The organism is Cupriavidus sp. 10L45, from assembly GCF_056395225.1.
On record NZ_JBFTJC010000008.1, the window covers coordinates 227,633 to 285,303 of the forward strand.

General features: G+C 65.9%; 50 protein-coding genes (2 of these 50 running past the window's edge). 16 read left to right on the plus strand and 34 right to left on the minus strand.

Features of this window, described 5'->3' with window-relative positions; translation table 11 throughout:
• The 6 genes from AC1DFU_RS16420 to guaB all read right to left on the minus strand — a co-directional run.
• Nucleotides 1-488, minus strand: partial view of a DUF1993 domain-containing protein gene (locus tag AC1DFU_RS16420; protein ID WP_092297696.1) — the 5' portion only. The gene continues 19 nt to the left of window position 1, outside the view; the window shows 488 of its 507 coding nt (coding positions 1-488); its start codon is at nt 486-488; the stop codon falls past the left edge of the window.
• A gap of 181 nt (nt 489-669) precedes the next feature.
• On the minus strand, nt 670-1,713 hold the full coding sequence (locus tag AC1DFU_RS16425; RefSeq protein WP_092297693.1) for an endonuclease/exonuclease/phosphatase family protein: 1,044 nt from the start codon (nt 1,711-1,713) through the stop codon (nt 670-672).
• A 143-nt stretch (nt 1,714-1,856) separates the two neighbouring features.
• Complete coding sequence (locus tag AC1DFU_RS16430; protein ID WP_441591164.1) at nt 1,857-3,956, minus strand: TonB-dependent siderophore receptor; 2,100 nt, start codon at nt 3,954-3,956, stop codon at nt 1,857-1,859.
• A 304-nt stretch (nt 3,957-4,260) separates the two neighbouring features.
• Nucleotides 4,261-5,880 (minus strand): glutamine-hydrolyzing GMP synthase, encoded by a 1,620-nt coding sequence (guaA, locus tag AC1DFU_RS16435; RefSeq protein WP_441590820.1) that lies wholly within the window; start codon nt 5,878-5,880, stop codon nt 4,261-4,263.
• Nucleotides 5,855-6,532 (minus strand): hypothetical protein, encoded by a 678-nt coding sequence (locus tag AC1DFU_RS16440; protein WP_092297684.1) that lies wholly within the window; start codon nt 6,530-6,532, stop codon nt 5,855-5,857. Before AC1DFU_RS16440 ends, guaA begins: the two co-directional genes overlap by 26 nt.
• Before the next feature lie 107 nt (nt 6,533-6,639).
• Nucleotides 6,640-8,103, minus strand: a complete 1,464-nt coding sequence (guaB, locus tag AC1DFU_RS16445; protein WP_441590818.1) for an IMP dehydrogenase — start codon at nt 8,101-8,103, stop codon at nt 6,640-6,642.
• Between the two features lie 115 nt (nt 8,104-8,218).
• Between guaB and AC1DFU_RS16450 the strand changes: the two genes are divergently transcribed.
• Together AC1DFU_RS16450 and AC1DFU_RS16455 are read left to right on the plus strand one after the other, a co-directional pair.
• Nucleotides 8,219-9,178: a DMT family transporter gene (locus AC1DFU_RS16450; protein ID WP_441590817.1), complete on the plus strand. Its 960-nt coding sequence runs from the start codon at nt 8,219-8,221 to the stop codon at nt 9,176-9,178.
• A 105-nt stretch (nt 9,179-9,283) separates the two neighbouring features.
• A complete protein-coding gene (locus tag AC1DFU_RS16455; RefSeq protein WP_144195097.1) occupies nt 9,284-9,844 on the plus strand; it encodes a DUF4124 domain-containing protein in 561 nt (186 codons plus the stop codon).
• A 36-nt stretch (nt 9,845-9,880) separates the two neighbouring features.
• Here the strand turns inward: AC1DFU_RS16455 and AC1DFU_RS16460 are convergent, their stop codons facing one another.
• Nucleotides 9,881-10,213 (minus strand): RnfH family protein, encoded by a 333-nt coding sequence (locus tag AC1DFU_RS16460; protein WP_441590814.1) that lies wholly within the window; start codon nt 10,211-10,213, stop codon nt 9,881-9,883.
• Between the two features lie 10 nt (nt 10,214-10,223).
• Complete coding sequence (locus AC1DFU_RS16465) at nt 10,224-10,664, minus strand: type II toxin-antitoxin system RatA family toxin (protein ID WP_092297669.1); 441 nt, start codon at nt 10,662-10,664, stop codon at nt 10,224-10,226.
• 186 nt (nt 10,665-10,850) lie between these two features.
• Between AC1DFU_RS16465 and smpB the strand changes: the two genes are divergently transcribed.
• Nucleotides 10,851-11,303, plus strand: a complete 453-nt coding sequence (smpB, locus tag AC1DFU_RS16470; protein ID WP_092297666.1) for an SsrA-binding protein SmpB — start codon at nt 10,851-10,853, stop codon at nt 11,301-11,303.
• A gap of 60 nt (nt 11,304-11,363) precedes the next feature.
• On the opposite strand, the gene AC1DFU_RS16475 is transcribed toward smpB, so the two are convergent.
• From AC1DFU_RS16475 to ppsA, 3 genes are all read right to left on the minus strand, one after another.
• Nucleotides 11,364-12,293, minus strand: coding sequence for an SPFH domain-containing protein (locus AC1DFU_RS16475; protein WP_092297664.1), 930 nt, complete (start codon nt 12,291-12,293; stop codon nt 11,364-11,366).
• Between the two features lie 57 nt (nt 12,294-12,350).
• Entirely contained in the window at nt 12,351-12,776 is a 426-nt protein-coding gene (locus AC1DFU_RS16480) for an NfeD family protein (RefSeq protein ID WP_441590811.1), read from the minus strand.
• Between the two features lie 151 nt (nt 12,777-12,927).
• Nucleotides 12,928-15,312 carry a phosphoenolpyruvate synthase gene (ppsA, locus tag AC1DFU_RS16485; protein ID WP_092297658.1) on the minus strand — a complete coding sequence of 795 codons (2,385 nt, stop codon included), beginning with the start codon at nt 15,310-15,312 and terminating at the stop codon, nt 12,928-12,930.
• A gap of 246 nt (nt 15,313-15,558) precedes the next feature.
• Here ppsA and ppsR point away from each other — a divergent pair, with 246 nt between their 5' ends.
• Together ppsR and AC1DFU_RS16495 are read left to right on the plus strand one after the other, a co-directional pair.
• Nucleotides 15,559-16,494: a posphoenolpyruvate synthetase regulatory kinase/phosphorylase PpsR gene (gene ppsR / locus AC1DFU_RS16490; RefSeq protein WP_255370907.1), complete on the plus strand. Its 936-nt coding sequence runs from the start codon at nt 15,559-15,561 to the stop codon at nt 16,492-16,494.
• 78 nt (nt 16,495-16,572) lie between these two features.
• Nucleotides 16,573-17,055, plus strand: coding sequence for a hypothetical protein (locus AC1DFU_RS16495; protein ID WP_092297655.1), 483 nt, complete (start codon nt 16,573-16,575; stop codon nt 17,053-17,055).
• Nucleotides 17,056-17,057: 2 nt separating this feature from the next.
• Here AC1DFU_RS16495 and AC1DFU_RS16500 read toward each other — a convergent pair whose 3' ends face one another.
• The 16 genes from AC1DFU_RS16500 to rpsB form a co-directional block, all read right to left on the minus strand.
• The gene (locus tag AC1DFU_RS16500; protein WP_092297652.1) at nt 17,058-17,846 is read right to left on the minus strand and encodes a TrmH family RNA methyltransferase; all 789 of its coding nucleotides are present in this window, start codon (nt 17,844-17,846) and stop codon (nt 17,058-17,060) included.
• A 9-nt stretch (nt 17,847-17,855) separates the two neighbouring features.
• Nucleotides 17,856-18,518: a ribonuclease HII gene (rnhB, locus tag AC1DFU_RS16505; protein ID WP_441590808.1), complete on the minus strand. Its 663-nt coding sequence runs from the start codon at nt 18,516-18,518 to the stop codon at nt 17,856-17,858.
• Nucleotides 18,518-19,651: a lipid-A-disaccharide synthase gene (gene lpxB, locus AC1DFU_RS16510; protein ID WP_369823505.1), complete on the minus strand. Its 1,134-nt coding sequence runs from the start codon at nt 19,649-19,651 to the stop codon at nt 18,518-18,520. Before lpxB ends, rnhB begins: the two co-directional genes overlap by 1 nt.
• 87 nt (nt 19,652-19,738) lie before the next feature.
• Nucleotides 19,739-20,542 carry an acyl-ACP--UDP-N-acetylglucosamine O-acyltransferase gene (lpxA, locus tag AC1DFU_RS16515; RefSeq protein ID WP_092297646.1) on the minus strand — a complete coding sequence of 268 codons (804 nt, stop codon included), beginning with the start codon at nt 20,540-20,542 and terminating at the stop codon, nt 19,739-19,741.
• A gap of 85 nt (nt 20,543-20,627) precedes the next feature.
• Nucleotides 20,628-21,080, minus strand: coding sequence for a 3-hydroxyacyl-ACP dehydratase FabZ (gene fabZ, locus AC1DFU_RS16520; RefSeq protein ID WP_092297643.1), 453 nt, complete (start codon nt 21,078-21,080; stop codon nt 20,628-20,630).
• Nucleotides 21,077-22,183 (minus strand): UDP-3-O-(3-hydroxymyristoyl)glucosamine N-acyltransferase, encoded by a 1,107-nt coding sequence (gene lpxD / locus AC1DFU_RS16525; protein ID WP_092297640.1) that lies wholly within the window; start codon nt 22,181-22,183, stop codon nt 21,077-21,079. The genes fabZ and lpxD overlap by 4 nt, the downstream gene beginning before the upstream one ends.
• A 49-nt stretch (nt 22,184-22,232) precedes the next feature.
• A complete protein-coding gene (locus AC1DFU_RS16530) occupies nt 22,233-22,760 on the minus strand; it encodes an OmpH/Skp family outer membrane protein (RefSeq protein WP_092297637.1) in 528 nt (175 codons plus the stop codon).
• Nucleotides 22,761-22,781: 21 nt separating this feature from the next.
• Nucleotides 22,782-25,121 (minus strand): outer membrane protein assembly factor BamA, encoded by a 2,340-nt coding sequence (bamA, locus tag AC1DFU_RS16535; protein WP_369823500.1) that lies wholly within the window; start codon nt 25,119-25,121, stop codon nt 22,782-22,784.
• Between the two features lie 144 nt (nt 25,122-25,265).
• Nucleotides 25,266-26,669, minus strand: a complete 1,404-nt coding sequence (gene rseP, locus AC1DFU_RS16540; RefSeq protein ID WP_092297631.1) for an RIP metalloprotease RseP — start codon at nt 26,667-26,669, stop codon at nt 25,266-25,268.
• 54 nt (nt 26,670-26,723) lie between these two features.
• A complete protein-coding gene (ispC, locus tag AC1DFU_RS16545; protein ID WP_092297628.1) occupies nt 26,724-27,902 on the minus strand; it encodes a 1-deoxy-D-xylulose-5-phosphate reductoisomerase in 1,179 nt (392 codons plus the stop codon).
• Nucleotides 27,903-27,932: 30 nt separating this feature from the next.
• Nucleotides 27,933-28,754 (minus strand): phosphatidate cytidylyltransferase, encoded by an 822-nt coding sequence (locus AC1DFU_RS16550; RefSeq protein WP_477159866.1) that lies wholly within the window; start codon nt 28,752-28,754, stop codon nt 27,933-27,935.
• 55 nt (nt 28,755-28,809) lie between these two features.
• Nucleotides 28,810-29,580, minus strand: coding sequence for an isoprenyl transferase (locus tag AC1DFU_RS16555; protein ID WP_092297622.1), 771 nt, complete (start codon nt 29,578-29,580; stop codon nt 28,810-28,812).
• 48 nt (nt 29,581-29,628) lie between these two features.
• Nucleotides 29,629-30,189, minus strand: a complete 561-nt coding sequence (gene frr, locus AC1DFU_RS16560) for a ribosome recycling factor (protein ID WP_092297619.1) — start codon at nt 30,187-30,189, stop codon at nt 29,629-29,631.
• Between the two features lie 108 nt (nt 30,190-30,297).
• Entirely contained in the window at nt 30,298-31,008 is a 711-nt protein-coding gene (gene pyrH, locus AC1DFU_RS16565) for a UMP kinase (RefSeq protein ID WP_092297616.1), read from the minus strand.
• Between the two features lie 336 nt (nt 31,009-31,344).
• Complete coding sequence (tsf, locus tag AC1DFU_RS16570; protein ID WP_092297613.1) at nt 31,345-32,223, minus strand: translation elongation factor Ts; 879 nt, start codon at nt 32,221-32,223, stop codon at nt 31,345-31,347.
• 253 nt (nt 32,224-32,476) lie between these two features.
• Nucleotides 32,477-33,220 carry a 30S ribosomal protein S2 gene (rpsB, locus tag AC1DFU_RS16575; protein WP_092297610.1) on the minus strand — a complete coding sequence of 248 codons (744 nt, stop codon included), beginning with the start codon at nt 33,218-33,220 and terminating at the stop codon, nt 32,477-32,479.
• A 334-nt stretch (nt 33,221-33,554) separates the two neighbouring features.
• Between rpsB and map the strand changes: the two genes are divergently transcribed.
• From map to AC1DFU_RS16590, 3 genes are all read left to right on the plus strand, one after another.
• Complete coding sequence (gene map / locus AC1DFU_RS16580; protein ID WP_092297607.1) at nt 33,555-34,373, plus strand: type I methionyl aminopeptidase; 819 nt, start codon at nt 33,555-33,557, stop codon at nt 34,371-34,373.
• Nucleotides 34,374-34,452: 79 nt separating this feature from the next.
• Entirely contained in the window at nt 34,453-37,026 is a 2,574-nt protein-coding gene (locus AC1DFU_RS16585; RefSeq protein ID WP_092297604.1) for a [protein-PII] uridylyltransferase, read from the plus strand.
• 30 nt (nt 37,027-37,056) lie between these two features.
• Nucleotides 37,057-38,982, plus strand: coding sequence for a pseudouridine synthase (locus AC1DFU_RS16590; RefSeq protein ID WP_441590801.1), 1,926 nt, complete (start codon nt 37,057-37,059; stop codon nt 38,980-38,982).
• A 50-nt stretch (nt 38,983-39,032) separates the two neighbouring features.
• Here AC1DFU_RS16590 and def read toward each other — a convergent pair whose 3' ends face one another.
• From def to smc, 4 genes are read right to left on the minus strand one after another with little or no spacing between them, the layout of a single operon-like run.
• Complete coding sequence (gene def, locus AC1DFU_RS16595) at nt 39,033-39,566, minus strand: peptide deformylase (protein WP_092297601.1); 534 nt, start codon at nt 39,564-39,566, stop codon at nt 39,033-39,035.
• A complete protein-coding gene (gene ligA, locus AC1DFU_RS16600) occupies nt 39,563-41,716 on the minus strand; it encodes an NAD-dependent DNA ligase LigA (protein ID WP_092297598.1) in 2,154 nt (717 codons plus the stop codon). The genes def and ligA overlap by 4 nt, the downstream gene beginning before the upstream one ends.
• Nucleotides 41,717-41,727: 11 nt before the next feature.
• Nucleotides 41,728-43,089, minus strand: coding sequence for a cell division protein ZipA C-terminal FtsZ-binding domain-containing protein (locus AC1DFU_RS16605; RefSeq protein WP_441590799.1), 1,362 nt, complete (start codon nt 43,087-43,089; stop codon nt 41,728-41,730).
• A gap of 1 nt (nt 43,090) precedes the next feature.
• On the minus strand, nt 43,091-46,606 hold the full coding sequence (gene smc / locus AC1DFU_RS16610; protein WP_477159670.1) for a chromosome segregation protein SMC: 3,516 nt from the start codon (nt 46,604-46,606) through the stop codon (nt 43,091-43,093).
• 451 nt (nt 46,607-47,057) lie between these two features.
• Between smc and AC1DFU_RS16615 the strand changes: the two genes are divergently transcribed.
• From AC1DFU_RS16615 to AC1DFU_RS16650, 8 genes are all read left to right on the plus strand, one after another.
• Entirely contained in the window at nt 47,058-47,897 is an 840-nt protein-coding gene (locus AC1DFU_RS16615) for a ferritin-like domain-containing protein (RefSeq protein WP_092297588.1), read from the plus strand.
• Nucleotides 47,898-47,972: 75 nt separating this feature from the next.
• A complete protein-coding gene (gene dapC / locus AC1DFU_RS16620; protein WP_441590797.1) occupies nt 47,973-49,178 on the plus strand; it encodes a succinyldiaminopimelate transaminase in 1,206 nt (401 codons plus the stop codon).
• 68 nt (nt 49,179-49,246) lie between these two features.
• Entirely contained in the window at nt 49,247-50,074 is an 828-nt protein-coding gene (gene dapD / locus AC1DFU_RS16625) for a 2,3,4,5-tetrahydropyridine-2,6-dicarboxylate N-succinyltransferase (protein WP_092297582.1), read from the plus strand.
• A 93-nt stretch (nt 50,075-50,167) separates the two neighbouring features.
• Complete coding sequence (locus AC1DFU_RS16630) at nt 50,168-50,527, plus strand: hypothetical protein (protein ID WP_244844656.1); 360 nt, start codon at nt 50,168-50,170, stop codon at nt 50,525-50,527.
• Between the two features lie 5 nt (nt 50,528-50,532).
• A complete protein-coding gene (locus tag AC1DFU_RS16635; protein ID WP_092297576.1) occupies nt 50,533-50,880 on the plus strand; it encodes an arsenate reductase in 348 nt (115 codons plus the stop codon).
• A gap of 22 nt (nt 50,881-50,902) precedes the next feature.
• Nucleotides 50,903-52,054, plus strand: coding sequence for a succinyl-diaminopimelate desuccinylase (gene dapE, locus AC1DFU_RS16640; RefSeq protein WP_441590794.1), 1,152 nt, complete (start codon nt 50,903-50,905; stop codon nt 52,052-52,054).
• A gap of 60 nt (nt 52,055-52,114) precedes the next feature.
• The gene (gene prmB / locus AC1DFU_RS16645; protein WP_092297570.1) at nt 52,115-53,005 is read left to right on the plus strand and encodes a 50S ribosomal protein L3 N(5)-glutamine methyltransferase; all 891 of its coding nucleotides are present in this window, start codon (nt 52,115-52,117) and stop codon (nt 53,003-53,005) included.
• A 280-nt stretch (nt 53,006-53,285) separates the two neighbouring features.
• The gene (locus AC1DFU_RS16650) at nt 53,286-54,737 is read left to right on the plus strand and encodes a Fic family protein (RefSeq protein ID WP_255370905.1); all 1,452 of its coding nucleotides are present in this window, start codon (nt 53,286-53,288) and stop codon (nt 54,735-54,737) included.
• Nucleotides 54,738-54,807: 70 nt separating this feature from the next.
• Here the strand turns inward: AC1DFU_RS16650 and AC1DFU_RS16655 are convergent, their stop codons facing one another.
• The 3 genes from AC1DFU_RS16655 to AC1DFU_RS16665 all read right to left on the minus strand — a co-directional run.
• Nucleotides 54,808-55,311, minus strand: coding sequence for an RcnB family protein (locus AC1DFU_RS16655; protein WP_255370904.1), 504 nt, complete (start codon nt 55,309-55,311; stop codon nt 54,808-54,810).
• A gap of 239 nt (nt 55,312-55,550) precedes the next feature.
• Nucleotides 55,551-56,306 carry a sulfite exporter TauE/SafE family protein gene (locus AC1DFU_RS16660; RefSeq protein ID WP_441590791.1) on the minus strand — a complete coding sequence of 252 codons (756 nt, stop codon included), beginning with the start codon at nt 56,304-56,306 and terminating at the stop codon, nt 55,551-55,553.
• A gap of 90 nt (nt 56,307-56,396) precedes the next feature.
• A protein-coding gene (locus tag AC1DFU_RS16665; RefSeq protein ID WP_441590789.1) for an LWXIA domain-containing protein crosses the window boundary here: on the minus strand, nt 56,397-57,671 show its 3' end. The gene runs 9,384 nt beyond the window's last position; 1,275 of the gene's 10,659 nt are visible here — the last part of the coding sequence; the start codon falls outside the window, past its right edge; it ends in the stop codon at nt 56,397-56,399.

Genomic DNA, 57,671 nt, shown 5'->3' on the forward strand with positions numbered 1-57,671 from the left:
TCCAGCTTGCCGATCTGCACGCCCTTGTGGCGCAGCAGGTCGTAGGCGGTGGTCACGTGGAAGTAGAAGTTCGGCAGCGCAAAGCCCAGCAGGTAGCTCTTGCCGTCGAAGGTGACCGGGCCGTTGCGGAGCTTGAGTTCCACGGTGCGCGTCTCGCTGCCTTCCAGCTGTTCGGGACGGATCGACTTCAGGAAGCCGATGGTCTTGGCGATGCGCTCCTGCAACTCGGGGAACGTCGCCTCGGTATCGGCATAGGACGGAATCTCGATCCCGGCCAGCCGGGCGGCGCAGCCCTTGGCGGCATCGCTGGCGCGCTGCACCTGGGCGGGCAGCGCGTCCATGTCGGCAATCAGACGCGTCTGAATCAGCTCGGATTCATCGATCCCCTGCGCCTTGGCGTGGGCGGCGCCTTTTTCAAGAATCGCCGACAGGTTGTTCAGCGCGCGGATGAACGCCGGGATCGAAACGTCATACATCGAGAGGGCCATTTGGGCTCCTTGGGTGCGGTGTCGTGGGGGTGCGCGGCGGTGCCGCCGTCTGTGCTGCAGACCGGAGGATAGATCGAATCGGCCCGGCTTGCTGAAGGCACCCCGGGCACCCCGGGCACCCCGGGCACCCCGGGCACCCCGGCACCCCGGGCGGCCCGGGCGGCCCGTGCGCCCCGTGCGGTTACGCCAGCAGCCCGTCGAGATAGGCGTCGCCATCGTCGATGCCGAATTCGACCCACATCGGCAGATGGTCGCTCATCCGGTAGGTGCGCCACTCCTTGAAGCCGCGCCCCGGCTTGGCGGCCCGCTGCCGCGCATAGGCGGGCTCGTCCTCGAGCCGGTAGACGTGCTCGTAGAAATCGAACACGCCGGCCTGGCCGGTGGGCGCCAGGTGCGCCAGCTTGCTGAGGTAGGCAATCTGGTCGTAATGCTTGTTCTTGTCGACGTTGGAGCCCGGCACGGCCTGCAGGGCGTCCGGCACCGCGAATCCGGCCCGGGTCATGGCCTCCATGGTCACGTCGTTGCGGTTGAAGATGTTGAAGTCGCCCAGCACGATCAGGTTATCCGCCTCCGGCGGCGTGCCGGGCGCGTATTGCGGGGCGCTGGAGAGCTTTCCCGCGTTTTTGGCCAGCGTGCGGGCGAACGCCGTGATCTCGGCCAGCCGGCGCGGGTCCACGGCCACGCTCTTGCCATAGTAGATGTGGACCGTCGCCAGCGTCAGGTAGGCCCAGCCGGCGCGGAAGCCCGCGATATAAGGCGAGCGCGCCATCTGCACCGGCTCCTCGGGCGCGCCCTTTTCCTTCGCCAGCACCAGCTCGGCGGCCAGCCCGGTGAACGAGACCTTGCGCCGGTCGTACAGGTAGGCCATGCGCTCGGCGTTGCCCGAGGTGCCCAGCGTCACGTCCGTCACGAGGAAATCCCACCAGCTACCCAATATCCGTTGCAGCCGCTGGAGCGGATAGAGCCCGCTGCGCACCTCCTGGATCGCGATCAGGTCGAAGCGGCTCAGGATTTCGGCGATGTAGTAATACGGCTCGTCGTCCCGGTAGCCGTACTTGCCCGAGTCGAACTCGCGGATATTCCAGGTGGCCAGCAGCAGCGTGCGGGTGGCGGTGCGCGCGGGAATGGCGCCGGCCAGCGCGGGCCGCAGGCGTTTCAGCCCGTCGATGGTCCGCTTGCGGATCTCCGCGTCCTCGATCTGTTTCAACCCTGCGTAATACGGCATGTGTCACTCCGGGGTGGATGGTGAGACGCATTGTCATAGCAGACTAAGTCAGTTCTGGTCGATCCTGGGAATTGTCTGACGAGGGTCAAAAAAAACACCGGCTGCCCTTGGGCAAGCCGGCGTTCGTATTCCTGATTGGGCGATCAGAAGCGGTAGGTCACATTGCCGATGATCGTGCGCTGCGTGCCGAAGAAGCAATCACCGCGTGCGATACAGGTGTTGACGTACTGCTTGTTGAACAGGTTGTTCATGTTCAGCGACACGCGGATCGGGCCGTGATCGTAGGCGAGCACGGCATCGAACAGCGTGAAGCCGCCCACGCGGTTGTTGCCAGTGCCGTCATAGGACGGACCGCTGTAGCGCACACCCGCCCCGGCCACAAAGCCCGGCATGTCGAACAGGCTGAAGCGGTAGTTGGCCCACAGCGACGCCATGTTCGCCGGGATGCTCGCCAGCCGCTGGCCCTGCTCGGCGGCCGTGCCTTCGATGACCTTGGCGTCCAGGTAGGTGTACGTGGCGATCAGGTCCAGCCGGCCCAGCGACACCAGCGCCTCCAGTTCCGCCCCGCGCGTGCGCGCCTCGCCCACCTGCACCGTGCCGGGCAGGCCGTTGACCACGCCGGCCACCTTGCGGTTTTCTTCGCGCATATCGAACAGCGAGGCGGTCAGCGTCATGTTCTTGCCGGGCGGCTGGTACTTGACGCCCACTTCCCACTGCTTGCCGCGCAGCGGCTTGAACGCGCCCCCGTCCACATTGAAGCCGGCCTGGCCCTGGAACGATTCCGCATAGCTGACGTAGGGGTTGAGGCCGAAGTCCGAGCGGTACATCAGGCCGAAGCGCTTGGTCAGCTCGTTGTCGTCACGCGAGCCCGCCGGCGTGTTGTCCTGCGCCGCGCGCGACCAGTCGTAGCGCAGGCCCAGCATCAGCAGCCACTTGTTCCATTCGATCTGGTCCTGCAGGTAGGCGCCGGTCTGGATCTGCTTGGCCGGGGCCAGGTCGCGCGTGGACGTTGGCGCCTGATAGTTGCCATAAACGGGGTTGAACACGTTGATCGGCGCGGCAAAGCCGCCCACGCCGGTGCGGCCCGTGATCTCGTTGTTCTGGTAGTCGAAGCCGGACAGCAGCGTGTGGCGCACGGGGCCGGTGCCGAACTTCGACTGCACCTGCGTGTCGACGGCCAGCTGGTTCAGCGTCGGCTGGTTCAGGTAGATGGTGCGGCGCAGCATCGTGTCGCTGCCGGGCACCCATCCATGCGTGGCGCCGGTGTAGCCGGCCGTGTAGATGCTGCGGTAGTCAACCGTGCTGTGCGAATAGCGCAGGTTCTGGCGCACCGTGAAGGTATCGTTGAACTTGTGCTCGAACTGGTAGCCCACGGCGTGCTGCTCGGCCGTGTACTTGTCGAAGCCGGGCTCGCTGATGAAGAAGCTCTGCGGGATCTGGCCGGCCGGGTTCTCGATCTGGGTGCCGCGCCACGGGAAGAAGCCGATCATCGAGCCCGTATCGTCCTTCTGAAAGTTAGCCAGCAGGGTGAAGCTGGTGTCGGACGTCGGCCGATAGGTCAGCGAGGGGGCAATGTAGTAGCGGTTGTCCTTGACGTAGTCCACCGAGGCATCGCTATCGCGCGCCAGGGCCACGAAGCGGTAGAGCCACTTGCCGTCGGCATCGATCGGCCCCGTGAAGTCGGCCTGGATCTGCTTGCGGTTGAAATTACCGAAACTCACGCCGATTTCACGCGCGGCCTCCGCCTGCGGACGCTTCGACACGAGATTGACCACGCCGCCCACCGAGCCCTGGCCGTACAGCATGCCGGACGGCCCTTTCAGGATCTCGATGCGCTCCAGGGCGTATGGATCCGGGCGCGTGTTGTTATAGAACCCGACGGCATTGAGCAGCCCGTCAAGGTACTGCGTGGAATCGGTGCCACGGATCTTGATCGAATCCGTACGGTTGTCCGTGCCGAACCCCGCCGCCGAGACGCCGGCCGTGTAGCCCGCCGCCTGCGCCACCGACTGGGCGCCCGTGAGTTCGATCCGGTCGCGCGTGATGACGGTGATCGACTGCGGCGTTTCCATGATCGGCGTGTCGGTCTTGGTGGCGGTCACGGCTTGTTTCGCCACGAAGCCGTGTACCGGGCCGGTCGGCGATTCGGGGAGACTGCTGCCTCGGACGGTGATCGTCGGCAACTCCTGGTGGGCGGGAGCAGGTGCCTGCTCCTGGGCCAGCGTGACGCTGGCGGCTTGCATGCTCAAGGCAAAGGTGGTCAGGCGGAGGGCGTGCGAGCCGCGAACGCGGCGCCGGGCGCATACAGACATTGCAAGATCTCTCTACTGATGGGAAATGATAATGCGAATGACTCGCATTTCTTTTGCCATTGTAATGTCATGTAATGGTCTCGATACATTTATCGCCGGTTTGATTGTCAGGCGTCGCGCACGCACCACACTGCTATTGGCTGTCTCGTTTGGGGATCCCGAAAAGAAAACGGCCGGGGCGATGGGCCCCGGCCGTTGATACGTCACTGCTCCGCAGGCCCCGAAGGGCCTGGGTTTATTCCCACTCGATCGTCGCCGGCGGCTTGCCCGAGACGTCGTACACCACCCGATTCAGGCCACGCACCTCGTTGATGATGCGGTTCGAGCAGCGGCCGAGCAGCGCATACGGCAGGTGCGCCCAGTGAGCGGTCATGAAGTCCGTGGTTTGCACCGCGCGCAGGGCCACCACGTAGTCGTACGTGCGGCCATCGCCCATCACGCCCACGGACTTCACCGGCAGGAACACCGCGAAGGCCTGGCTGGTCAGGTCGTACCAGCTCTTGCCCACCTGCTGCGGCTCGCACAGGCCCGCCGCGGCGTCTTGCTCCGTGGCGATGGTCTTGCGCAGTTCCTCGATGAAGATGGCGTCCGCGCGGCGCAGCAGCTCGGCGTAGTCGCGCTTGACCTCGCCCAGAATCCGCACGCCAAGGCCCGGGCCCGGGAACGGATGGCGGTACACCATCTCGGGCGGCAGGCCCAGCGCCACGCCCAGCTCGCGCACTTCGTCCTTGAACAGGTCGCGCAGCGGCTCCAGCAGCTTCAGGCCCAGCGTCTCGGGCAGGCCGCCGACGTTGTGGTGGCTCTTGATCGTGGTCGCCTTCTTGGTCTTGGTGCCGCCCGATTCCACCACGTCCGGGTAGATCGTGCCCTGCGCCAGCCACTTGGCGTTGGACAGCTTCTTGGCCTCGGCCTGGAAGACTTCGACGAACTCGCGGCCGATGATCTTGCGCTTCTGCTCGGGGTCCGTCACGCCGGCCAGATGGCCCAGGAACTGCTCCGAGGCGTCGATATGGACCACCTTGGCGTGCAGCCGGCCCGCGAACATCTCCATGACCATCTTGCCTTCGTCCAGGCGCAGCAGGCCGTGGTCGACGAACACGCAGGTCAGCTGGTCACCGATGGCGCGATGGATCAGCGCCGCCGCCACCGACGAATCCACGCCGCCGGACAGGCCCAGAATGACTTCCTCGTCACCCACCTGTTCGCGGATCTTGGCCACGGCTTCGGCGATGTGGTCGCGCATCACCCAGTCGGCCTTGGCGCCGGCGATCTTGAGCACGAAGCGCTCAAGCATCTCGCGGCCCTTCGCCGTATGGGTGACTTCCGGGTGGAACTGCACTGCGTAGTAGCCGCGCGCCTCGTCGGCCATGCCGGCGATCGGGCAGCTCGGCGTGGACGCCATCAGCTTGAAGCCCGCCGGCAGTTCGGCCACCTTGTCGCCATGGCTCATCCAGACCTTGAGCATGCCGTGGCCTTCGGGCGTCGAGAAATCCTCGACGCCATCGAGCAGCTTGGTATGCCCATGGGCGCGCACCTCGGCGTAGCCGAATTCGCGATGGTCGCTCCACTCCACCTTGCCGCCCAGCTGCACGGCCATGGTCTGCATGCCGTAGCAGATGCCCAGCACCGGCACGCCGAGGTCCCACACGGCCTGCGGCGCGCGCAGCTGGTGGTCTTCGTAGGTGCTGGCGTGGCTGCCGGACAGGATGACCGCCTTCGGCGCGTACTCGCGGACGAATTCGTCGGTCACATCGTTAGGATGGATCTCGCAGTAGACGTGCGCCTCGCGAACGCGGCGGGCAATCAGCTGCGTGACCTGCGAGCCGAAATCAAGGATGAGGATTTTGTCGTGCATGATGGGCGTTTGGCAGAGCTTCCGGCTCGGGTTCGGGCATGACCTCGGTGCCTGGGCCGTAGCCGGGTGGCGGGGTGATGACCGGTTCGCGCCGGTATTCGGGGGATCCATGCGGGCGTGCCGGGTTGGCGGCGCCGGGTTGTTGGTGCGGGTCGGCGGGGTCGACGGCATCGACCGGCGTGCCGGGGTAGTACACGGGGCCATCGCCATGCCGGGCGGCGCGCAGTTCGGCTTCGCGCTGGGCCAGTTGCTCCCGCTCGCGCAGGCGCACGCGCTTCGCGGCGGGCATCTGCACCACGGCGAAGAACAGCATGACAGCGGCCAGCGTCAGCAGCCAGACCTTGCCGGCGCCCTGTACGGGCATGTCCAGGAACAGCGTCCACGCCACGATCAGCACAGCGCTCACCAGGTTCACCTGGCCCACCGTGCGTGCCACGGGCACGGTCAGCTGGCCGTTAATGGCAGCCTGGAACAGCAGCCACGCCATGCCGATCATCGCCACGCCGAGCAGCTGGCCGAACATGGCCGGCTGCGGCTGCGGCAACTGGAGTGCGGCATACAGCGTCGTGAACGGCGACATCAGCAGCAGGATGCCGAGCAGCAGGTCTAGCAAGGCGTCGAAGAACAGCACGGCTCGCAATAGTACTTTCATGGGCGCTCCTATTTCCTGATGCTTCTTGCGTCGCGGCCGCGCGGCCTCGTCAACCTCGACGTTGCCAGCGCGGCCGTGATGCCCAGGTCGGGCGGGCCATATCGTGATCAGTCGATATGGTAGTTCGGCGCTTCCTTGGTGATCTGCACATCGTGGACGTGCGATTCGCGCATGCCGGCGGCCGTGATCTGCATGAACTCGGCCGTCTCGTGCCAGGTGGCGATGGAGCTACTGCCGCAGTAGCCCATCGACGCACGCACGCCACCGGTCAGCTGGTGGATGATCGCCATGACCGAGCCCTTGTAGGGGACCCGGCCCTCGATACCTTCCGGCACGAGCTTGTCGACGTTGGCGGTGTTGTCTTCCTGGAAGTAGCGGTCGGCGGCGCCGTCCTTCATCGCGCCCACGGAACCCATGCCGCGATAGCTCTTGAACGAGCGGCCCTGATACAGGAACACTTCGCCCGGCGCTTCCTCGGTACCCGAGAACATGCCGCCCATCATCACGGTGTGCGCGCCGGCCGCCAGGGCCTTGGCCACATCGCCCGAATAACGGACGCCGCCATCGGCGATCAGCGGCACGCCGGTGCCCTTGAGCGCCTCGGCCACGTTGGAAACAGCGGTGATCTGGGGCACGCCCACGCCGGCCACGATCCGCGTGGTGCAGATCGAACCGGGGCCGATGCCCACCTTCACGCCGTCCGCGCCATGCTCGACCAGCGCCAGCGCGGCCGCGCCGGTGGCGATGTTGCCGCCCACGACCTGCACCTGCGGGAAGTTCTGCTTGACCCAGCGCACACGGTCCAGCACGCCCTGGCTGTGGCCATGCGCGGTATCCACCACAATCACGTCCACGCCGGCCTTGACCAGCAGTTCCACGCGTTCGTCGTTGTCCGGACCCACGCCCACGGCGGCGCCGACGCGCAGCTGGCCGTGATCGTCCTTGCTGGCCAGCGGGTTGTCCACGGCCTTCTGGATGTCTTTCACGGTGATCAGGCCGCGCAGCTCGAATGCGCTATTGACCACCAGCACGCGCTCCAGGCGGTGACGGTTCATCAGGCGCTTGGCTTCCTCCAGCGGCGCGCCTTCGGCCACGGTGACGAGTTTCTCGCGCGGGGTCATCTTGGCGCGCACCGGGGCGTCGAGTTCTTCCTCGAAGCGCAGGTCGCGATTGGTGATGATGCCGACGACGGTCTTGCCTTCGAGCACGGGGAAGCCGGAAATGCCATGGTGCTGCGACAGCGCGATCACATCGCGGATCTTCATGTCCGGCGAAATGGTGATCGGATCACGCAGCACACCCGATTCGTACCGCTTCACGCGCGCCACTTCACGCGCCTGGTCGGCCGGTTTCAGGTTCTTGTGGACAATGCCGATGCCGCCGGCCTGAGCCATCGCAATGGCAAGCCGGGCTTCCGTCACGGTATCCATGGCGGCGGACACGAGCGGAATGTTCAGTTCGATTGAACGGGTAAGGCGGGTGCGGAGGGAAACATCCCGGGGCAGGACGGCCGAATAGGCCGGTACAAGCAGCACGTCATCGAATGTGAGTGCTTTCTGGACAAGACGCATAGCAAATCCTCTAGGCGCAAAAGCAGATTATACAGGAATGCAGGATTTGCTGATGCGTTCTTGCATCCCCCTTGCTATTCTCGGCCTCCCTTCCACAGATCACAACAGGAGTCCGATGGGCATCGGCGTTTTGTGCGGGCTGCTGGCCGGCGCGTTCTGGGGCATGGTGTTCATCGCGCCGAAGCTGCTGCCGGCGTTTTCGCCCTGGGAACTCGCCATTGGCCGCTACCTGGCCTATGGGCTGGTCGCCTTCGTGGCGGCGCTGCCGCTGATGCGGCGCCTCGCAAAAAAGCTAACTCGGGGCGATTGCGTCGCCTTGCTGCGCCAGGCGTTCACCGGGAACCTGCTCTATTACGTACTGCTGGCGTTTGGCGTGCAGCTGGCCGGGGTCGGGCCGACCTCGCTAATCATCGGCATCCTGCCGGTTTCCATCACGATCATGGGCCGCCGCGACCACGGCGCTGTGCCGCTCTCGCGGCTGGTCTGGCCGCTGCTGGTGGTGGCGGCCGGCATCGCCAGCATCAATATCGACCTGTTTGCCGGGGGCGGCGGTGCGCATGGCGCGGCGGCAGACGCCCTGGCCCGCCCGGCGTGGCAGAAACTGGCTGGCGTGGCCTGCGCGGCGGGCGCGCTGGTCTGCTGGACGCTCTACGCCGTGGACAACGCGCGCTACCTCCAGCGTCATCCGCATTACAGCGGGAACGAGTGGTCGGCCCTGTACGGGCTATCTACCGGGCTGGTTTCCGTGGTGCTGGCCGGCATCGGCTGGCTCGTGGCCGGCGACGCGCTGACCGCCCCGGGCAGCGGGCGCGAATGGCAGTGGTTCTGGACGGTCAACGCCGCCGTGGCGCTCGGGGCGTCGCTAATTGGCAACAACCTCTGGAACATCGCCAGTCGCCGCCTACCCCTGACGCTTTCGGGGCAAATGATCGTTTTTGAGACGCTGTTCGCGCTGGCATACGGGTTTGTGTTCGATCACCGCTGGCCACGGCCGCTGGAGTTGGCCGCTGTCGCCCTGCTGATCGTCGGGGTGGCCTGGTCCGTGCGCTTGCACGCCACGGACAAGTCTGCGTAGACTACCGGCATGACGCGGGGGTCACATGGTTGTCAACCCTCCTACCGTCCGGTTTTCATCGCCAACCTGGCATTTTTCCGCCCAGACGCCACAGACACTCTTGCCATGAACCGTTCGACCGCGCTGTACCTGCTTGTTGCCGCCAGTCTCGCCGTGCCCGCCACGGCCTTTTCCCAATGGCAGTGGAAGGACGGCACCGGCCGCATGGTTTATAGCGATGTACCGCCGCCGCCCTCCGTGCCGGACCGCGCCATCGTCATGGCACCCGGCCGCGCGGCAGGCGCCTATCGCCCGGTGGAAGCCGAAACCGCCGCGAAGGCCGATGGTCAAGCTGACGCCAAGGCCCCCGCGGGCGACGCGCCCCGGGCCCGCCAGGTCAGCGCGCGGGCCAAGGACAAGCCCGCCGCCGGCACCGATCCCGATCAGGCCTTCCGCGAGCGCCGCGAGGAGCGCCTCAAGGCCGACCTGGAAGCCGCCACCAAGGAACGCGAACAACTGGCCCGCCAGACGCGCTGCGAAGAGATGTCGAATTACGCCACGGGGCTGCGCGAAGGCATGCGCATCTCGAAGGCCGGCCCGGATGGCGCCGCGCACCGCCTGAACGGCGATGAACGCGCCGCCGAACTCGACAAGGTCAGCCAGTCGATGGCCCAGCACTGCAGCTGAGGCATGGGGTGGGCGCCGGATAGGCCGCCCGCCCAGTCAACTCCCCTGCCCGCCCCCGCCGCGCAGCCATTTCAGGCCCTCGCGCGTGCCGGTAGCCCGGGTCTTCTGCACGCGCTTGCGGCGTGCCTGCTTGGGATCGGCGGTCAGCGGCCGGTAGACCTCTACCCGATCTCCCTCCCGAACCAGTGTTTCCGCGGTCTTGAGCTTGCCGTAGATGCCGACGCGTGCCGTCGTCGGGTCCACTTCGGGATACGCCTCGGTCAGGCCGCTGGCGCGAATCGCCCCCTCGACGCTCGTGCCAGCCGGCACCGAGACTTCCTTCAGGAACACCGCGTCAGGCTTGGCGTAGCAGACCAAGAGCCGCACCATGGCACCAGGATCAGCCGTTGTTGGCATACACCACCTCGGCGCGCTTGACGAAGGCATCGACGAACGTATTGGCAATCATGCTGAACACGGGACCGATGATTTTCTCGAGGATGAAGCTCGAAAACTCGTAATGGAGGTGAAATTCGATCTTGCAGGCGTCGGCGCGCAGCGGCGTAAAGCGCCAGGAGCCATTGAAGGTCTTGAAAGGACCGTCCGCGAACGTCATATCAATGCGTGTAGGACGCTCCTGCACGTTCCGGGTATGGAAATACTGCTTGATGCCGTTGAAATGGATATGGATCTTCGCGTCGAGCAGCGTCTCGGTGTTCTCGAAGATCTCGACGCCACCACACCATGGCAGGAACTTGGGATAGTCCTCCACGCGGGTGACCAGGTCATACATCTGCTCGGCCGAAAAGCCAAGCAGGACGGATTTATGGACGTCTGCCATGTAATCGGATGCGGGCGCCGCCAGGGGCTGGGCCCGAACGGGGCGGGTTTGCTAGAATCCCGATTTTAGCCGACACGCGGGTCGACGGCATCCCCGGCGCACATGGCGCCCCTCGATGACGCCACAACGGTCGCTCCCCTCTTTGCCGCAGCGCGGCAGCCTTGCTCAGGAATCCACCACGTACGCATGACCATCGCTGATAACAAGAAAGCCTTTTTCGACTACTTCATCGAAGAACGCTACGAAGCCGGGATTGTGCTGGAGGGCTGGGAAGTCAAGGCCATCCGGGCCAACCGTGTGCAGATCAAGGAAGGCTACGTCGTGGTGCGCAACGCCGAGATGTACCTGATCGGCGCCCATATCAGCCCGCTGCAGAGCGCCTCCACGCACGTGACGCCGGACCCCGTGCGCACGCGCAAGCTGCTGCTCAAGGCGGACGAGATCAAGAAGCTGATCGGCAAGGTCGAGCAGCGCGGCTATACGCTCGTGCCGTTGAACCTGCACTACACGCGCGGCCGCGTGAAGTGCGAAATCGGCCTCGGCAAGGGCAAGAAGCAGTTCGACAAGCGCGAAACCGAGAAAAATCGGGACTGGCAGCGCGAAAAGGCGCGCCTGATGAAGAGCGATAACAAGGAATAAGAAAAAACGGAGGCCATGGCCTCCGTTCTTGTCTGGCGATGCCGCGTCAGTGCGCGTCGCTCAGGTCTTCTGCTGGGTTTTCACGATTTGCAGTGCCGAGGCGATCATCGAACTCATTTCGCCAAGGTTGCCCGGCACGATCAGGGTGTTGCCCTGCTTGGCGAGGTTGCCAAACGCGGCAACGTATTCCTCGGCCACCTTGAGGTTGACGGCTTCCGCGCCGCCCTCGCCCCGAATCGCGTGGCCGATCTTTTCGATGGCCTGCGCGTTGGCTTCGGCCACGGCCAGGATCGCCGACGCGTCGCCCTGGGCCCTGTTGATCGCCGCCTGCCGCTCGCCCTCGGACTTCTGGATCGCCGCCTCACGGGCGCCGGAGGCCAGATTGATCTGCTCCTGCCGCTTGCCTTCGGAAGCCGCGATCAGCGCCCGCTTCTCGCGCTCGGCCGTGATCTGGGCCTGCATCGCATGCAGGATCTCCTTCGGCGGCGTCAGGTCCTTGATTTCGTAGCGCAGCACCTTCACGCCCCAGTTGGCGGCGGCTTCGTCGAGCGCATTGACCACGCTGTGGTTGATGTACTCGCGCTCCTCGAAGGTCTTGTCCAGTTCCAGCTTGCCGATCACCGACCGCAGCGTGGTCTGCGACAGCTGCGTGATCGCGACCACGAAGTTGCTCGAGCCATAAGACGCCTTCATCGGATCCGTCACCTGGAAGTACAGCACGCCATCCACCTGCAGCTGTGTGTTGTCCTTCGTGATGCAGACCTGGCTCGGCACATCGAGCGGAATCTCCTTGAGGATGTGCTTGTAGGCCACGCGATCCACGAACGGCACCACGATCGTCAGGCCGGGCGTCAGCGTGGCGTGGTAGCGCCCCAGACGCTCAAGCACCCATGCGTGCTGCTGCGGCACGATCTTGATGCCCTTGGCAATCAGCACGATGGCCGCGATGAGCAGAATCAGTGGAAACAGCCCGAGCTGGTAGGCAAGCATGTACAACTCCCGTCAAATAGGAAAACTGCTAGTCATTGGATGGGTGCCGCGCAGGAATCAGCGCGGCGAGACGATCAGCGTGGTACCCCGCACCTCGACAATGCGGAAGCGACCCGGAAGCGGCTCGGTGTTCGGCGCCAGCTCCACGCTCCAGTCAGCGCCGCGATACGGCACGCGGGCACGCCCATTCGGGTCCCAGGCAGAGACATCGAGTTCCTGGCCGATATCGAGGTTTACATCGGGATCCGTCGATGCCGTACCCCGACGCAGCGTGCCATAGCGTGTGCGGCGCAAGGCCGCGATACACGCGATGGCTACCAGGGCTGCCGTGACCGTTTGCGCCGGTACACCGAGGCCGGCAAGCGCGGCCACACCACCGGCCGCCACGCCCACGGCGATCATCAGCAGATAGAAGGTGCCCGTCGCCATCTCGGCAATCACCAGCACCACTGCCGCGGCGAACCATATGTAGTAAGACGACATCCCGCTCCTTTTCCCAATAAAAAACCCCCGCCGCGCCATAGGCGCCTGCGGGGGCTGTGCAACACCTGCCGCAGGGCCGGTGCCACGCGGCGTCCCGGGTTCAGCCGGGCACCGCTTTGGATGAGTTATCGCTATTGTGACGCCAAATGCCTTACGAAGCCAGTTGCTTCCAGGTTTCGACCACCGAATCAGGATTCAGCGAGATCGACTTGATGCCTTCCTTGGCGAGCCACAGCGCGAAGTCCGGATGGTCCGAAGGGCCCTGGCCGCAGATGCCGACGTACTTGTCCAGACGCAGCGCCGTGGAAATGGCGCGCTGCAGCATGAAGATCACAGCGGGATCGCGCTCGTCGAAGTCCTTGGCCAGCAGTTCCATGCCGGAATCGCGGTCCAGACCCAGCGTCAGCTGCGTCAGGTCGTTCGAGCCGATCGAGAACCCATCGAAGAACTCCAGGAACTCCTCGGCCAGGATCGCGTTCGACGGCACTTCGCACATCATGATGATGCGCAGGCCGTTTTCGCCGCGCTTCAGGCCGTGCTTGGCCAGCAGCTCGATGACCTTCTTGGCCTGGCCCAGCGTGCGCACGAACGGCACCATGATCTCGACGTTCGTCAGGCCCATTTCGTCGCGCACGCGCTTCATGGCCTTGCATTCCATCTCGAACGCTTCGGCGAAGTCCTCGGCGATGTAGCGCGACGCGCCACGGAAGCCCAGCATCGGGTTTTCCTCGTCCGGCTCGTAGCGCGAACCGCCAATCAGCTTCTTGTACTCGTTCGACTTGAAGTCGGACAGGCGCACGATCACGGGTTTCGGATAGAACGCCGCGCCGATCGTGGCGATGCCTTCCGCCAGCTTGTCGACGTAGAACGCGCGCGGGCTGGCGTGGCCACGGGCCACCGATTCCACGGCCTTCTTCAGGTCGGCATCGACCTGCGGATAGTCGAGGATGGCCTTCGGGTGAACGCCGATGTTGTTGTTGATGATGAACTCGAGGCGCGCCAGGCCCACACCGTGGTTCGGGATCTGCGCGAAGTCGAACGCGAGCTGCGGATTGCCCACGTTCATCATGATCTTGGTTTCGATCTCAGGCATTTCGCCGCGCTGGACCTCGGTGATCTCGGTCTCGAGCAGGCCGTCGTAGATGCGGCCTTCGTCGCCTTCGGCGCACGACACCGTCACCAGCGTGCCGTCCTTCAGCAGATCGGTCGCATCGCCGCAGCCGACCACGGCCGGCACGCCCAGTTCACGGGCAATGATGGCCGCGTGGCAGGTACGGCCGCCACGGTTGGTCACGATGGCCGAGGCACGCTTCATCACCGGCTCCCAGTTCGGGTCGGTCATGTCTGCCACCAGCACGTCGCCCGGCTGCACGCGTTCCATCTCGGACGGATCGTTGATCACGCGGACCGGGCCGGTACCAATCTTCTGGCCGATGGCGCGACCGCTGGTCAGCACGGGCGCCGTGCCTTTCAGCTTGAAGCGCAGCTCGGCCTTGCCGGCGGACTGGCTCTTCACCGTCTCCGGGCGCGCCTGGAGGATGTAGATCTTGCCGTCCTTGCCGTCCTTGCCCCACTCGATGTCCATCGGGCGGGCATAGTGCTTCTCGATGATCATCGCGTACTTGGCCAGCTCCGACACATCGGCGTCGGTGATCGAGTAGCGGTTACGCAGTTCGGGCGCCACATCGACGGTCTTCACGCGGCCGGCTTCACCCGGGCCCGTGAATTCCATCTTGATCAGCTTCGAGCCAATCGAGCGGCGGATGATCGGGTACTTGTTCAGCTCCAGGGTCGGCTTGAAGACGTAGAACTCGTCCGGGTTCACGGCGCCTTGCACCACGGTCTCGCCGAGGCCATAGCTCGACGTGATGAAGACCACGTCGGGGAAGCCCGATTCGGTGTCGATGGTGAACATCACGCCCGACGCCGCGAGGTCCGAACGGACCATGCGCTGCACGCCGGCGGACAGTGCCACGACATCGTGGGCAAAGCCCTTGTGCACGCGGTACGAGATGGCGCGGTCGTTGTAGAGCGAGGCGAACACGTGCTTGATCTTGTCGAGCACGTCGTCGATGCCGCTGACGTTGAGGTACGACTCCTGCTGGCCGGCGAACGAGGCGTCCGGCAGGTCTTCGGCCGTGGCCGAGGAACGGACGGCGAACGATGCCTCGGCGCCTTCACGGGCCGACACGCGGGCATAGAACTCGCGGATCTCCTGTTCCAGGCGCGGCTGGAACGGAGCGGCGGCAACCCAGCCGCGGATCTCGGCGCCGGCTTCCGCCAGGGCCTTCACGTCATCGACGTCGAGCGTCTTCAGGCGATCCGAAATGCGGGCGGTCAGGTCGTTGTGTTGCAGGAAGTCGCGGAACGCGAGCGAGGTGGTAGCAAAACCGCCGGGAACACGGACGCCAGCCTCTGCCAGCTGGGAGATCATCTCCCCCAGCGAAGAGTTCTTGCCGCCGACGGTTTCCACGTCATGCATGCGCAACTGCTCGAACGGCAGCACATAGGCGCCGTTATCTGCCTGGTTAGTCATAAAAGCCTCAAAAACAAAGTAAGAAATCGGTGTCACCGACCGGTATGTTGTTGGGGTTCTGTTCCCGGCGGATCGCTTGGCTAAACCATTCCGGAGCGCATGCGGATGCTGCGGCGCACATTGTCGACAATCGTGCCGCAGATCGTTGCTGCACCGGCGCGTACGGAATTGCTTAGCCAAAAGATCGCCGCTATTCTACCGTGCCGCACCGCACTTTCGCGTGGCAGCCTCAAAAATTGACCAGACATGTCCCTTCCCGAAGCGCCTGATGCGCCCCAACAGGCGCCTGCGCCCGGCACGGCGGCAAGCCCTGCCACCTCTCCCGCCGCGTCGCCCCCGGCCACTGCCAGCACTGGCGATCGCCCTGCCATCCGTACGGTTTTTATCGTGTCGGATGGCACCGGGATCACGGCCGAGACCTTCAGCCACTCCATTCTGGCCCAGTTCGAAATGCGCTTCCGCAAGGTGCGGATGCCGTTCGTGGACACGCCGGAAAAGGCACACGTGGCCGTCGGCAAGATCAACGAGGCGTTCTATAACGAGGGCGTGCCGCCCATCGTGTTCACCACGCTGGTCAATGCCGAGGCTAACAAGGCCCTGCGGCGCGCCAAGGCGATGATCCTGGACATGTTCCAGACCTTCATCGAGCCGCTGGAAAAGGAGCTGGGCCTCAAGTCCACACATGCAATCGGCCGCTTCCACCAGAATGCGGACACCGAGGCCTACAAGAACCGGATCGAGGCGATCAACTTCTCGCTGGCCCACGACGACGGCCAGTCGCACAAGAACCTGGAAGAAGCCGACGTGATCCTGGTCGGCGTGTCGCGCAGCGGCAAGACGCCGACGAGCCTGTACCTGGCCATGCAATACGGGCTGAAGGCCGCGAACTATCCGCTGATCCCAGACGATTTCGAGCGCGGCCGCCTGCCGTCGGCGCTCTACGCGTTCAAGCCCAAGATCTTCGGGCTCTCGATCGACCCGCAGCGTCTCACCGAGATCCGCAACGAACGGCGCCCGGGCAGCAAATACGCGGCACTGGAGAACTGCCGCTACGAGGTCAACGAGGCCGAGGCCATGATGCGCCGCGAAGGCATCAAGTGGCTCAGTTCGACGCACAAGTCGATCGAGGAGATTGCCACGACAATCCTCCAGGAAATCAAGATCGACCGCGACAACTATTGAGATTTTGAGAATCGTCCCGTAGCGCTGGAGGCGCTACGGGGTCACCATCGGATGGTCAATCACTCACTGCGAGGAAATATGACCACCATGGTTGCTGGCCACTCCTTCCTACCCCCTCCCGGCAATGACGGGCGCCGCCAGCGCGATCGCCCGCCCCCGCCGCCCGTGCGGCACACGCTTGGCATGCGCATCGCCAGCGTCATCTTCGCAGCCGTTGTCGCATCGCTCGGGGGAATTTTCGGCATCATCGAGCTGAGCGCCCGGCACACGCGTGCCGCCATTGATGGCGAGCTTAAGGCCATTCACGCCCAGCAAGAAGCCCATAGCCAACGGTTGGATCGGTTCGAATCGGCGGTCCTGTATCAGTTCGGCCAGGTCAACGAGCGGTTCGACAAGCTGGACGCACGGATGGACAAATCGGAAGCCCGGATGGATCGCATGGAAGACCGGCACGAGCGGGGATTGGCGCGACTGGAAGGCAAGATCGACAGGATCGCCGAGCACATCGGGATGTACAGCGGCGCGCGGCGGTTGCCGGCCACTCGCCAGCCGAACTCCTGATGTCAGCGCGATGCCGCGCGCCGCTGCCTGACCGTTTCAAACAGGCAGACAGCGGTCGCCGCCGCCACATTCAGCGACTCAAGGCCGCCCGGCTGCGGAATGCCGACGGTCCGCGAGACGCGTGCCATCCATTCCGGACTGACACCTGCGCCTTCGTTGCCGACGACCCAGCCCACCGGCTGGCGGAGATCGGTATCGAATACGGCTGCATCGGCATGCGACGACGTCGCCAGCAACGGCACGGCAAGCCGGCTTTCGAGCATCTCGAGCGTGCAGTGCTCGACGATATTGAGGTGGAAATTCGCACCCATGCCCGCGCGCAGGGTCTTGACCGACCACGCAAACGCGCAGCCCGTGGTCAGGAAGGCGTGCGGAATCCCCGCAGCGGCAGCGCTGCGCAAGATCGATCCGACATTGCCGGCGTCTTGCACGCCGTTCAGGATCACGCAATCCGTGTCGATCGTGGACGGCAGGTGCCCGCCGGGCGTGTCGATCACGAGCATCAGGTCGATGCCGTTCACCACACTCGTAATCTGCGCGAACAGCGCATCCGCCAGCAGGACAACGCGGTCCGGATCAATGCCTTCCAGCAGTGGGCGCACTTCGGCGTGATCGTAGTGCCGCTCTGACACGACGCAACTGGTCGGCTGCCCTCGCGCGGCCACATACGCCTGCGCGAGGTGCACGCCATCGAGCACGGACTGCCCCGCCTTGCGGCGTGCGTGCGTGGACCCAGTAAGGGCCTTCAGGTGCTTGAACAGCGCATTGTCGCGCGAGGTGACGTGCTTCAAGGATGTGTCTCAGAAAGGCAGCGCGTCGCGCTCCAGCACCACCCGCACCGGCGCAAACGAGCGGCGGTGATGCGGTGTCGCACCAAACTGCTGGAGCGCGGCCAGATGCTGGGGCGTGGGATAGCCCACGTGGGCATCGAAGCCGTACTGGGGATATTCCAGGTGCAGCGCGTGAAGCTCGCGATCGCGGGCCACCTTGGCAAGGATCGACGCAGCGGAAATGGCTCGCACCTTGGCGTCGCCCTTCACGATGGCCTCGACCGGATACGGGACCTGCGGACAGCGATTGCCATCGACCTGCACCAGATCGGGCAAGATGCCGCTCGCCGTCAGGCCCGCCACGGCGCGCTGCATCGCCAGCATGGAAGCGTGCAGGATATTCAGCGAGTCGATTTCCTCGACCGAAGCCGACGCGATGTGCCAGCCGATCGCCCGCTCGCAGATGCGTTCGAACAGTACCGCGCGCTTATCGGCGCTCAGGATCTTCGAGTCGGCGAGGCCCCGGATTTGCCGCTCCGGGTTCAGGATCACGGCGGCGGCATAGACCGGCCCCGCCAGCGGACCGCGCCCGGCCTCATCCACGCCACAAAGATGGCGTACGACGGCAACGGTTTGGGTCAACTCCAGCCCCATCTGCGGCGACGGACCCTTGCCGGCTTTCTGGCTGGCCATCAGCGCACACCCCGTTCGTGCATGAGATCCACCACCACGCCAGCGGCGAGGTTGGCCGTGTCGCGCTTCAGCGTCTCGTGCATGGTCGTGAAATGTTCCCGCAAGAAGGCGATATTGCCCTCGTCGTTCAGTTGCAGCAGCGTCTCGCGCGCCAGCGCCTCCGGCGTGGCGTCGTCCTGGAGCAGTTCTGGCACCACGAACCGCCCTGACAGAATATTAGGCAAGCCCACGTAAGGCAGGTAGCCCTGTCGCTTCATGATCTGCGCGGTGAGCCAGGGCACCTTGTACGAGATGACCATCGGCTTCTTGTAGAGCGCTGCCTCGAGCGTAGCCGTACCGCTGGCCAGCAGCACGACGTCGGCGGCTTCCATGGCCAGATGCGACTGGCCATCCACCACGGTCAGGTCGATCTCCGGATAGCGCTCGTGCAGCCCGCGGATAATCTCGTGCAGCGGCGCGCTGGCTGCCGGCAGAACGAATGCCAGGTTGCCGTCCATGCGATGCATGCGTGCCATGGCCGCAAAGAACGTCGCGCCAAGGTTGCGCACCTCGGACTGCCGGCTACCCGGCAGCACCGCGACGATGCGCTTGCCTTCGGGCAGGCCAAGCTCTTCCCGCGCGCCCTGGACGTCAGGCACCATCGGAATCACATCGGCCAACGGATGACCGACGTAGGTCGCCGGAATGCCGGCCTTCGCATAGATCTCGGGCTCGAACGGGAACAGGCAGAGGATGTGGTCCACCGCGCGCGCGATGGTACGAATGCGCCCGCCGCGCCACGCCCAGATTGACGGGCTGACGAAATGCACGACAGGGATGCCCGAGCGGCGCAGGGGCACTTCCAATCCGAAATTGAAGTCGGGCGCGTCTACGCCGATGAAACACAGCGGCGGATTGGCCAGCAGCTTCTCGCGAATTGCCCGGCGCGTTGCCAGGATTTCCCGCAGCGAACCGAGCACCTCCACATAGCCGTTGACGGAGAGCGTCTCCATCGGCCAGTGCGAGACGAAGCCCTGCGCCATCATGCGGCGGCCGCCGATGCCCGCGAAGTCCACGGACTCGCCCAGCCGCGCATGAAGCCCTTCAAGCAGGAGCGATGCCAGCAGATCGCCGGAAGCCTCCCCGGCAACCATGGCAATCGTGCCACGCTTGTTGACATTCGCCCGAGCTACGGCGGGCGGATCGGCCTGCACTGCGGCGTGAATCATGTGCGGCGCGGCTTAGCGGACGATGCCGCGCTGCGTCGCGGCCAGGAATTCGACGAAGGCACGCAGTGGCGCGCCGGTAGCCGCATCGGTCTGGCCCAGCAGGGCCGAGATCTCGCTGCGCGCCTCGTCGAAGCCCAAGTCTGACTTGTACAGCAGCTTGTAGGCCTGGCGCAGGGCGGCGATCTGGCCGGCATCAAAGCCCCGGCGACGCAGACCTTCCACGTTGACACCGTGCGGCGTGGCCTTGTTGCCGTTCTTGTCGCTCGCGGCGATCACGAATGGCGGCACATCCTGGACGAGCGCCGACGCGCCGCCCAGCATCGCATGGGCGCCGATGCGCACGAACTGGTGCACGCCGCTCATGCCGCCGAGAATGGCCCAGTCGCCCACTTCCACGTGGCCTGCGATCTGCGCGTTGCTCGAAAACACCGTGTTGTTTCCCACGCGGCAGTCGTGCGCGATGTGCACGTAGGCCATGATCCAGTTGTCGTTGCCGAGGCTGGTCACGCCCTGGTCCTGCACCGTGCCGGTGTGGATCGTCGTAAACTCGCGAATCGTGTTGCGGTCGCCAATCTCGAGCCGGGTGGGCTCGTTGGCGTACTTCATGTCCTGAGGCGTGCCGCCCACCGAGGCGTACGGCCCGATGCGGTTGCCTTCGCCGATGGTGGTATGGCCTTCGACGGTGGTATGCGAGCCGATCCGGGTGCCGCTGCCAATCCGCACGTTCGGACCGATGATGGAAAACGGACCGACGGTCACGTCGGCGGCAAGTTCTGCCTTCGGGTCGACCAGTGCGCTGGGATGGATTTGCGTCATACGTCCTGTCCTGTGGTCTGAATTCGGTTGAGTCCCGCGTGTTGCCACGCGGGACGGGGCCCATGGGTGGGCGCGGCGGCGCCGATCAGCCTTCGGCCTGCTTGACCGTGCACATCAGTTCCGCTTCGCAGGCGATTTCGCCGTCCACGGTGGCGCTGGCCTTGAACTTCCAGATGCCGCGAATGTAGCGCTCGACGGTCACGTTCAGGTGCAGCTGGTCGCCGGGGTAGACCACACGCTTGAAGCGCGCGCCATCGATACCCACGAAGTAGTACAGCGCGCCTTCCTTGCGCTCCATATCGGCGCCGAAGGTCAGCAGGCCGGCCGACTGCGCCAGGGCCTCGAGGATCATCACGCCCGGCATCACGGGTTGATCGGGAAAGTGCCCCATGAAGTACGGCTCGTTGATCGTGACGTTCTTAAGCGTCTTGATCCGCTTCTGCGGCTCGAACTCCAGCACGCGATCGACGAGCAGGATCGGGTACCGATGCGGCAGCAGCTTCAGGATCTTGCGGATGTCGATGTCGGATGCGGTCATGATGATTTCTCTTCGTCTTGTTTGGTATTGGACCCGGCGGACTGGCCGCGCAGGCGGCGTTCCAGCGTGACCACGCGCTCGCGCAGCTTGGACAATCCGCGCACGATGGCCGCATTGCGCTCCCACTCGCCATGCGTCGTGAACGGAAACACGCTGGTGTAATGCCCCCCGGGTTTCGTAATCGATTTGGTAATCGAGGTGCCGCCGGACACCGTCGTCCGGTCGGCGATATTCAAATGGCCCGCGAAATTGGCCGACCCGCCAATCACGCAGAAACGGCCGATGCGGGTGCTGCCGGCCACCGCCGCGCAGCCCGCAATGACCGTATGGGCGCCCACCCGCACGTTGTGCGCGATCTGGACCTGGTTGTCGAGCTTGCAGCCCTCCTCGATGACCGTATCGGCCATCGCGCCGCGGTCGATGGCCGTATTGGCGCCCACTTCCACGTCATTGCCCAGCACGGCACGGCCAACCTGCGGAATTTTGACGTATTCCACCCCGGCCGGACCGATGTCCGGCGCGAAGCCAAAGCCATCCGCGCCCACCACCACGCCGCTGTGCAGGATGTTGCGCGCACCCACCACGCAACGATGATAGACGGAAACGTTCGCGTAAATGAGCGTATCGTCGCCGATCTCCGCGCCTGCGCCGATAAAGGCATTCGCCAGGACCCTTACCCGCTCGCCCAGCCGCGCGCCAGCCTCGATCACCACGTTGGGGCCGATAAAGCAGGACGCCGGCACCACGGCATCGGCGGCCACGCTCGCGCGCGGGTCGATGCCAGTGCGCGGATCGGCATTCGCCTCACGGTCGAAGCGCTGCGCCACGCGGGCAAAGCAGACATACGGGTTGCGGGCGACCAGCCAGTTGCGGCCGTCGGCCTGGCCATCGGCGCGAATACGCTCGAGGTCGGCCGGCGAGACGATGACGGCGCTGGCATTGGAGGCCAGCGCCTGCGGCAGGTACAGCGGATTGGACAGGAAAGACAGGTCACCGGGGCCGGCCTGGTCGAGCGGCGCCAGGCCGCGCACGGCGAGGTCGGGATCACCCACAACCTGCGCGCCGTTTTCGGTGGCGAGCTGACCCAGTGTGGGTGTCTGCATGGCGGTACTTCCTTGAAGAACGAGACAGCGACGAACGAGCGCGCGCCGCTTACTTGCTGCCGGCGTTGAGCGCCTTCATCACGTCATCGGTAATGTCGATGCGTGGATTGACGTACACCGCTTCCTGCACGATCAGATCGTACTTGCGCTGCTCGGCAATCTGACGGATCACCCGGTTCGCGCGCTCCAGTACCTGGGCCAGTTCCTCGTTACGGCGCTGGTTCAGGTCCTCGCGGAACTCGCGTTGCTTGCGCTGGAACTCGCGATCGAGATCGGCCACTTCGCGCTGGCGGCGCTGGCGGTCGGAATCGGCCAGCACAGCCGTGTCCTTGTCGAGCTTGTCGGCCATGCCCTTGATCTTCTGGGCCATGTCCTGCAGTTCGCGATCGCGTTTCGAGAATTCCTGCTCGAGTTTGACCTGGGCAGCCTTGGCCGGCTGCGAGTCACGCAGGATACGTTCCGAGTTGACCGCGGCAATGCGTGCCTCCTGAGCCATCGCCGGGGCGGCTACGCACAGGGCCGCTGCGGCCAGCGCTGCGGCGCTCAGGGATTTCATCAGTGGTGTATGGAGTTTCATGAAACAAATCCTTTTTGGGGATCAGAACGCGGTACCGATCTGGAACTGGAATCGCTGTACGCGATCCGTATCGTCCTTCTTCAGCGGGAAGCCCATGCTGACCTTCAGCGGGCCGATCGGCGACAGCCACGACATGCCGAAGCCGGTCGAGTACTTGAGGTCGCTGAACGTAATCGGTGCACCTTCCTGGTACACGTTACCAAAGTCGAAGAACGTGAACAGGCGCAGCGTGCGGTCAACACCCGAGCCCGGCAGCGGGAACACAAATTCCACGTTACCGATCAGCTTGGACGCACCACCCACCGGGTTGCCGTTCTGGTCCTTCGGACCAAGCGTGCTGGTCTGGTAGCCGCGCACCGAGCCGATACCACCGGCGTAGAAGTACTTGAACACCGGGAACGGCGTGTCGCCGTAGCCGTGGCCGTACGCCACTTCGCCGTTGAAGGCCAGTGTAAAGGCCTTGGAGATCGGATAGAAGTACTGCTGCTGGAAGCTGGCGCGATAGTACTGCGTATCGCCGCCCGGCACGCCCACTTCGAGGTTGGCCTGCGTGTATGGACCCTTGGTCGGGATCAGCGCACTGTCGCGACGGTCACGGGCCCAGCCAATCGTGAACGGGAAGTTGTTGATCGGGTCGCCGCTGCTCTTGCCGATCTTGTTCAGCCACGCGGTGTACTGGGTCGGCGTGTTGACGGAGGTATGCACCTCGGTGCGCTCGTAACCGATACCGAAGAACACCGTGTCATTCTCGGAGAACGGCACGCCGAACTTGAAGCCGCCGCCGGCCGAGACGATCTTGTAGTCCTGGTCGCCGGTGTAGTACAGCGGACGGGAGGTACGGTAGTAGATGTCCGTGGAACGGCTGATGCCATCCACCGTGAAGTACGGGTCGTACTGCGTCAGCGAGATGGTCCGGAACGACTTGGCCGTGTTCACGTCCAGGCCCAGGCTGGTACCGGAGCCGAACACGTTGTCCTGGCGCAAGCCGGCCTGCAACACGAGCTTGTCAGTCGACGAAAAACCCAGGCCCAGGCTGATCTGGCCGGTCGGCTTCTCGGTCACGTTCACGTTGACATCCACCTGGTCGGGCGCGCCGGCCACGTCCTCGGTGGTGATATTCGTGTCCGTGAAGTAGCCGGTACGGTTGATACGGGCCTGCGACTGCGTGAGCTTCTCGCTGTCGAACCACGAGCTTTCCATCTGGCGCATTTCGCGGCGCACCACTTCGTCGCGGGTCTTGCTGTTGCCCACCACGTTCACGCGGCGTACATACACGCGGCGGCCGGGGTCGACCATCAGCGTCAGCGCCACTTCGCGCGTTTCCTGGTTGACCTGGGGCTGCGGATTGATAGTCGTGAACGCGTAGCCGTAGGTACCCAGCAGATCCGTGATGGACTTGGTGCTGGCCGTCAGCTTTTCGGACGAGAAGATATCGCCCTTCTTCAGCTGCAGCAGCTTTTCCATCTCGGCCTGCTTGCCGAGCAGTTCGCCGGCCAGGCGGATGTCGGACACCTTGTACTGATCGCCTTCCTTGATGTTCAGCGTCAGGAAGATGTCCTTCTTGTCCGGCGTTATCGAGACCTGCGTGGACTCGATCTGGAACTCCAGGTAGCCGCGGTTCAGGTAGTACGAGCGCAGCGCTTCCAGGTCGGCCGTGAGCTTCTGCTTCGAGTACAGGTCGTTCTTGGTGTACCAGGACAGCCAGTTCGGCGTGGAGAGCTGCATCTCGTCGCGCAGCGTGCTTTCCTTGAAAGCCTTGTTGCCGACGATATTGATCTGGCGGATCTTGGCGACCGGGCCTTCTTCCACGTTGAACACCACGGACACGCGATTTCGGTCCACCGGCGTCACCGTGGTCTGCACGTCGGCAGCGTAGTAGCCGCGCGCCACGTACTGGCGCTTCAGCTCCTGCTCGGCCTTGTCGATCAGGGCCTTGTCGTAGTAGCGCGCTTCAGCCACGCCCACCGCGCGCAGCGAACGGCGCAGCGTGTCCTTGTCGAATTCCTTGATGCCGACGAACTCGAGCTGCGAGATGGCCGGGCGCTCTTCCACCTGGACCACGAGCACGCCCTCTTCGGCGCGGATCTGCACGTCCTTGAAGAAACCGGTATTGTAGAGTGCGCGAATCGCATCGGCGCCCTTGTCGTCGGTGAAGGTCTCCCCGACGCGCACAGGCAGATAGCCGAACACAGTGCCCGGCTCCACGCGCTGCAGGCCTTCCACGCGGATGTCCCTGACCACAAACGGGTCGGCGGCCCAGCCCGCCGGGCTCCAGGCCGCGATAATGGCACTCGTCAGCACGCCCAGCGAGATGCGCTTATGTCTGATCAACGTGAATCCCCTATTCCTCTTCGATTTCATGCAGGGTATTGGCTCCGATGCCGTCCCGACGCCGTCCATGATGACGCCTGGCTTTGCTGACAAGGCCGTCCCCTCCCGACGGGTTCGACGACACCGCCGGGACGCGACCTTCTTCGGCCGACGGCCGGTTTCGGCTACGCGGATCTAGCCGCGCGCAAGAAACAGTCGGCTGACGTCATTGAACAAAGCGAGTGAGGTCAGGAGCAAGATGCACGCGATGCCGACCTTCTGCAGCATCGCCTGCCAGTGATCTGGTACGGGCCTGCCAGTCAAAAATTCCACGCAATAATACAGCAAATGCCCCCCATCCAGAACCGGAATGGGTAACAAATTGAGCACACCGAGGCTGACGCTGACCAGCGCCAGGAAGCTGATAAACGGCTGCCAACCCATGTTGGCGGCACGGCCGGCGTAGTCCGCCACCGTGAGCGGGCCGCTCAGATTCTGCAATGACGCCTGCCCCACCAGCATCTTGCCGAGCAGTTTCAGGGACAGCGTGCTGGTGCTCCAGACCTGGTCGGCTGCCCGCACCACGGCCTGCCACGGCGCGTAGCGGACGATCTCGGTCTGCACCGCCTGGTTCAGCGCGGCGCCCAGCTTGCCCGTGGGGCCTGCCGCCGCCCCGCTGGCGTCCTTCGCACCGTCCGGGGCCGGGGCTGCGTCCAGCTTGACCGGCACATCCAGCCGCTGCCCATTACGTTCTATGCCCAGCGTGACCTGCTCGCCCGGCCGCGCCCGTACCGCGCGGATCAGCTCGCTCGCCTGCGTCAGGGGCTGGCCCTGCCATGCCACCACACGGTCGCCGGCCTTCAGCCCAGCCCGCTGCGCCGCCGAATCCGGCACGATTTCCGTAATCGTAACCGGCCCGCCCTTCAGGTACAGGCCGAGCGTGGCCAGCGGGTCCTGTTCGGGATTGCCGCCGGTATTGGGCAGGCGAGGCAGCCGGATGTCGCGCTCGGCCCCATCGGTGCCGCGCACGCGCAGCACGGCGCTGGCGTCGCCAAAACCTTCGGCGAACACGGCCATGCGGAGGTCATTCCAGGACTGGACCGGCTCGGTCCGGTCGTTGGCGGTCAGCGACAAAACGCGGTCGCCGTCCCGCACACCGGCCTGGGCAGCCACGGTGCCGGCCGCGGGGGTTGCCACCAGGGGTACCGGCTCGCGCATGCCGCCGGCGAACAGCACTATATATAGAAGGATGGCCAGCGCAAAGTTGGCCACCGGCCCGGCTGCGACGATCACGAAGCGCTTGCCCACCGGCTGCCGGTTGAACGCGCGCGGCAGGTCTTCCGGGGGGATGGGGGGATCGGTCTCGGGGTCCCGCTCGCGCTCGTCGAGCATCTTGACGTAGCCGCCCAGGGGGATCGCAGCGAGCGTCCACTCGGTGCGGTCAGGCCCCTTGCTGGTCCAGCGCGCCAACGACCGGCCGAAGCCGATCGAGAACCGCAACACCTTGACGCCGCACGCGCGAGCGGCCAGGTAGTGCCCCATCTCGTGCACGAAAATCAGAATGCACAGGGCGACGACGAACGCAATTACGGTCTGCATGACAAATCACCCTCTCCAGAGCTAGCCGCACCGAGGCGCGACGGCGCTACCTACTTAGCGGCTGGCCAGCCGCGTCAGCAATGCCTGCGCGGCACGCCGTGCCGCAGCATCGGCCGCCAGCACGCCTTCGAGTGTCTCGGCCGAGCCAGACTGCGGCTGCTCGAGCACGCCGGCTACCACGCGGGCAATATCGGTAAATCGGATCGCCCCGCCGAGGAAGGCCTCCACGGCCACCTCGTTCGCGGCGTTCAGCACGGCGGGGGCTAGCCCGCCCGCGCGCAATGCATCAAAGGCTAGCCCCAGGCAGGGGAAGCGATCAAGGTCAGGAATCTCAAAATGCAGGCCGCCGGCGACGGTCAGGTCGAGCGGGCTCACCCCGGAGTCGATCCGCTCCGGGTACGCCATGCCATAGGCGATGGGCGTGCGCATGTCGGGGTTGCCAAGCTGGGCGAGCACCGAACCATCGGCGTACGCCACCATCGAATGAACGATGCTTTGCGGGTGGATCAGCACCTCGATCTTGTCCGCCGGAGCGCCGAACAGCCAATGGGCCTCGATGACCTCGAGCCCCTTGTTCATCATCGTGGCGGAATCCACCGAGATCTTGCGGCCCATCACCCATTTGGGGTGGGCGCAGGCCTGATCGGGCGTGATGTCGTGCAAGGTGGACGGATCACGCGTCCGGAACGGGCCACCCGACGCGGTTAGCAGCACCTTGGACACGCCCGCGCCGTAGCGCGGGTCGCTGGTCGGCAGGCACTGGAAGATCGCGTTGTGTTCACTGTCGATGGGCAGCAGCGTGGCGCCGTGCTCGCGCACCGCGTCCATGAAGATGGCGCCCGACATGACCAGCGATTCCTTGTTGGCCAGCAGCACGCGCTTGCCCGCCCGTGCGGCGGCGAGCGAGGAACGGAGCCCGGCCGCGCCGACGATGGCGGCCATCACGGCATCGGTGCCGTCATCGGCGGCGATCGACTCCAGCGCGGCTTCGCCGTAGCTGACCTCGGTCTTTACGCCGGCATCGCGCAGCAGCGTCTCGAGCTGGCGTGCCGCATCGGCGGAGCCCACCACGGCACGCGCCGGGCGGAATTCCACGCAGGCCGCTGCCAGCTTCTCCACCTGACGGTGGGCGCTCAACGCATGCACGGTGTAGCGGTCCGGATGCCGACGCACTACGTCGAGTGTGCTTTCGCCGATGGAGCCCGTGGCGCCCAGGATGGTAATGCGTTGCATAGGAACCAGATAACCAAATTCAGATTGTGATCACATCCAGGCCAGCAGCAGCGCCGCCAGCGGGAACACCGGAATGAGCGCGTCGATGCGATCGAGTACGCCGCCGTGCCCGGGCAGCAGCCGGCTGCTGTCCTTCTTGCCGATCTGACGCTTGAGCAGCGACTCGAACAGGTCGCCGATAACGCTGGCCRCCACGAGCAGCGTGGAGAGGCCGATCATCAGCCCCAGCCCACCCTGATCGGCGACGCGCGAAAACCAGGTCGGTGCGAAGGCATGGGTGGTGCCAAGCGCCACGGCCACGATCATCACCAGCAGCCAGCCGCCAATCGCACCCTCCCAGGACTTGCCCGGGCTGATGGTCGGCGCCAGTTTGCGCTTGCCGATGGCCTTGCCGACGAAATAGGCGCCGATATCGGCCGCCCAGACCAGCACGGCCGCCGACAGCAGTACCGCGATGCCTTCGGCCCGCAGCACCATCACGGCGTGACCGAACGCTGGCAGCATGATCAGCCCAAGGATGGCGCCAAGCACCGTGAACCCCGGCGTCGCCTTGCGCACGCCCCGTGCCAGCAGCACCAGCGCCACGCCCCAGGCCACCAACGCGGCGGCCAGCAGGAAATGGATGGCACGGCGTTCGGGCGCGTCATGGAAGTAAATCAGCACCAGCAGGCAGGCCACCGCGTAGACGTAGGGCCAGAAACGGCGCAGCCCGATCAGTCGCCCGAACTCCCATCCGGCCAGCAGCACGATCACGGCGATCAGCCCCGCCAGCCACATCACGGGCGCCAGGAACAGGATCGGCAGGATCAACAGCAACAGGCACAGGGCGGTGATGACGCGGGTGATGAGCATGCGCTGCGGTTTCCTTTGAAGGTGGGATCAGGACAGGCCGGTCGCGGCGAGCCGCTCAGGCCGTACCAGACAGACCGGGCGCCACCAGTTGGGCGCTGGTCCGGCCAAAGCGCCGCTCGCGCTGCCGGTACGAGGCGAAAGCCTTGTCCAGCTCGGCGGCGTCGAAATCGGGCCAGTAGGTATCGGTGAAGTACAGCTCGGAATACGCGAGCTGCCATAGCAGGAAATTGCTGATGCGCTGCTCGCCGCCGGTGCGAATGAACAGGTCCGGCTCGGGCGCATAGGACATCGCCAGGTGCGGCGCCAGCACAGCCTCGTCGATGGCATCCGGGTCGAGCATCGGCGAGCGGGCCAGCATCTTGCGCATGGCCTGAAGCAGGTCCCAGCGGCCGCCGTAGTTCGCGGCGATGGTCACCGTCAGGCCGGTATTGCCGGCGGTGCGGGCCTCCGCATCGCGGATCAGCTGCTGGATGCGCGGGCTGAAGCGCCCGAGGTCGCCCACCACGCGCACGCGGATGTCATTGGCATGCATCTTGACCACCTCGCGGCGCAAGGCGGTCATGAACAGGCGCATCAGGAACGACACCTCATCCGCCGGACGGCGCCAGTTCTCCGAACTGAACGCGAACAGCGTGAGGAACTGCACGCCGCGGGTGGCACAGGCCTCCACCACCGCGCGTACCGCGTCCAGGCCACGGCTGTGGCCTGCCACGCGGGGCAGATGACGCTGGGTCGCCCAACGGCCGTTGCCATCCATGATGATGGCAACGTGGCGGGGCACGTAAGTGGTATCGGGAACGCCGAGCGTCGAACTGATGTGCTGCATGGATTCGCGGACGGGGACGGAGCCGGCGGGGTTCCCGCCGGGCGGCCGTCAGACCGTCATGATCTCCTTTTCTTTTTCGGCCACGAGCTTGTCGATCTCGGCCACGAACTTGTCCGTCAGCTTCTGGACTTCATCCTGGCCGCGGCGCTCGTCGTCCTCGGAAATGGTCTTGTCCTTGACGAGCTTCTTGAACTGCTCCATGGCGTCGCGGCGCAGGTTGCGCACGGCCACCTTGGCACCTTCGGCCTCGCCCTTGACCACCTTCGTCAGCTCCTTGCGGCGCTCTTCGGTCAGTGCGGGCATCGGCACACGGATGGTTTCACCCATGGTGGCCGGGTTCAGGCCCAGGTCGGCGTCGCGGATGGCTTTTTCCACCGCGCCCACCATCTTCTTCTCCCAGGGCTGCACGCTGATCGTGCGCGCATCGGCCAGGCCGACATTGGCCACCTGGCTGATCGGCACCATCGAGCCGTAGTAGTCCACCTGGACGTGATCGAGCAGACCGGTGTGGGCACGACCGGTACGAATTTTCGCCAGATCGGCCCTGAAGGCTTCGATCGACTTCTGCATCTTCTGCTCGGCGCTCTTCTTTGTGTCGGCGACGCTCATGTTTACCTCCGGAAATCAGCCAGACAGGATCCCGCCGGACGGGATCGAAAATGAATCATTCTACTCTCAGGCCGGGCCGAATCCGCATTGTGACGCGGCCCGCCGTCGTCATACGTGCACCAGCGTACCTTCGTCTTCGCCGAGGATCACGCGCTTCAGCGCACCCGGCTTGACGATGGAGAACACCTTGATCGGCAGCTTCTGGTCGCGGCACAGCGCGAAGGCCGTGGCGTCCATGACCTGCAGGTTGCGCGAGATGGCCTCGTCGAACGTGATGGTGGTGTAGCGCGTGGCGCTGGGGTCCTTCTTGGGGTCGGCCGTGTACACGCCGTCCACCTTGGTGGCCTTGAGCACGACTTCCGCGCCGATTTCCGCGCCGCGCAGCGCGGCGGCGGTGTCGGTGGTGAAGAACGGGTTGCCGGTGCCGGCCGCGAAAATCACGACCTTGCCCTCTTCCAGCTGGCGGATGGCGCGCGGGCGGATATAAGGCTCGACCACCTGGTCCATGCGCAGCGCCGATTGCACGCGGCCTTCGATATTCGCGTGGCGCATGGCGTCCTGCAGGGCCAGCGCGTTCATCATGGTGGCCAGCATGCCCATGTAGTCGGCCGTGGCACGGTCCATGCCGGCGGCGCCGCCGGCCACGCCACGGAAGATGTTGCCGCCGCCGATGACCACGGCGACCTGGACGCCCAGCTTCACGATCTCGGCAATGTCGTTGACCATGCCCTCGATGGTGGCGCGGTTGATGCCGAAGGCATCGTCGCCCATCAGGGCCTCACCGGAAAGTTTAAGTAGGACGCGCTTGTAGGCTGGCATGTTCACCCTCGGGCTGGTTCTTGATCGCTCGTTCGAACGGATGGATTGGCGCGCGCGAGCCGGGCTGCCGGGGCTTGTGACCCCGGCTTGGCTCAGGGCCGCGCGGACATACGGAATTGCGGGACAGCTCGAAGCCGGTTTTCGCTGTCATCTGCCGGCATCGTTACGCGAACCTCGCCCAACATGCAGGTGACTGCGGAAATCGACTGATACAGCCGCGGCGCCCGGCATTCTGCCTGACGCGCTTGTGCAGAGGGGCACCTTGCGGCGCCCCTCGGCATTATACGGTGGCGGAATCGGCCCTTAACGAAAAAGGCCGCTCCCCCACCCTGACGATCAGCCCTTCTGGGCGGCAGCCACCTGGGCGGCCACTTCAGCAGCGAAGTCGTCCTGCTTCTTCTCGATGCCCTCGCCCACCACGTACAGGGTGAAACCCTTCACCGTGGTGTTGACGGCCTTCAGCATCTGCTCGACGGTCTGCTTGTCGTTCTTCACGAACGGCTGGTTGAACAGCGAGACTTCCTTCAGGTACTTCTGGACCGAGCCTTCGACCATCTTGGCGACGATCTCGGCCGGCTTGCCCGACTCGGCAGCCTTCTGCTCGGCGATGCTGCGCTCCTTGGCGATCAGCTCGGCGGGCACCTGGTCCGACGACAGCGACACCGGCTTCATGGCGGCCACGTGCATGGCCACGTCCTTGGCGGCGGTTTCGTCGCCGTCGAACTCGACCATCACGCCGATGCGCGTGCCGTGCAGGTACGACACCAGCTTGCCGCCATTGGCGTAGCGGGTGAAGCGGCGGATCGTCAGGTTCTCGCCGATCTTGCCGATCAGCGCGGCACGGGTGGTTTCCACCGACACGCCGTCGATTTCCAGCGCCGACAGGGCAGCCACGTCAGCCGGGTTCTGCTTGGCGATCAGTTCGGCGACCTTGGCCGAGAAAGCCAGGAAGTCGTCGTTCTTCGACACGAAGTCGGTTTCGCAGTTCAGCTCGACCAGGACGCCGGTCGTGCCGTCGATGTACGAGGCCACCACGCCTTCGGCGGTCACGCGCGACGCAGCCTTGCTGGCCTTGTTGCCCAGCTTGACGCGCAGCAGCTCTTCAGCCTTGTCCAGGTCGCCATTGGCTTCCGTCAGGGCCTTCTTGCATTCCATCATCGGCGCGTCGGTCTTCGCGCGCAGTTCTGCAACCATGCTTGCGGTAATTGCCGCCATTTGTCACTCCTTGATTGGTTCGGGCCGATGTCCCGCCTGCTTCCGGGACACCCGCCGGTGTCTGATCAACTTGGGTCCGGCTCACCCGCGGCGAATCGTATTCGCGGCGGATGACAACAAAGTCAGTTTCAGCTTGCGGCGCACTGCGTTTCGCAGTTTGCAAAAAGGGGGCGCCAGAAGTGCCCCCTTTTCCATGTGCCGCAAGGCGGGCGCCGGCGGCCGGTGTACCCCGGCCTCAGGCGCCAGCGGGCAATCAGCCTTCCTGGACTTCGACGAATTCGTCGCCGCCACGTGCAGCTTCCACCACTTCCTGAACCGCATTGGCGCGGCCTTCCAGGATGGCGTCGGCCACGCCGCGCACGTACAGGGCCACGGCCTTGCTCGAGTCGTCGTTACCCGGGATCACGTAATCGATGCCTTCCGGCGAGTGGTTCGTGTCAACCACGCCGATCACGGGGATGCCCAGCTTGGCGGCTTCCGTCACGGCGATCTTGTGGTAGCCCACGTCCACCACGAAGATGGCGTCAGGCACGCCGCCCATGTCCTTGATGCCGCCGATGGACTTTTCCAGCTTGGCCATCTCGCGCTCGAACATCAGCGCTTCCTTCTTGCTCATGGTGTCCAGCGCGCCGGCTTCCTTGGCGGCTTCCATGTCCTTCAGGCGCTTGATCGAGATCTTGACGGTCTTGAAGTTCGTCAGCATGCCGCCGAGCCAGCGGGCGTCGACGTAGGGCATGCCAGCGCGGCCAGCTTCTTCAGCCAGGATTTCGCGCGATTGACGCTTGGTACCCACGAAAAGCACGCTACCGCGGTTTGCTGCCAGTTGACGCACGTACTTCATCGCGTCCTGGAACATCGGCAGGGTCTTTTCGAGGTTGATAATGTGGATCTTGTTGCGATGACCGAAGATGAAGGGGGCCATCTTCGGGTTCCAGAAGCGGGTTTGGTGGCCAAAGTGGCAACCGGCTTCCAGCATTTCGCGCATAGTCACGGACATGAGAGGTACTCCAATAGGGTTAGGTCTGAAGTCCGCCCCGACATTCCTGAAAAGGAACACCCCGGATGGGCGGACCAGCGATTTACTAATAAAATTTGCTTCCCGACCCGCCACCGGCATCAGCCAGCAGCAAGTCAGCCCGCGATTGTAGCAACAAAATGGCGTCGGGCTCAAGCCCTGTCTGGCCCCTCGCGCACCCGCCAGCCCGCCAATTCTTGGCCCGGGCGCCGCCAAATCCCTGCTTTCGGGGCGCGATGGTGCGATAATCCCACTTTGCGAATCGATTACCGGCGCGGCCCGCGGCCCCGCCGTCACTTATTTCTGGCGAAGCAGCATGAGCATCCACCTGAATACCGCCGAAGACATCGCCCAAATGCGCGTGGCTTGCCGCCTTGCCTCCGAGGTCCTCGACTACATCACGCCCCATATCGTCCCCGGAGTGACCACGGGCGAACTCGACAAGCTCTGCCACGCCTATATGCGTGACGTGCAAGGCACCGTGCCGGCGCCGCTGAACTACGCGCCGCCGGGCTACCCGCCCTTCCCCGGCGCGATCTGCACCTCGGTCAACGACGTGATCTGCCACGGCATTCCGGGCGACCGCGTGCTCAAGAGCGGCGACGCGGTGAATCTCGATATCACCGTAATCACGAAGGAAGGCTATTACGGCGACACCAGCCGCATGTTCATCGTGGGCGAGGGTTCGATCCTGGCCAAGCGCCTGGCGCAGGTTACCTACGAGTGCATGTGGAAGGGTATCCAGCAAGTGCGCAATGGCGCACGCCTGGGCGATATCGGCCATGCCATCCAGGTGCACGCCGAAGCTTCCGGCTACAGCGTGGTGCGCGAGTACTGCGGCCACGGCATCGGCAAGGTGTTCCACTCGGACCCGCAGGTGCTGCACTATGGCCGCCCCAACACGGGCACCGAGATCAAGTCCGGCATGATCTTCACCGTCGAGCCGATGATCAACGCCGGCAAGCGCGACATCCGCACCATGCCCGACCAGTGGACCGTGAAGACGCGTGACCGCAGCCTGTCCGCGCAGTGGGAGCACACCGTGCTGGTGACGGACACCGGCTTCGAGGTGCTGACGCTGTCGGCCGGCTCGCCCGTGCCGCCGGCCTTCATTACCGAACCCGTCGCGGCCTGACGCCGCGTTGACCGCCAGGGCGCCGACCGCGGCGCCCTTTCTACTTCCAGCCGTGCCCGCGACCCACACCGCCCCCACCATGGACACCACGCCGGAACTCCTGCTTTGCCAGCGCATCCGCGACAAGCTGCGCGCCGACAAGCAAGCGCTCTTCGCCGAATTCGACGCGCACAATCAGGTCAATCCGCTGGTCACGCGGCTGCGCCGTGCCGTGGATGCCGCGTTGATCGATGCCTGGACCGGCCTGGAGTTGCCCGCCAGCGCCGCGCTGGTGGCGGTGGGTGGCTATGGCCGTGGCGAGCTGTTCCCGCATTCCGACGTGGACGTGCTGCTCCTGCTGCCGGCCGAGCCGGACGCGGAGATGGCGGGCAAGCTGGAGCGCTTCATCGGCCTGTGCTGGGATCTGGGACTCGAGATCGGCTCGTCGGTACGTACCGTCGACGACTGCCTGCGCGAGGCGGCGGGCGACATCACCATCCGCACCTCGCTGCTCGAAGCGCGCCTGCTGATCGGCAACAAAGCACTGTTCGCCGACATGCACCGGCGCTATCTGGCGGACCTCGACGCCGCCGACTTCTTCCAGGCCAAGCTGCTGGAAATGCGCCAGCGCCACGCCAAGTACCAGGACACGCCCTACGCGCTGGAGCCCAACTGCAAGGAAAGCCCGGGCGGCCTGCGCGACCTGCAGGTCATCCTGTGGATGACGCAGGCGGCGGGCCTCGGCGACAGCTGGAAGGAATTGTTCGAGCGCGGCCTGCTGACCGAGCGCGAGGCGCAGGAACTCACCCGCAACGAGCGCCTGCTGCGCACGATTCGCGCACGGCTGCACCTGCTGGCCGGCCGCCGGCAGGACGTGCTGGTGTTCGACCTGCAAACCGCGCTGGCCGAGTCCTTCGGCTATCGGCAGACCACGCACAAGCGCGCCAGCGAACAGTTGATGCGCCGCTTCTACTGGGCCGCCAAGGCGGTGACGCAGCTCAACAGCGTACTGCTGCTCAATATCGAGGCGATGCTGTTTCCGAGTGAATCGAAGGTCACACGCGTGATCAACGACCGCTTCGTGGAACGCCAGGGCATGCTGGAAATCACCAGCGACGACCTGTACGAGCGCGATCCGCACGCAATCCTGGAGACCTTCCTGCTCTACGAGCGCACGCCGGGCGTGAAAGGCATCTCCCCCCGTACGCTGCGCGGGCTCTACAACGCGCGCACGGTCATGGACGCGAGCTGGCGCAACGATCCCGAGAACCGCCGCCTGTTCCTGGCCATCATGCAAGAGCCGCAGGGTATCACCCACGCGCTGCGGCTGATGAACCAGACCAGCGTGCTGGGCCGCTACCTGATCAATTTCCGGCGCATCGTCGGCCAGATGCAGCACGACCTGTTCCACGTCTACACCGTGGACCAGCACATCCTGATGGTGGTGCGCAATATCCGCCGCTTCGCCATCGTCGAGCACACGCACGAGTTCCCGTTCTGCAGCCAGTTGATGGCCAGCTTCGACCGCCCGTGGGTGCTCTGGGTGGCCGCGCTGTTCCACGACATCGCCAAGGGCCGGGGCGGGGACCACTCCAAGCTCGGCACCGTCGATGCGCGCCGCTTCTGCAAGCAGCACGGCATTTCGCGCGAGGACACCGACCTGATCGCCTGGCTCGTCGAGCATCACCTGACCATGAGCCACGTGGCGCAGAAGCAGGACCTGACCGATCCGGACGTGGTCAAGGCCTTCGCCGGCGTGGTGGGCAATGAACGCTACCTGACCGCGCTCTACCTGCTGACCGTGGCCGATATCCGCGGCACCAGCCCCAAGGTGTGGAATGCCTGGAAGGGCAAGCTGCTCGAAGACCTGTACCGCATCACCCTGCGCGTGCTCGGCGGCGCGCAGCTCGACCCGCATTCGCTCTGGGCCCAGCGCCGGGACGACACCATCGCCCAGTTGCGGCTCAAGGCGTTCGACCCCGAACTGGGCAGGCCGCTCTGGGACAAGCTCGACGTCTCGTTCTTCCTGCGCCACGATGCCCGCGACATCGCCTGGCTCACGCGCCATCTGTTCAACAAGGTGGATAGCGACGCGGCGGTGGTCAAGGCACGCATCTCGCCGGCTGGCGAGGGCCTGCAGATTGCCGTCTACGTCAAGGACCAGCCTGACCTCTTCGCGCGCATCTGCGGCTATTTCGAACGAAAGGCGTTCTCGATTCAGGACGCCAAGATCCACACCACACGCCACGGCTACGCGCTGGACACCTTCCAGGTGACCGACCCTGGCCTGGCGGGCGACTATCGCGACATCCTCGCGTTGGTCGAACACGAACTGGCGGAACGGCTGCGGCTGGAGTGCCCGCTGCCCGATCCGGCGCAGGGCCGGCTGTCGCGCCAGTCGCGCAGCTTCCCGATCAAGCCCCGCGTGGACCTGCGGGCCGACGAGCGCGGGCAGTTCTACCTGCTGTCCCTGTCCGCCAACGACCGAACCGGCCTGCTCTACGCGATCGCCCGCGTACTGGCCCAACATCGCGTGTCCGTGCATTCGGCGCGCATCAACACCCTGGGGGAGCGCGTCGAAGACGTGTTCCTGGTCGATGGCAGCCGTCTTGCCGCCGACAACCGATTGCAGATTCAGCTTGAACAGGATTTGCTCGACGCGCTAGCCATCTGATGGCAATGCGGGTCGGGCAAACGCAACGATATGACAGACAGCAAAACGCCCGGCCGCAAGACGCTGGGCATCAAGACCGCCACGTCCACCTCGGACGCGCCGCGCAAGCCCACCCGCCCGGTGCGCGTCTCCGACCTGAACCGCAAGCGCGTGCAGGACGTGGTGACGGGCATCAAGGAGGCGCGGGAACGCGCGGGCGAGCGCAACAAGCGCAAGGCCGCTCCCGCCGAGGGCGCCGCCCGGCCTGATCGGGCGGATCGTGGAGAGCGCCCGGCGCGCCCTGCCCGTCCGCGCCCCGAGGGGGATCGGCCGCCGCGCCGCTATGGCGACGACGAGCGACGCCCGCCGCAGCGTGGTTTCAGCGGCGATGACCGCCGTCCGCCCCAGCGTGGCGCCGGTGGCGACGACCGTCCGCCCCGCCCCCGTCGTTTTGGTGACGACGAAGCCCGTCCGCCGCGCCGCTATGGCGATGACGAACGCCGCCCGCCGCAGCGTGGCTTCGGCGGCGATGATCGCCGTCCGCCCCAGCGCAGCTTCGGGAACGATGATCGCGGTGCGCCGCGTCCCCGCCGTTTCGGCGATGACGAGGCCCGCCCGCCGCGCCGTTATGGCGATGACGAGCGCCGCCCGCCGCAACGTGGCTTCGGCGGCGATGATCGCCGTCCCCCGCAACGTGGCTTCGGCGGCGACGACCGCCGCCCGCCCCAGCGCAGCTTCGGCAACGATGATCGCGGCGCGCCGCGTCCGCGCCGTTTCGGTGACGATGAAGCCCGCCCGCCGCGCCGGTATGGCGATGACGAGCGCCGCCCGCCGCAGGGTGGTTCCAGCGGCGATGACCGCCGCCCCCCGCAACGCGGCTTCAGCGGCGACGACCGCCGTCCCCCGCAGCGTGGTTTCAGCGGCGACGACCGCCGTCCGCCCCAGCGCAGCTTCGGCAATGACGACCGCGGCGCGCCGCGTCCGCGCCGTTTCGGTGAGGACGAAGCCCGCCCGCCGCGCCGTTATGGCGATGACGAGCGCCGTCCGCCGCAGCGTCGTGCCGATGGCGATGACGCGCGCCGTCCTGCCGCGCCGACCCGTCGCTTCAGCGACACCGCCGATCGTGCGCGCCCGGTGCGACCCGAGCGTCCGGCGCCCCGCGCCGAGGCGCGCGAGCCGGTCCGGCAGCAGGCGGAGGCCAACGACGACGGTCTCATCCGCCTGTCCAAGCGCATGTCGGAGCTGGGCCTCTGCTCGCGCCGCGAGGCCGACGAGTGGATTCCGCGTGGCTGGGTGCACGTGGACGGCAAGGCCGTGACCGAACTGGGTTCGCGCGTCCGCCCCGACGCCGAGATCGAGATCCTGCAGGCCGCCCGCTCCGAACAGGGCGAGCGCGTGACCGTGCTGATCAACAAGCCTGTCGGCTATGTCTCAGGTCAGGCCGAAGACGGCTACGAGCCGGCCGCCGTGCTGTTCGCGCCCGAGAACCAGTGGGCCGAAGACCCCACCCGCAAGCGTTTCCAGCCGTGGCAGCGCAAGAACCTGGCCCCGGCCGGCCGTCTCGATATCGACTCCACCGGCCTGCTCGTGCTGACGCAGGACGGCCGCGTGGCACGCGCGCTGATCGGCGACGACTCGAATGTGGAGAAGGAATATCTGGTCCGCGTGGTCTGGGAATCGCCGGAAGGTCCGGTCGAGCGAGACATCAGCACCGTGTTTCCGGCCGAGGAGATCGAGCGGCTGCGCCACGGCCTGTCGCTCGACGGCGTGCCGCTGAAGCCCGCCAAGGTGAGCTGGCAGAACGAGGAGCAGCTGCGCTTCGTGTTGCGCGAAGGCCGCAAGCGCCAGATTCGCCGCATGTGCGAGCAGGTTGGCCTGCGCGTGGTGGGCCTGAAGCGCGTGCGCATGGGCCGCATCGTGCTGGGCGACCTGCCGCCGGGCCAGTGGCGCTTCCTGGGGGCGTTCGAGAAGTTCTGACGTCAGGTTGCGCCTCCCTCGCCGGCAAGCGGTGAGGGAGGCCAGCCGCCTCAATCGTCGTAGTTCGCCGGCAGCTCCGGGAACAGCACCTCGGTGAAGCCGAAGCGCGTGAAGTCCTTCACCCGCATCGGGTACAGCACGCCGATCAGGTGGTCGCACTCATGCTGCACCACGCGCGCATGGAAGCCATCGGCCACCCGCTCGATCGGGTTCCCCATCGGGTCGAATCCCGAATACTTCAGTCGGGCATGGCGCGGCACCACGCCTCGCAGCCCCGGCACCGACAGGCACCCTTCCCAGCCCTCTTCCATCTCGTCGGAGAGCGGTTCCAGCACCGGATTGATCAGCACCGTCTTCGGCACCATCGGGGCGTCCGGATAGCGCGGGTTGCTGTCGAAGCCGAAGATCACCACCTGCAGGTCCACGCCAATCTGCGGCGCGGCCAGGCCGGCGCCGTTGGCGTGCGCCATCGTGTCGAACATATCGTCGATCAGCACGCGCAGCTCGGGCGTGTTGAACGCAGTCACGGGCCGCGCCACCTGCGTCAGGCGCGAATCTCCCATCTTCAAAATGTCACGGATCATTGCGCGTCCTCCGGTTGTGCGCCCGTGGCGTCGGCCAGTAGCGCCAACATGCCATCCTCGTCGATCACCGCCACGCCGAGCGCCTGCGCCTTTTCGAGCTTGCTGCCCGCCTCGGCGCCAGCCACCACGTAGTCGGTCTTCTTCGACACCGAGCCGGCCACCTTGGCGCCGGCCGCTTCCAGCCGCGCCTTGGCGTCCTCGCGCGAAAGCGTCGGCAGCGTGCCGGTCAGCACGAAGGTCTTGCCGGCCAGCGGCAGCGGCGCGCGGGCCGCAGGCTCGCTCTCCGGCCAGTGTACGCCGGCGGCGCGCAGCTGCTCGACCACCTCCACGTTGTGCGGCTCGCCCAGGAAGTTGGCGATCGACTGCGCCACCACCGGCCCGACGTCGTTGACGTCGAGCAGCGCGGCCTCGTCGGCGGCCAGCAGGTTGTCCAGCTTGCCAAAGTGCTTGGCGAGATCCTTGGCCGTGGCCTCGCCCACGTGGCGGATGCCCAGCGCGAAGATAAAGCGGTTCAGCGTGGTGCTGCGCGACTTGTCGATGGCGGCCACGAGGTTCGTCGCCGACTTGTCGGCCATCCGGTCCAGCGCGGCCAGCTTGGCTACGCCGAGCTTGAAGAGGTCCGCCGGGGTGCGGACAATGCCCAGATCGACCAGTTGCTCCACCACCTTGTCGCCCAGGCCCTCGATGTCCATCGCACGGCGCTGGGCGAAGTGCAGCAGCGCCTGCTTGCGCTGCGCGGCGCAGATCAGGCCGCCGGTGCAACGGGCGATGGCCTCGTCCTCCAGCCGCTCCACGTGCGAGCCGCACACCGGGCAGGTGGTCGGCATGACGAACGCGCGCGCGTCAGCCGGGCGCCGTTCCAGCACCACGGCCACCACCTCGGGAATCACGTCGCCGGCTCGGCGCACGATCACCGTATCGCCGATATGCACATCCTTGCGACGGATCTCGTCCTCGTTGTGGAGCGTGGCGTTGGTCACGGTCACGCCGCCCACGAACACCGGCGCGAGCCGCGCCACGGGCGTGATGGCGCCCGTGCGGCCCACCTGCACCTCGATGTCCTCGACGGTCGTCGTCATCTCCTGCGCCGGGAACTTGTGCGCCAGCGCAAAGCGCGGCGCGCGCGAGACGAAGCCAAGCTGCTCCTGCTCGGCAATCGCGTTGACCTTGTAGACCACGCCGTCGATGTCGTACGGCAGCTGGTCGCGGCGCGCGCCAATATCGCGATAGAAGGCCAGCAGGCCCTGCGCCCCCTTCACCACCTGGCGCTCGGTGCAGACCGGCAGGCCCAGCCCGGCAAAGCCGTCGAGCATTACGCTGTGGGTGGCGGGCCGGTCCGCGCCCTGCAACTCGCCGATACCGTAGGCGAAGAAAGACAGCGGGCGCTTGGCCGTGATGCGCGGATCGAGCTGCCGCAGGCTGCCGGCGGCCGCGTTGCGCGGATTGACGAAGGTCTTCTCGCCGGCCTCGGCCTGGCGCGCGTTGAGCTTGTCGAACTCGGCGCGGTACATGAAGACCTCGCCGCGCACTTCCAGCACGGCCGGCGCCTTGCCGCGCAGCTTCAGCGGAATCGCCTTGATGGTTCGCACGTTGACGGTCACATCCTCGCCGGTCTCGCCGTCGCCGCGCGTGGCGGCCTGCACGAGCTTGCCGTCCTCATAGCGCAGCGACATGGCCAGACCGTCGAACTTCAGTTCGCAGGCGTATTCCACGGCCTGATCGGTCGCCTCGGCGGCGCTGAACAGGTCGTCAGCCGGCGCGGGCGCGGCGGCGGTCCGGCCCAGCCCCTGGGCGCAGCGGCGGTCGAAATTGACGACGTCCTCGTCGGCGAAGCCGTTGTTCAGCGACAGCATCGGCACGCGATGCCGCACGGAGTCGAACGCGGACAGCGGCGCGCCGCCCACGCGCTGCGTGGGCGAATCGTCGGTCAGCAAGTCGGGATGCTCGGTCTCCAGCGCCTGGAGTTCGCTGAACAGCGCATCGTACTCGGCGTCCGGAATCGACGGATCATCGAGCACGTAATACTGGTAGGCGTGGCGATCGAGTTCATCGCGCAGCCATTGCACGCGCGCGGTGGCGGCGGCGTCGGCCGGCAACGCGCCGGGGGGCGCGGAGGCCGGAGCCTGCGCGCCCTGAGTCTTGGCGGTCATGGCAGGCTTCCTTACAGGCTGAACAGGCGCTGGGCCGCCGATGAGCCGGCGGGCATGCCGCGCGCCTCGAGCTTCTCGTACAGCTTTTCGAGCTGGGCGAAGATCGCCACGAACGAAGCCTCGGTCAGCGGCCGCATGTTGTCGTCCACGAGCTGGGCGCCCATGCGCTGGGCGAGGCTGTAGCCGTACTCGCACACGGTCTTGAACGGCTTGACGGCCTGCGCGGCCTGCGGCACGTCCAGCAGCAGCGTGATCTGGCGGCCGGCGTTGACGGTCAGGTCATCGCGCAGGAAGTTCGTGTCGCCGAACTGCAGCGTGAACAGCGGCTTCTGCACGCCATCGGCGCCCGGTTCATAGCGGATGAAGCGCGTGCCGTCGCGGGACAGCACCAGCCCGTCCTGCGTGGCCACGGTCTGCACATAGGCGGCCGACCACGGCGCGCCATCGGAAATCACGTTCACGCCAAGCTGCACGTCGGCGCCGGCGGCAAAGCCGTCCAACTCGCGGGCGTTGGCGACGGTCTCGGTCATGTCGGGGAGGTCTGCCGATGCATCGAGCGCCTCGGCCAGCGCCTCCACGGCATTGACGAATTCGGAGAACTCCAGCGCGTTCAGCGGGCCGCTGCGGTTGGCCAGCTGCACGGCGACCTGGATGTCCTCGTACTGGTGGCCGGCAGTCACCGGCTCCCAGGCGTTGGCTTCGGCACGCAGGCCCTCGATATGGACCTGCTTGGTCCCGGCGCGGCGCAGCCGGCCCGTCAGCGGCAGGATGCGGTCGCCAGACGCCTTGCGTTCAAGGTGCATCGGCACGATGCAGTCGATCAGCGGGTCGATCACCGCCTGGGCCGGCTGGCCGTCCATCCCAGCGGGGGCGGCCTCCGGGGCGGCGGGCTTCGGCGCGGGCGCCGCCACGGTGGCGGTTTGGGCCTGATCGCTGTCCTCGTCGGCTTGCTCATTCCGGCTGGCAGGCTGCGCCATGGCCGGCGATGCCGCCACGGCCACTTCGTCGGCGACGATCTCGTCCGCATCGGCCGAACCTGCGGCTGCATGCGCGGCGGCGGTGGCAGTGGCTACCTCGGCGTCGTGCTTCGACTCCTGCCGGGTGGCTGGCTTCACCTCAGGCCTGGCCATCTTGCCAGCCTCGCCTAGCGTGGGCTCGCGCCGGGCGATGTGCTCGGGCGGCAGCTCCTGCAGCTTGGCGGCCGTCTCGGGATGCACGGTCTTGCCCACCACCGGCTCGCGCATGGGCGGCAGGTCGTCGTCAGGCATCAGCGGCCGCACGCGGCGCGCCTTGTGGATCTGCCAGCGGTTGTACGCCACCAGCAACAGCAACAGGATGACACCGGCGATGATCAGAGCGTTTTGCAGTTCCATCTCAAGCGGCCTCCGCCATAGACACTGCTGCATCCATATCCACCGCCACGATCCGCGACACGCCTTGCTCCTGCATGGTCACGCCGATCAGCTGGTGGGCCATCTCCATCGCTATCTTGTTGTGAGAAATAAACACGAACTGGGTCTTGTCGGACATGTGCGCCACCATGTTGGCGTAGCGCTCGGTATTGGCATCGTCGAGCGGCGCGTCCACCTCGTCCAGCAGGCAGAACGGCGCCGGGTTGAGCTGGAACATCGCGAACACGAGCGCAATCGCGGTCAGCGCCTTCTCGCCGCCGGACAGCAGGTGAATCGTCGAGTTCTTCTTGCCCGGGGGCTGGGCCATCACCTGCACGCCGGCATCGAGGATTTCCTCGCCGGTCATGATCAGGCGCGCCTGGCCGCCACCGAACAGCTGCGGGAACAGCTCGCCGAAGTGATGGTTGACCTGGTCGAACGTGCCTTGCAGCAGCGCGCGCGTCTCCTGGTCGATCTTCGCAATGGCGTCCTCGAGCGTGTTGATGGCGTCGTTCAGGTCGGCCGACTGGGCATCGAGGAAGGTCTTGCGCTCGCGCGCGGCGGACAGTTCATCGAGCGCGGCCATGTTGACCGGGCCCAGCGCGTTGATCGCGTTGTTGATACGCGTGACCTCGCCTTGCAGGTAGGACGGCTTCAGGTCGCCGGTCAGCTTCTCGGCCAGCGCCACCTCGTCGACCTGTGCGGTCGTCAGTTGCTCGGTGAACTGCTCCTGGTTCAGGCGCGCAGCCTGCTCCTTGAGCTGCAACTCGGTGATGCGGTCGCGCAGCGGCTGCAGGCTGCGCTCGGCGGCCAGGCGCTGTTCGTCGAACTGGCGGAGCTGTGCGGACAGCGCATCCAGCTCGATGCGCGCCGCCGACAGCTTCTCTTCCTTCTCGGCGCGCACTTCCAGCGCCTCTTGCAGGCCGGTGTGGGCGGTCTGCTCGTTGATCGTCTCAAGCTCGACGCGTGCGTTTTCCAGCGATTCGGCGATCCGCTCGGACTGGTCCGCCGCCATCTGGATATTGCGGCGCAGTTCGTCGATGCGGCCGGACAGATTGCGCTCGCCGAACACCGCCTCCTGCGCAGCCCGTTCGAAATCGCGCAACTGCTGGCGCGCGCCGGTCAGCTTGCCGTCCAGCGCCTCGAAGGCCATCTGGTGGTCTTCGTGGGCCGCCTGCATCTCGGCCAGCTGGGTGTCGTGCTGCTCGAAGGTCGCCTCGGACTCGGCACGCACGGCGCGCTGTTCCTCGATCTGGGCCTCGATCTCCGACAGTTCCTCGCGGATCTGGCCGCTCCGGGCGGAGAATCGCTCCATCGCCTGCGACAGCTTGAGCACGTCCATCTGCAACGTGTGCACGCGCCGCGTGGCCTGCTCGGCACGGGTGCGGGCCTCGGCCAGCGCCTGACTGGCCTGGGTGTAGGCCGACTCCGCGCGCACGGCCTGGGTCTTGGCCTCGTCGGACAGCAGCATCTGCGCGCGCGCCTGCTTCTGCAGGTTTTCGATTTCCTGCTCGCGGGCCAGCATGCCGGCCTGCTCCGAATCGGCAGCGTAGATCTGGATCGCGTTGCGGCCCACCAGGTGACCTTCGGCGATGACAAACTGCGCGCCCTCGGGCAGCGTGCCGCGCCCGGCCAGCGCCTGTGCCATGTCGGTGGCGGTGTAGATGTCGGCCAGCCAGTCCTGCATGACCGCGCGGATGCCCGGCTCGGTGATCTGCACCAGCGACATCAGCGGACGCAGCCCGGCCGGCGCGTCCACGGGCCGCGCGGCGGACGGCGGCGAGTAGAAGGCCAGCTTGGCGGGCGGGGCATCGGACAGGAATGCCTTGACCCAGTCCAGGTTGGACACTTCCAGTGCGGCCAACTTCTCGCGCAGCACGGATTCGAGCGCATTTTCCCAGCCCGGCTCGATATGAACCTTCTTCCACAGGCGCGGCAGCTCGGCCAGACCATGGCGCTCCAGCCACGGCTGGACCTTGCCTTCGGTCTGCACGTTTTCCTGCAGCTGGCGCAGCGCGGAGAGGCGGGCTTCCAGCGCGGCGATGGCGGCGGCCTCGCTCTGCACGCGCTCCTGCGCGCTGCGGCGCTCGCCGTCCAGGCGCGGCACGCGGTCCTCGCTGTCCATCAGCAAGGCCTGGGCTTCCTCGAGCATCGCTTCCTGCTCGGCCAGTTCGCCGCGTTGTTCTTCCAGACGGGTCTCGTCGGGGCGGTCGAGCCCCTTGTCTTCCAGTGACAGGCGTTCCTTGCGCTGCTCCAGCTGCTGGAGCATCTGGTCGGCACTGCGCTGCTGGGCGGCCTCGAGCTTCAGCGTCTGCTCGGCCTGCATGATGCCGGCGCGCTGCTCGTTCAGCAGTTGCTGGGCATCGCGCCACTGGCCTTCCAGCGTCGGCAGTTCGTCGGACTTCTGCGCCACGGCGTCCTGCGCCTCGATGGTGCGGGCCTCGGACAGGGCGAGGTTTTCCTCGGCCTGCGCCAGTTCCTCGGTGGCCTGCTCGGCCTTGCCCTGCCATTGCTCGCGCTGGGTGGTCAGCGCGGCGATCTGCGCCTGCACGCGATTGCGCGACTCCACCACATAGCGGATCTCGGCTTCGAGCTTGCTGACCTCGGAATTGGCTTCGTACAGCGCGCCCTGTGCGGCGTGCATGCCGTCCGACGCGGCGTAGTGCGCCGCGCGCATCGTCTCCAGCTCGGCTTCCACATGGCGTAGCTGAGCGGTCTGGGCTTCCAGGTCGATCTGGGCCTGCTCGATGGCGCGCGCATGGCGCTCCTGCTCGGCCTGGGCCTCGCGCTTGCGCAGCAGCCACAGCAGTTGCTGCTTTTCCTCGCCGTCGGCATGCAGCGTCTTGAAGCGCTGGGCCACCTCGGCCTGGCCTTCCAGCTTGTCGAGGTTGGCGCCGAGTTCGCGCAGGATGTCTTCCACGCGGGTCAGGTTCTCGCGCGTGTCGCCCAGGCGGTTTTCGGTCTCGCGGCGGCGTTCCTTGTACTTGGAGACGCCCGCGGCCTCTTCCAGGAAAATCCGCATGTCATCGGGCTTGGCCTCGATGATCCGCGAGATCATGCCCTGCCCGATGATGGCGTAGGCGCGCGGCCCGAGGCCGGTGCCAAGGAAGATGTCCTGGATGTCGCGCCGGCGCACCGGCTGGTTGTTGATGTAGTACGAGGAGGTGCCGTCGCGGGTCAGCACGCGCTTGACGGCCACTTCGGCGTATTGGCTCCACTGGCCGGCGGCGCGGCCTTCGGCGTTGTCGAACACCAGTTCCACGCTGGCGCGCCCGGCCTGCTTGCGCGCGGTGGAACCGTTGAAGATGACGTCCTGCATGGATTCGCCACGCAGTTCGGACGCGCGTGACTCACCCAGCACCCAACGCACGGCGTCGATGATGTTGGATTTGCCGCAGCCGTTGGGACCGACGATGCCGACCAGTTGGCCGGGCACTTGAAAATTGGTGGGATCGACGAAGGACTTGAAGCCCGCCAGCTTGATCGAGGACAGTCGCACGGTTGTCGTGTGGTTTGGGCGTTACGAATGTTGGAAAAGCCGGGCTGCCCCGGAGGCGCTCGACGCGACGTGACGTCTACGTCTCATGCGACCCGTTGGGGCCCGATTAGATTGGCGGTAATCATACCATCGCGCACCGTTCGTCCGGCCGCTTTATCGCCCGATGGGCGGCGTTTCGGACCTCCCATTCCCCGCCCGGAAAATCCTTGCTTTTCCACGAGTTGCGTCTATTCATGCAAGCGGTTTCGAGGTGGCTGCTGCGTGACCGCAACACCGCGATGCGACGCCCACGCGGCAAATCCAAAAGAAACTTCCTAGGGTTAGTGCTAGTCTCTTGGAATGCTGGCGTGACCCCGGAGCCCCTCCGGCGCGAAGCGCCCTCCCCGCCGCTCGACCGTCATCCGGCCGTCACACGCCGCCTGCAGGTCGCGATTTGCCTGGAGATCTGTGCATGACCGTAAGCCAAGCGACCCCGGAACGGGACGACCTGCCCTGGTCCGTGTCCGACATCGACTACGCGTCCATCGACGTGGAAAAGGTGCGCGACAACCGTACGCTGTTCTACCTGCTCGTCGCCGCATCGTTTATCGAAAGCGGCTCCGACACCTACGCAGGCAACCTCGCCACCTACTACGCCCATGTGCCCGAGGCCGCCACGTGGCTCGCCCGGCACTGGGAATCCGAGGAACTGCAGCACGGCTTCGCGCTGCGCCGCTACGTGGAGCATGTCTGGCCGGAATTCGACTGGCCGCGCGGCTACCAGCGGTTCTTCGACGAATACAGCAAGACCTGCTCGATCGACAATTTCGAGCGGTCGCACGCGCTGGAGATGGCGGCGCGCTGCGTGGTCGAGACCGGCACGGCCACCTACTACCGCGCGCTGGAGCAGGCCAGCGACGAGCCGGTGCTGCGCGACCTGACGCGCCGCATCGCCAACGACGAGGTACGCCACTACAAGCATTTCTTCCGCTATTTCAATGCCTTGAACGGGCAGGAGCGGATTGGGCGCGCCCGGGTGCTGGGCGCGCTGGCGCGGCGTTTGCTCGAAATCAAGAACGAGGATGCCGAGATCGCGCTGCGCAACGTACTGCGGGTGGAGCGCAATCAGGAAGACGTGCCGGAGCGCGACGTGCGCGCGCTGAACTCCCAGTGCAGCGCCGTGGTGCGCCGGAACCTGCCGCTCGAGATGACGGTGAAGATGCTGTTGCGTCCGCTGCACCTGAACGCGGCGCTGGAGCGGTTCATCCGCCGGCCGCTGGTGGCCACGGTGTCGCGAGTGATGCTTTATTAAGCGAAGCCGGCACGCGGGGCGTCGGCGGCATTCCTTTATAATGCCGGGTTTCAACCGCCCCGCCTGCCTGCCACCGTGAATCCGCGCCTCGACCTGCTCCAGACCTATCCCTTCGAGAAACTGCGCGTGCTGGTGGCGGACGTCAAACCCGCCGACAAGCCAGCCATCAGCTTCGGCATTGGCGAGCCCAAGCATCCGACCCCCGAATTCATCAAGCAGGCGATGACCGCGTCGCTGGCCGGACTGGCCAGCTACCCGAGCACCGCCGGCACCGACGCACTGCGCCAGGGCATCGCCGGCTGGCTGGAACGCCGCTACGGCCTGCCGAAAGTGGACGCCGCCACGGAAGTCCTGCCCGTGACCGGCTCGCGCGAGGCGCTGTTCGCCTTCGCCCAGACCGTGGTGGACGCCAGCCGCCCCAACCCGCTGGTGCTGTGCCCGAACCCGTTCTACCAGATCTACGAAGGCGCCACGCTGCTGGCTGGCGCCAAGCCGGTATTCGCCAACAGCGACCCGGCACGCAACTTTGCGCCCGCGTTCGACCAGATCGGCGCCGAGACCTGGCAAGACGTCCAGTTGCTGTACGTCTGCTCGCCGGGCAATCCCACCGGGGCCGTGATGTCGCTGGCGGACTGGAAGCAACTGTTCGAATTGTCCGATCGCCACGGCTTCGTGATCGCCTCGGATGAATGCTATTCCGAGATCTATTTCGACGAAGCCAACCCCCCGCTGGGCGCGCTGGAAGCCGCCCACAAGCTGGGCCGCGGCTTCGAGCGGCTGGTGATGTTCTCGAGCCTCTCCAAGCGCTCGAACGTGCCGGGCCTGCGCTCGGGCTTCGTGGCCGGCGACCCGGCAATTCTCAAGAAATTCCTGCTATACCGTACCTACCACGGCGCGGCCATGAACCCTGCCGTGCAGGCCGCCAGCGTGGCCGCGTGGAACGACGAGGCCCATGTGCGCGAGAACCGCGCGGCGTACGTGAAGAAGTTCAGCGCCGTGACGCCGATGCTGGCCGAAGTGCTCGATGTGGCACTTCCCGATGCCGCCTTCTATCTCTGGGCCGATGTCTCGCGCACCGGGTTGTCCGATACCGACTTCGCCGTGCGCCTGCTGGCCGAGCAGAACGTGGCTGTGCTGCCCGGCAGCTACCTCGCGCGCGACGCCCATGGCGTGAACCCGGGCAAGAACCGCGTGCGAATGGCCCTGGTGGCCACGCCGGACGAATGCGTGGAAGGCGCGCGCCGGATCGTCGAATTTTGCAAGTCGCTGGGCGGGCACTGATCCCGCTCCGGCGGACCAACGCTTTTGCCTGAACAATTACCTGAACAATCACCACTAAAGAAACGACCATGACGCAAGCACTGCAAGCCCTGATCGACCAGGCCTGGGAAGACCGCGCCAGCCTGTCGCCCAAGTCCGCCCCGAACGACATCCGCGAGGCGGTGGCCAACGTGATCTCCCAGCTCGACGCCGGCGCCCTGCGCGTGGCCGAAAAGCAAGGCAAGGAATGGGTCGTCAACCAGTGGATCAAGAAGGCCGTGCTGCTCTCGTTCCGCCTGGAAGACAACGCGCCGATGGCCGCTGGCGGCTTCGCACAGTTCTACGACAAAGTGCCGACCAAGTTCGCCAACTGGACCGGCGACGATTTCGCCCGCGCCGGTTTCCGCGTGGTGCCGCCCGCCGTGGCCCGCCGTGGTTCGTTCATCGCCAAGAACGCCGTGCTGATGCCGTCGTACGTGAACATTGGCGCCTATGTGGATGAAGGCACGATGGTCGATACCTGGGCCACCGTGGGTTCGTGCGCGCAGATCGGCAAGAACGTCCACCTGTCGGGCGGCGTGGGCATCGGCGGCGTGCTGGAGCCGCTGCAGGCCAACCCGGTGATCATCGAGGACAACTGCTTCATCGGCGCGCGCTCGGAAGTGGTGGAAGGCGTGATCGTGGAAGAGAACTCGGTGATCTCGATGGGCGTGTACCTGGGCCAGTCGACCAAGATCTATGACCGCGAAACCGGCGAGATCCACTATGGCCGCGTCCCGGCCGGTTCGGTCGTGGTGGCCGGCAACCTGCCGTCCAAGGATGGCAAGTACAGCCTGTACTGCGCCGTGATCGTGAAGAAGGTGGACGCGCAAACCCGCGCCAAGACCAGCCTGAACGACCTGCTGCGCGGCGACTGATCCGCACAAGCCGCCGCAGCGCCGCCGGCCATCCTCGTCGAGGATGGCCGGCGGCGAACCGATTCGCCCATGCCCTCCCTCCGCAAGCGACTCATGGCCCTAGACCCCGCCACTGTCAGCACCGTGCTCTCCCTGCTCCCTACCATCCTCGACCAGGCCAACAAGACCATCGAGAAGATCAAGAAGGGCCGCCGCAAGGACGAGCCGGACATCGGCGGCACGATGGAGCCGCGCGACCCCGCCGCCCGCATCGCCGAACTGGAAATGGCGGCCATGCAGCAGGCCGAGGCCGTGAAGCTGCTGGCCGAGCAGCACGCCATCACCATCGAGGCGCTGCGCAAGGAAGCCGCCCGGCTGGACCGCCGCCTGCGGCTGATGACCGCCGTGGCCATGACCGGCGTGGCGCTGGGCCTGGGCGGGCTGGTCATCGCCCTCAACCTGCTGTTCCGATAATCACCATGACTGTCCTGCTCTACGGCATTCCGAACTGCGACACCGTCAAGAAGGCACGCACCTGGCTCGACACGAACGGCGTGCCGTATACGTTCCACGACTTCAAGAAGCAAGGCGTGGACGAAACGCTGCTGCGCGCCTGGCTCAAGCACGTGCCACTGGCCACGCTGCTGAACAAGAAGGGCACCACCTACCGCGCGCTGTCCGACGCGGACAAGGCCAGTGCCGAGTCCGAAACCGGCGCCATCGCGCTGATGCAAACCAGTCCGTCCCTGATCAAGCGGCCCGTGCTGGACCGCAACGGCCAGGTCAGCGTGGGTTTTTCCGCCGACGGCTACGCCGCACTTTTCTGAATTTTCCTGCCGCCACCGCAACATGAACCCCACCCTCGCCCTGACCGAAGACCTGATCCGCCGCCGCTCCGTCACGCCCGCTGACGAAGGCTGCCAGGCCGTGCTGGAATCCCGCCTGAAGGCCCTCGGCTTCGTGTGCGAAAACCTCGTCAGCGGCCCCGACGACTTCCGCGTGACGAACCTGTGGGCGGTGAAGCGCGGCACGGCGGGCACGGCGGGCAAGCTGCTGGCCTTCGCCGGCCATACTGACGTGGTGCCCACCGGCCCGGTGGACCAGTGGCAATCGGACCCGTTCCAGCCCACCCACCGCGACGGCAAGCTCTACGGCCGGGGCGCGGCGGACATGAAGACCTCCATCGCCGGCTTCGTGGTCGCCGTGGAGGAATTCGTGGCCAAGCACCCGGCCCACGCCGGCTCCATCGCCTTCCTGATCACCAGCGACGAGGAAGGCCCGGCGCACGACGGCACCGTGAAGGTGGTGGAGGCCCTCAAGGCGCGCGGCGAGCGGCTGGACTACTGCGTGATCGGCGAGCCGACTTCGGTGGACACCCTAGGCGACATGGTCAAGAACGGCCGGCGCGGCTCGCTGTCCGGCAAGCTGACGGTCAAGGGCGTGCAGGGGCATATCGCCTATCCGCACCTGGCCCGCAACCCGATCCACCTGGCCGCGCCGGCGCTGACCACGCTGGTCGCCGAGACCTGGGACCAGGGCAACGAGTACTTCCCGCCCACCACGTGGCAGATGTCGAACATCCATGGCGGTACGGGCGCGACCAACGTGATTCCGGGCCACGTGACCATCGACTTCAATTTCCGCTTCTCGACGGCCAGCACGCCGGACGGCCTGAAGGCCCGCGTGCATGCCATCCTCGACCAGCACGGCCTTGAGTACACGCTCGACTGGACGCTGGGCGGCGAACCGTTCCTGACCCCGCGCGGCGACCTGTCCGACGCGTTGAGCGCCGCCATCGCGGCCGAGATGGGGGTCAAGACCGAGCTGTCGACGACTGGCGGCACCTCCGATGGGCGTTTCATCGCCAAGATCTGCCCGCAGGTGATCGAGTTCGGCCCGCCTAACGCGAGCATCCACAAGATCGACGAGCATGTGGAAGTGCGCTTCATCGAGCCGCTGAAGAATGTCTACCGCGGCGTGCTGGAACGGCTGATCGCCTGACCGGCAGCGACGACGGGGGCCCTGGCGGCCCCTTTTCTTATCCTTATTGTGGTGTCTCCCATGGCCTCTTCCCCCCTGCAAACCGTCCGCGACCTGCTGCGCCTGGCGGTCTCGCGCTTCACCGCCGCCAAGCTGTCCTTCGGCCACGGCAGCGCCAATGCCTACGATGAAGCGGCCTACCTGGTGCTGCATACGCTGAACCTGCCGCTCGACACGCTCGACCCGTTCCTGGACGCGCGCCTGCTGCCCGAAGAGGTGCAAGCCGTGCTCGACGTGATCGAGCGCCGCGTGACCGAGCGCGTGCCGGCCGCCTACATCACGCACGAGGCGTTCATGCACGGCCTGCGCTTCTACGTGGACTCCCGCGTGATCGTGCCGCGCAGCTTCATCGGCGAATTGCTCCAGGAAGGCCTGGAGCCGTGGCTGGGCGAGACGGACGGGATTACCACCGCGCTGGAACTCTGCACCGGGTCGGGCTGCCTGCCGATCATCGCCGCGCACGTCTGGCCGAACGCCCGGATCGATGCCGTGGACATCTCCCCCGATGCCCTGGCCGTGGCGCGCCGCAACGTGGCCGACTACAAGATGGGCGAGCGCATCGCGCTGTATGAAGGGGATCTGTACGCGCCGCTGCCGTCGGGCGCCACCTACGATGTCATCCTGACCAATCCGCCGTACGTCAACGAGCAGTCGATGCGCGACCTGCCGCCGGAGTACCTGGCCGAACCGCGCATCGCGCTGGCCGGGGGCGACGATGGCATGGACATCGTGCGTCGGATCATCGCCGGCGCGAAGAAGCGGCTCAATCCGGGTGGCGTGCTGGTGGTGGAGATCGGCAACGAGCAGACCAACGTCGAGACGGCCTTCCCCAACCTGGACATCATCTGGCTGCCGGTCAGCGCTGGCGACGAACAGGTGTTCTTGGTGACTTACGACGCACTTCCTGACTGAAATCCCGCCTCGCCCTAAAATTTTGTGCGGAAAATCGGCCGAAATATAAATTCGGTTCGTTCAGCGCGAATTTGGTGGGCGGCGGGGCCGCGAAACGACGGTTTTTCTAAGTTTTCCCGGTCTCCCTAAAAAAAAGTAGACAACCTGGCCTCCAAATATAAAATTTGTGCGTTTAGCGCGAATTTTGTTGGGTCTTATTGATCACATTGGAGGGAATGGCGTGCATCACATGCGGCAGGTTGGCTATGCGTGGGTCCGGAACCACCTCACGTCACCCTTGGTGCCCGTGACCCGCGAGGCACGCTCGGGCGCCACGACGCGCATCCTGGAGATGCCCGACGCCATCCTGTTCCCGCGCAAGGTGGCGCCGTCCGATGACGCCCCACTCCTCGCCCATACGCTCTTCGCCATCAAGCACGAGGGCGTGAACCTCGCCATCCTGTCCCAGGCGCTGCCCCAGGTGCCGCAGGCGGAAATGCAGGCCGAACTGGACCTGCACCCCACCAGCCGCTTCGGGCGTATCGCGGCCATGCTGTGGGAGCACTTCACCGGCCAGACGCTCACGCCCACCCTCTCCGACAAGGTTCCCTACGTCAATCTGTTCGACCCGGCGCGCTACTACACCGCCGCGCCGGGCAAGCTCCATCCGCGCTGGCGCGTGCGCTTCAACGGGCTGGGCGAGTTGGACTACTGCGTCACCGTGCGCCGCACCGAGACCATCCAGTCGATTCTCGACATGGACGTCTTCGGGCGCATGGACGCCTTTATCGCCTCAGTCGGCCCGGACATCCTGGACCGCGCGCTGCACTGGGCCTACCTGAGCGAGACCGACAGTTCGTTCGAGATCGAACGGGAGAGCGCCACGCAGGACAAGTCCGAGCGCTTCGTCCAGCTGCTGCGCCACGCGCATGAAAAGCGGCCGTTGAGCGAGGAGTATCTGACCGAACTCCAGAACGATGTCATCTCCAACCCGTTCGACCAGGCGATGCAGTACCGCACCGAGCAGAACTGGCTGCGCCGGGGCGGCAACGGGCCGGCGTCCGTCACCTACGTGCCGCCGGTGCCGGACGACGTGCCCGGCCTGATGCAGGCGCTGGAAGACTTCGCCAACGATCCGCCGGCCAACGTGGACCCGCTGATCGTGGCGAGCGTGGTGTCGTTCTGGTTCGTCTTCATCCACCCGTTCATGGACGGCAACGGGCGGCTCTCGCGCTTCCTGATCCACCACGCGCTGTGCCGCTCGGGCAAGATGGCCAAAGGCTTCCTGCTGCCGGTCTCGGTGGCCATCAAGCGGCATGAAGCCGACTACCTCGCCGCGCTGGAGAGCTTCTCCAAGCCGGTGCGCGCGCTCTGGCGGGTGCGGGTGCTGGGCGATCAACAGTTCGATTGCGAGACCAGCGCCGGGGCCACGCCCTATCGCTACTGGGATGCCACGTCGTGCGTGGAATTCGGCGTGCGCATGGTCCGGGAGGCCCTGGAGCACGACCTGGAAGCCGAAACGCGCTTCCTGATCGGCTATGACGAAGTGGCCAAGCGTGTGGATGCACAGTTCGACATCCGCAACGCGGACCTTGCCACGCTGGTTTCGAGCTGCTTCCGCGAGAAAGGCCGCGTTTCCAACCGCTGGCGCAAGCAACTGGCCCTGCGCGTGCAGCCGGCCGCGTTCGACGCCATCGAGGCCGCCGTCAAGGACGTGTTCTTTTCGGACGAGTCCGATCCAGTCGCACCATGAAAAACGGGCACGCCGACGTGCCCGTTGCCCTGCTGTTTACTAATTAGTTGTTTACTCATTAGCAGACCACTCAGCCTCCCGGCCCCACCGAGTAGATCGTCCCGTTGGACGACACCTGGTAGTAATCGGCACCCACGCCGACCCAGTGATAGCCCTTGCGCGGTGCGGGCAGGTTGTAATCCTTGTACTTGTCGATGACGTACTGGCGGTCGCGGAATTCCGCCGGCAGCTTGTCACCCTTGTTCCACTTCTGCGGCGCGTAGGGCGACTGGGCACCCATCGGCTGCGAGCCGGTGCGGCCCGAACTGCTCATGGAATCCGAGGACGTCCCGCCTTGGGACATGCCCTGGCTCTTCGGTGCGGGCGCAGTGCTGCGTGGCTTGCCCTGCGAGGCAGGTGGCATTGGTGTGGCCGATGGCGGCGTCGCGCCAGCCTGGCCCGGTGCGGGCATGGGTGTCGGGCCGGATGGCTGGGTCTGGCCGGGCATCTGGCCCTGGCTCTGTTGCGCCATCGCGAATGGTGCGGCCAGCATGCCTGCCGCCACCAGGGAGGTTATTAACAACTTCGTTTTCATCGTGATCTCCTCACAGATGGAACGTCAGGCCGCCCGGGCGCGGGCAGCCCCCAAATCAGCTTAGTAGCAATTGCGGGGCCCGCATCGGCATATACCCGCCCAGCCGTCGGCGCGAGGCGGTTTTCCCGAATGATTTCAATCACTTACCGGATGGAAGATGTGGCCTGCCGCGATATGCGTTTTCTGCACGGCAACCGGTAAAAACGGCGCGGGCGTGTAGCAACTGCCACCCCGGCCGGTCAGCGGGTGAGCAGTTGCGGCACCGACGACGCCAGCATGGCCAACCCCGAGCCCGTGAGCAGCGTCAGCACAATGCGGCGGAACATGATGTCGCTGATCCCCAGATAGACCCGCGTGCCGAGCAGCGTGGGAATCAGCATGGCCGGGGCGACGATGGCGAACATCGGCAGCATGTCCCGGGTGACGATGCCGGTACCGATGTAGACGGCCATCGTCACCATCAAGGCCCCGAGGTTGAAGTTCTGGATCACCACGCGCTGGGTATCCTTGTCGAAGCCGCGCAGCGTGCACCAGAGCGTGGGCGCGATACCCGTGAACCCGCCGATGCCACCCAGGATGCCGCCGATTCCACCGACCACGGCGTCCGCCAGCCGCCCGCCGCGACGGATGGGCGGCAGCTTGGCCGAGAACAGCATGATCGGGCACCAGATCACGAGGATGATGCCGAGGCAGAGCTTGAACAGGTGGATATCCAGCTTCGGCAGGATCGACACCCCGATCGGGATGCCGACCGCCCCGCCGATCAGGAACGGCAGCACGGTGGCCAGATGGAACTTGCGGCGGACCGTGAACGCGGCCAGCAGTTGCCCGGTGAGCGCGCCGAACACCGACATGGCCGACGCCATGCGCGGATCCACGCCCCATGCCCAGAACGACATGGCGACCATGCCGAACGCGAACCCGGACAGGCCCTGAACGAAGCCGGCAACGGCGGCGCCGAGGGCAATGAGGATGACGACCGGATCGACGGACATGAGGGGGCGGAAGGGGCGTAACGGGGCGAAGGGAAGCGGCATTGTAACGTCGTCGCCACCCGCCACATCCCTCACGCGCCCCTCCTCACCCTAACGGGTCACGTCGAACTCCCAGCCCGGCTCGATATGCCCGGGATTCTCCGCCAGCTTGTACTTCGGATTGAGGTTGATCAACTCGCGGAGCGCGAAGTCGGCCACCTGCGTGTCCGGCGGCAGGGCCTGCTCGCGCGCCTCGGCCTTCTGTTCGTCGGAGAGCAGCGTGTCCAGATGCGCGCGCGAGATGCCCCAGAGCGTCGAGACGGCCTCGTTGCCACGCCGGTACGGCTGCACGCGCACGGTTTCCGGCGATGTGGGCCGCGTCCTTGGTGGCGTCTCCGGCCGGGTGTCCGGCGGCGTCTCGGCGGGCGGCTTCGTGCCCGAGGGGGATGGCGACGGGGACGGCGAGGCGTCCGGGGTGGGGGTTGGCGTCGAAGTCGGCGCCACAGTCGGCGCCACAGTCGGTGTCCCGCCCGGGTTCGGCGCCCCGTCCTTGTCATCGTCCTTGGTCAGCTCCACCGCAATCTTGGCGACGAAATTGACGATGACGCCCGCCCCCAGCAGCACCAGCCCGCGTGGCATGGCCCGGCCGAAGACATTCCACTTGCCCTCCGCCCAGCCCTGCGCCGGCAGCAGCCCGGTCTTGGGGTCCTGCTGCAGCGCCAGCCGGTTCTTCTCGCCCACCACCGCGTTCCGGTCCACGCGCGACTGCAGGTGCGCGCCCACGCCGAACACGGTAATGCCGGCCGCCTCGATCATGCCCACCACGCCCGGCGTGTTCATGGCATCGGCCACGGCCAGCGGAATCGTGCCGAGCGCGTACCCGTTCATCACGAACTTGCGCATCTGGGCAGACAGCAGCACCGTGGGTTTGCCGCCCAGGTGATGTCCGAGCCGCGTGCCGATGTTCAGCGTGCTCAGCACCGTGTTCGATGCCAGGAACGCCGCGTTGCTGTAGGTCAGCGGGTTGTCGGCCGGCAGATGGTGCTGCATGAACCAGATCGCCGTGTTGCTGTTGTTGACCGCCAGCGTGCCGATCTGCGCCGTGTCGTTGAGCCGGCCCGGCACGGTATCGGGGTTCAGCAGCTTGGTGCCGACGGTCTTGATGGTCGCCTGCGCGTCCTGAATCTGCGTGGCGCGGTCCGGGGCGTCTTTCTTCGCCCCGTGGGTGTGGGCCTCCAGCGTGTCCACGGCGGTCTTGAAGACGTCCTGGTCCTTGGCGTGGATGCCCCACGCATCGGCGGAGCGGCCGTGCAGCCGGCTGCGCAGATAGGCGATGTTGGCCGGCGTGGGGTCCGCCGCCCGCGCGTTGATCCGCAGGGTGTGCAG

Coding starts and splice junctions, on each gene's coding strand:
- AC1DFU_RS16465 (WP_092297669.1), bottom strand. CDS start 10,664: ATGGCAGACGTCCATAAATCCGTCCTGCTTGGCTTTTCGGCCGAGCAG.
- AC1DFU_RS16440 (WP_092297684.1), bottom strand. CDS start 6,532: ATGAAAGTACTATTGCGAGCCGTGCTGTTCTTCGACGCCTTGCTAGAC.
- dapE (WP_441590794.1), top strand. CDS start 50,903: ATGAACCCCACCCTCGCCCTGACCGAAGACCTGATCCGCCGCCGCTCC.
- AC1DFU_RS16430 (WP_441591164.1), bottom strand. CDS start 3,956: ATGCAAGCCGCCAGCGTCACGCTGGCCCAGGAGCAGGCACCTGCTCCC.
- AC1DFU_RS16605 (WP_441590799.1), bottom strand. CDS start 43,089: ATGGAACTGCAAAACGCTCTGATCATCGCCGGTGTCATCCTGTTGCTG.
- AC1DFU_RS16590 (WP_441590801.1), top strand. CDS start 37,057: ATGACAGACAGCAAAACGCCCGGCCGCAAGACGCTGGGCATCAAGACC.
- AC1DFU_RS16555 (WP_092297622.1), bottom strand. CDS start 29,580: ATGCAGCACATCAGTTCGACGCTCGGCGTTCCCGATACCACTTACGTG.
- fabZ (WP_092297643.1), bottom strand. CDS start 21,080: ATGACCGCATCCGACATCGACATCCGCAAGATCCTGAAGCTGCTGCCG.
- def (WP_092297601.1), bottom strand. CDS start 39,566: ATGATCCGTGACATTTTGAAGATGGGAGATTCGCGCCTGACGCAGGTG.
- rpsB (WP_092297610.1), bottom strand. CDS start 33,220: ATGTCCGTGACTATGCGCGAAATGCTGGAAGCCGGTTGCCACTTTGGC.
- pyrH (WP_092297616.1), bottom strand. CDS start 31,008: ATGCCAGCCTACAAGCGCGTCCTACTTAAACTTTCCGGTGAGGCCCTG.
- AC1DFU_RS16480 (WP_441590811.1), bottom strand. CDS start 12,776: ATGTCGTCTTACTACATATGGTTCGCCGCGGCAGTGGTGCTGGTGATT.
- AC1DFU_RS16475 (WP_092297664.1), bottom strand. CDS start 12,293: ATGCTTGCCTACCAGCTCGGGCTGTTTCCACTGATTCTGCTCATCGCG.
- ppsR (WP_255370907.1), top strand. CDS start 15,559: ATGTCCCTTCCCGAAGCGCCTGATGCGCCCCAACAGGCGCCTGCGCCC.
- rseP (WP_092297631.1), bottom strand. CDS start 26,669: ATGCAGACCGTAATTGCGTTCGTCGTCGCCCTGTGCATTCTGATTTTC.
- lpxD (WP_092297640.1), bottom strand. CDS start 22,183: ATGCAGACACCCACACTGGGTCAGCTCGCCACCGAAAACGGCGCGCAG.
- ligA (WP_092297598.1), bottom strand. CDS start 41,716: ATGACCGCCAAGACTCAGGGCGCGCAGGCTCCGGCCTCCGCGCCCCCC.
- AC1DFU_RS16455 (WP_144195097.1), top strand. CDS start 9,284: ATGAACCGTTCGACCGCGCTGTACCTGCTTGTTGCCGCCAGTCTCGCC.
- AC1DFU_RS16630 (WP_244844656.1), top strand. CDS start 50,168: ATGGCCCTAGACCCCGCCACTGTCAGCACCGTGCTCTCCCTGCTCCCT.
- AC1DFU_RS16450 (WP_441590817.1), top strand. CDS start 8,219: ATGGGCATCGGCGTTTTGTGCGGGCTGCTGGCCGGCGCGTTCTGGGGC.
- AC1DFU_RS16660 (WP_441590791.1), bottom strand. CDS start 56,306: ATGTCCGTCGATCCGGTCGTCATCCTCATTGCCCTCGGCGCCGCCGTT.
- AC1DFU_RS16635 (WP_092297576.1), top strand. CDS start 50,533: ATGACTGTCCTGCTCTACGGCATTCCGAACTGCGACACCGTCAAGAAG.
- bamA (WP_369823500.1), bottom strand. CDS start 25,121: ATGAAATCGAAGAGGAATAGGGGATTCACGTTGATCAGACATAAGCGC.
- map (WP_092297607.1), top strand. CDS start 33,555: ATGAGCATCCACCTGAATACCGCCGAAGACATCGCCCAAATGCGCGTG.
- AC1DFU_RS16655 (WP_255370904.1), bottom strand. CDS start 55,311: ATGAAAACGAAGTTGTTAATAACCTCCCTGGTGGCGGCAGGCATGCTG.
- tsf (WP_092297613.1), bottom strand. CDS start 32,223: ATGGCGGCAATTACCGCAAGCATGGTTGCAGAACTGCGCGCGAAGACC.
- frr (WP_092297619.1), bottom strand. CDS start 30,189: ATGAGCGTCGCCGACACAAAGAAGAGCGCCGAGCAGAAGATGCAGAAG.
- smpB (WP_092297666.1), top strand. CDS start 10,851: ATGACCATCGCTGATAACAAGAAAGCCTTTTTCGACTACTTCATCGAA.
- prmB (WP_092297570.1), top strand. CDS start 52,115: ATGGCCTCTTCCCCCCTGCAAACCGTCCGCGACCTGCTGCGCCTGGCG.
- AC1DFU_RS16460 (WP_441590814.1), bottom strand. CDS start 10,213: ATGGTGCGGCTCTTGGTCTGCTACGCCAAGCCTGACGCGGTGTTCCTG.
- ispC (WP_092297628.1), bottom strand. CDS start 27,902: ATGCAACGCATTACCATCCTGGGCGCCACGGGCTCCATCGGCGAAAGC.
- ppsA (WP_092297658.1), bottom strand. CDS start 15,312: ATGACTAACCAGGCAGATAACGGCGCCTATGTGCTGCCGTTCGAGCAG.
- AC1DFU_RS16530 (WP_092297637.1), bottom strand. CDS start 22,760: ATGAAACTCCATACACCACTGATGAAATCCCTGAGCGCCGCAGCGCTG.
- guaA (WP_441590820.1), bottom strand. CDS start 5,880: ATGCACGACAAAATCCTCATCCTTGATTTCGGCTCGCAGGTCACGCAG.
- lpxA (WP_092297646.1), bottom strand. CDS start 20,542: ATGACGCAAATCCATCCCAGCGCACTGGTCGACCCGAAGGCAGAACTT.
- dapD (WP_092297582.1), top strand. CDS start 49,247: ATGACGCAAGCACTGCAAGCCCTGATCGACCAGGCCTGGGAAGACCGC.
- AC1DFU_RS16615 (WP_092297588.1), top strand. CDS start 47,058: ATGACCGTAAGCCAAGCGACCCCGGAACGGGACGACCTGCCCTGGTCC.
- AC1DFU_RS16585 (WP_092297604.1), top strand. CDS start 34,453: ATGGACACCACGCCGGAACTCCTGCTTTGCCAGCGCATCCGCGACAAG.
- lpxB (WP_369823505.1), bottom strand. CDS start 19,651: ATGGTTGCCGGGGAGGCTTCCGGCGATCTGCTGGCATCGCTCCTGCTT.
- AC1DFU_RS16425 (WP_092297693.1), bottom strand. CDS start 1,713: ATGCCGTATTACGCAGGGTTGAAACAGATCGAGGACGCGGAGATCCGC.
- guaB (WP_441590818.1), bottom strand. CDS start 8,103: ATGCGTCTTGTCCAGAAAGCACTCACATTCGATGACGTGCTGCTTGTA.
- AC1DFU_RS16495 (WP_092297655.1), top strand. CDS start 16,573: ATGACCACCATGGTTGCTGGCCACTCCTTCCTACCCCCTCCCGGCAAT.
- rnhB (WP_441590808.1), bottom strand. CDS start 18,518: ATGGCCAGCCAGAAAGCCGGCAAGGGTCCGTCGCCGCAGATGGGGCTG.